This is a genomic window from Bradyrhizobium sp. DN3 (assembly GCF_041357655.1).
Classification (GTDB): Bacteria; Pseudomonadota; Alphaproteobacteria; order Rhizobiales; family Xanthobacteraceae; genus Bradyrhizobium.
Genome location: NZ_JAULLN010000040.1, coordinates 1 through 49,342 on the forward strand (window position 1 = coordinate 1; position 49,342 = coordinate 49,342).

At 64.2% G+C, this 49,342-nt stretch carries 41 protein-coding genes and 1 pseudogene; 11 read left to right on the forward strand and 31 right to left on the reverse strand.

All coding sequences use genetic code 11. The annotated features are described in order from the left end of the window. Window positions 1–830: pseudogene (locus AAE027_RS35795) on the forward strand (M10 family metallopeptidase C-terminal domain-containing protein); the annotation flags it as partial. A gap of 236 nt (window positions 831–1,066) precedes the next feature. On the opposite strand, the gene AAE027_RS35800 reads toward AAE027_RS35795, so the two are convergent. From AAE027_RS35800 to AAE027_RS35840, 9 genes are all read right to left on the reverse strand, one after another. Continuing rightward, entirely contained in the window at window positions 1,067–2,029 is a 963-nt protein-coding gene (locus AAE027_RS35800) for a UDP-glucuronic acid decarboxylase family protein (RefSeq protein ID WP_128938876.1), read from the reverse strand. Between the two features lie 203 nt (window positions 2,030–2,232). Next, window positions 2,233–2,982 carry a glycosyltransferase family 2 protein gene (locus tag AAE027_RS35805; RefSeq protein ID WP_370990626.1) on the reverse strand — a complete coding sequence of 250 codons (750 nt, stop codon included), beginning with the start codon at window positions 2,980–2,982 and terminating at the stop codon, window positions 2,233–2,235. An 11-nt stretch (window positions 2,983–2,993) separates the two neighbouring features. Further along, on the reverse strand, window positions 2,994–4,394 hold the full coding sequence (locus AAE027_RS35810; protein WP_370990625.1) for a capsular polysaccharide export protein, LipB/KpsS family: 1,401 nt from the start codon (window positions 4,392–4,394) through the stop codon (window positions 2,994–2,996). A gap of 4 nt (window positions 4,395–4,398) precedes the next feature. Continuing rightward, entirely contained in the window at window positions 4,399–5,787 is a 1,389-nt protein-coding gene (locus AAE027_RS35815; RefSeq protein ID WP_370990624.1) for a surface carbohydrate biosynthesis protein, read from the reverse strand. Between the two features lie 64 nt (window positions 5,788–5,851). Beyond that, complete coding sequence (locus AAE027_RS35820) at window positions 5,852–7,366, reverse strand: MATE family efflux transporter (RefSeq protein ID WP_370990623.1); 1,515 nt, start codon at window positions 7,364–7,366, stop codon at window positions 5,852–5,854. Between the two features lie 10 nt (window positions 7,367–7,376). Beyond that, complete coding sequence (locus tag AAE027_RS35825) at window positions 7,377–8,198, reverse strand: SDR family oxidoreductase (RefSeq protein ID WP_370990622.1); 822 nt, start codon at window positions 8,196–8,198, stop codon at window positions 7,377–7,379. Between the two features lie 13 nt (window positions 8,199–8,211). Next, the gene (locus tag AAE027_RS35830; RefSeq protein WP_370990621.1) at window positions 8,212–8,913 is read right to left on the reverse strand and encodes an acylneuraminate cytidylyltransferase family protein; all 702 of its coding nucleotides are present in this window, start codon (window positions 8,911–8,913) and stop codon (window positions 8,212–8,214) included. Then, a complete protein-coding gene (locus AAE027_RS35835; RefSeq protein ID WP_370990620.1) occupies window positions 8,910–9,818 on the reverse strand; it encodes a Gfo/Idh/MocA family protein in 909 nt (302 codons plus the stop codon). The genes AAE027_RS35830 and AAE027_RS35835 overlap by 4 nt, the downstream gene beginning before the upstream one ends. Beyond that, on the reverse strand, window positions 9,815–10,864 hold the full coding sequence (locus AAE027_RS35840) for a nucleotidyltransferase family protein (protein ID WP_370990619.1): 1,050 nt from the start codon (window positions 10,862–10,864) through the stop codon (window positions 9,815–9,817). The genes AAE027_RS35835 and AAE027_RS35840 overlap by 4 nt, the downstream gene beginning before the upstream one ends. Before the next feature lie 196 nt (window positions 10,865–11,060). Here AAE027_RS35840 and AAE027_RS35845 point away from each other — a divergent pair, with 196 nt between their 5' ends. Further along, entirely contained in the window at window positions 11,061–11,672 is a 612-nt protein-coding gene (locus AAE027_RS35845) for an acetyltransferase (RefSeq protein ID WP_370990618.1), read from the forward strand. Here the strand turns inward: AAE027_RS35845 and neuB are convergent. The 5 genes from neuB to AAE027_RS35870 all read right to left on the reverse strand — a co-directional run bounded on the left by neuB (window position 11,669) and on the right by AAE027_RS35870 (window position 17,456). Continuing rightward, window positions 11,669–12,739, reverse strand: coding sequence for an N-acetylneuraminate synthase (neuB, locus tag AAE027_RS35850; RefSeq protein ID WP_370990617.1), 1,071 nt, complete (start codon window positions 12,737–12,739; stop codon window positions 11,669–11,671). The genes AAE027_RS35845 and neuB overlap by 4 nt on opposite strands. Continuing rightward, a complete protein-coding gene (gene neuC / locus AAE027_RS35855) occupies window positions 12,736–13,914 on the reverse strand; it encodes a UDP-N-acetylglucosamine 2-epimerase (protein ID WP_370990616.1) in 1,179 nt (392 codons plus the stop codon). Before neuC ends, neuB begins: the two co-directional genes overlap by 4 nt. Further along, window positions 13,907–15,091, reverse strand: coding sequence for a LegC family aminotransferase (locus AAE027_RS35860; protein WP_370990615.1), 1,185 nt, complete (start codon window positions 15,089–15,091; stop codon window positions 13,907–13,909). Before AAE027_RS35860 ends, neuC begins: the two co-directional genes overlap by 8 nt. A 19-nt stretch (window positions 15,092–15,110) precedes the next feature. After that, window positions 15,111–16,130, reverse strand: a complete 1,020-nt coding sequence (locus AAE027_RS35865; RefSeq protein ID WP_370990614.1) for an NAD-dependent 4,6-dehydratase LegB — start codon at window positions 16,128–16,130, stop codon at window positions 15,111–15,113. A 123-nt stretch (window positions 16,131–16,253) separates the two neighbouring features. Then, window positions 16,254–17,456, reverse strand: a complete 1,203-nt coding sequence (locus AAE027_RS35870) for an HAD-IIIA family hydrolase (RefSeq protein WP_370990613.1) — start codon at window positions 17,454–17,456, stop codon at window positions 16,254–16,256. A 464-nt stretch (window positions 17,457–17,920) separates the two neighbouring features. Here AAE027_RS35870 and AAE027_RS35875 point away from each other — a divergent pair, with 464 nt between their 5' ends. Both AAE027_RS35875 and AAE027_RS35880 read left to right on the forward strand, forming a co-directional pair. Next, complete coding sequence (locus AAE027_RS35875; protein WP_370990612.1) at window positions 17,921–18,790, forward strand: hypothetical protein; 870 nt, start codon at window positions 17,921–17,923, stop codon at window positions 18,788–18,790. A gap of 9 nt (window positions 18,791–18,799) precedes the next feature. After that, entirely contained in the window at window positions 18,800–20,206 is a 1,407-nt protein-coding gene (locus AAE027_RS35880; protein ID WP_370990611.1) for a DUF6418 domain-containing protein, read from the forward strand. A 35-nt stretch (window positions 20,207–20,241) separates the two neighbouring features. On the opposite strand, the gene AAE027_RS35885 is transcribed toward AAE027_RS35880, so the two are convergent. After that, a complete protein-coding gene (locus AAE027_RS35885; protein ID WP_370990610.1) occupies window positions 20,242–21,093 on the reverse strand; it encodes a class I SAM-dependent methyltransferase in 852 nt (283 codons plus the stop codon). A gap of 319 nt (window positions 21,094–21,412) precedes the next feature. On the opposite strand from AAE027_RS35885, the gene AAE027_RS35890 reads away from it, so the two are divergent. Together AAE027_RS35890 and AAE027_RS35895 are read left to right on the forward strand one after the other, a co-directional pair. Further along, a complete protein-coding gene (locus AAE027_RS35890) occupies window positions 21,413–22,189 on the forward strand; it encodes a hypothetical protein (protein ID WP_370990609.1) in 777 nt (258 codons plus the stop codon). Window positions 22,190–22,281: 92 nt separating this feature from the next. Next, the gene (locus tag AAE027_RS35895; RefSeq protein ID WP_479714263.1) at window positions 22,282–23,124 is read left to right on the forward strand and encodes a hypothetical protein; all 843 of its coding nucleotides are present in this window, start codon (window positions 22,282–22,284) and stop codon (window positions 23,122–23,124) included. A gap of 67 nt (window positions 23,125–23,191) precedes the next feature. On the opposite strand, the gene AAE027_RS35900 is transcribed toward AAE027_RS35895, so the two are convergent. From AAE027_RS35900 to AAE027_RS35935, 8 genes are all read right to left on the reverse strand, one after another. Further along, window positions 23,192–24,031, reverse strand: coding sequence for an SDR family oxidoreductase (locus AAE027_RS35900; protein ID WP_370990607.1), 840 nt, complete (start codon window positions 24,029–24,031; stop codon window positions 23,192–23,194). Window positions 24,032–24,045: 14 nt separating this feature from the next. Beyond that, window positions 24,046–24,807, reverse strand: a complete 762-nt coding sequence (locus AAE027_RS35905) for an SDR family NAD(P)-dependent oxidoreductase (protein WP_370990606.1) — start codon at window positions 24,805–24,807, stop codon at window positions 24,046–24,048. Then, on the reverse strand, window positions 24,804–25,652 hold the full coding sequence (locus tag AAE027_RS35910; protein ID WP_370990605.1) for a sugar phosphate isomerase/epimerase family protein: 849 nt from the start codon (window positions 25,650–25,652) through the stop codon (window positions 24,804–24,806). The genes AAE027_RS35905 and AAE027_RS35910 overlap by 4 nt, the downstream gene beginning before the upstream one ends. Further along, window positions 25,649–26,413 (reverse strand): SDR family oxidoreductase, encoded by a 765-nt coding sequence (locus AAE027_RS35915; protein ID WP_370990604.1) that lies wholly within the window; start codon window positions 26,411–26,413, stop codon window positions 25,649–25,651. The genes AAE027_RS35910 and AAE027_RS35915 overlap by 4 nt, the downstream gene beginning before the upstream one ends. Next, complete coding sequence (locus AAE027_RS35920; protein WP_370990603.1) at window positions 26,406–27,095, reverse strand: acylneuraminate cytidylyltransferase family protein; 690 nt, start codon at window positions 27,093–27,095, stop codon at window positions 26,406–26,408. Before AAE027_RS35920 ends, AAE027_RS35915 begins: the two co-directional genes overlap by 8 nt. Beyond that, the gene (locus AAE027_RS35925; RefSeq protein WP_370990602.1) at window positions 27,095–29,014 is read right to left on the reverse strand and encodes an N-acetylneuraminate synthase family protein; all 1,920 of its coding nucleotides are present in this window, start codon (window positions 29,012–29,014) and stop codon (window positions 27,095–27,097) included. Before AAE027_RS35925 ends, AAE027_RS35920 begins: the two co-directional genes overlap by 1 nt. Window positions 29,015–29,036: 22 nt before the next feature. Then, window positions 29,037–30,413: a GHMP family kinase ATP-binding protein gene (locus AAE027_RS35930; RefSeq protein WP_370990601.1), complete on the reverse strand. Its 1,377-nt coding sequence runs from the start codon at window positions 30,411–30,413 to the stop codon at window positions 29,037–29,039. 402 nt (window positions 30,414–30,815) lie between these two features. After that, window positions 30,816–32,039, reverse strand: a complete 1,224-nt coding sequence (locus AAE027_RS35935) for a phenylacetate--CoA ligase family protein (RefSeq protein ID WP_370990600.1) — start codon at window positions 32,037–32,039, stop codon at window positions 30,816–30,818. A gap of 89 nt (window positions 32,040–32,128) precedes the next feature. Between AAE027_RS35935 and AAE027_RS35940 the strand changes: the two genes are divergently transcribed. Next, the gene (locus AAE027_RS35940; RefSeq protein ID WP_370990599.1) at window positions 32,129–33,280 is read left to right on the forward strand and encodes an AGE family epimerase/isomerase; all 1,152 of its coding nucleotides are present in this window, start codon (window positions 32,129–32,131) and stop codon (window positions 33,278–33,280) included. Window positions 33,281–33,292: 12 nt separating this feature from the next. Here AAE027_RS35940 and AAE027_RS35945 read toward each other — a convergent pair whose 3' ends face one another. The 6 genes from AAE027_RS35945 to AAE027_RS35970 all read right to left on the reverse strand — a co-directional run bounded on the left by AAE027_RS35945 (window position 33,293) and on the right by AAE027_RS35970 (window position 40,584). Beyond that, window positions 33,293–34,132: an ABC transporter ATP-binding protein gene (locus AAE027_RS35945; protein ID WP_370990598.1), complete on the reverse strand. Its 840-nt coding sequence runs from the start codon at window positions 34,130–34,132 to the stop codon at window positions 33,293–33,295. A gap of 163 nt (window positions 34,133–34,295) precedes the next feature. After that, window positions 34,296–35,579 carry an ABC transporter substrate-binding protein gene (locus AAE027_RS35950; protein WP_370990597.1) on the reverse strand — a complete coding sequence of 428 codons (1,284 nt, stop codon included), beginning with the start codon at window positions 35,577–35,579 and terminating at the stop codon, window positions 34,296–34,298. Between the two features lie 43 nt (window positions 35,580–35,622). Next, window positions 35,623–36,696 carry a branched-chain amino acid ABC transporter permease gene (locus tag AAE027_RS35955; protein ID WP_128932711.1) on the reverse strand — a complete coding sequence of 358 codons (1,074 nt, stop codon included), beginning with the start codon at window positions 36,694–36,696 and terminating at the stop codon, window positions 35,623–35,625. 3 nt (window positions 36,697–36,699) lie between these two features. Then, window positions 36,700–37,593, reverse strand: a complete 894-nt coding sequence (locus AAE027_RS35960) for a branched-chain amino acid ABC transporter permease (RefSeq protein WP_091891860.1) — start codon at window positions 37,591–37,593, stop codon at window positions 36,700–36,702. 199 nt (window positions 37,594–37,792) lie between these two features. Beyond that, a complete protein-coding gene (locus tag AAE027_RS35965) occupies window positions 37,793–39,724 on the reverse strand; it encodes a long-chain fatty acid--CoA ligase (RefSeq protein ID WP_370990596.1) in 1,932 nt (643 codons plus the stop codon). Next, window positions 39,721–40,584 (reverse strand): ABC transporter ATP-binding protein, encoded by an 864-nt coding sequence (locus AAE027_RS35970; RefSeq protein ID WP_130214938.1) that lies wholly within the window; start codon window positions 40,582–40,584, stop codon window positions 39,721–39,723. Before AAE027_RS35970 ends, AAE027_RS35965 begins: the two co-directional genes overlap by 4 nt. A 290-nt stretch (window positions 40,585–40,874) precedes the next feature. Between AAE027_RS35970 and AAE027_RS35975 the strand changes: the two genes are divergently transcribed. After that, a complete protein-coding gene (locus AAE027_RS35975) occupies window positions 40,875–41,549 on the forward strand; it encodes a Crp/Fnr family transcriptional regulator (protein ID WP_091891868.1) in 675 nt (224 codons plus the stop codon). Here the strand turns inward: AAE027_RS35975 and AAE027_RS35980 are convergent. Further along, window positions 41,546–42,808 (reverse strand): MFS transporter, encoded by a 1,263-nt coding sequence (locus tag AAE027_RS35980; protein ID WP_370990595.1) that lies wholly within the window; start codon window positions 42,806–42,808, stop codon window positions 41,546–41,548. The two genes, AAE027_RS35975 and AAE027_RS35980, sit on opposite strands and share 4 nt — an antisense overlap. Window positions 42,809–43,100: 292 nt before the next feature. Here AAE027_RS35980 and AAE027_RS35985 point away from each other — a divergent pair, with 292 nt between their 5' ends. After that, on the forward strand, window positions 43,101–46,415 hold the full coding sequence (locus AAE027_RS35985; protein ID WP_370990594.1) for an adenylate/guanylate cyclase domain-containing protein: 3,315 nt from the start codon (window positions 43,101–43,103) through the stop codon (window positions 46,413–46,415). Between the two features lie 21 nt (window positions 46,416–46,436). Next, window positions 46,437–47,117, forward strand: a complete 681-nt coding sequence (locus tag AAE027_RS35990; RefSeq protein WP_370990593.1) for a redoxin domain-containing protein — start codon at window positions 46,437–46,439, stop codon at window positions 47,115–47,117. Between the two features lie 113 nt (window positions 47,118–47,230). Here AAE027_RS35990 and AAE027_RS35995 read toward each other — a convergent pair whose 3' ends face one another. Then, window positions 47,231–48,070 carry a uroporphyrinogen-III synthase gene (locus AAE027_RS35995; RefSeq protein WP_370990592.1) on the reverse strand — a complete coding sequence of 280 codons (840 nt, stop codon included), beginning with the start codon at window positions 48,068–48,070 and terminating at the stop codon, window positions 47,231–47,233. Between the two features lie 140 nt (window positions 48,071–48,210). Here AAE027_RS35995 and purU point away from each other — a divergent pair, with 140 nt between their 5' ends. Continuing rightward, the gene (purU, locus tag AAE027_RS36000; protein WP_370990591.1) at window positions 48,211–49,074 is read left to right on the forward strand and encodes a formyltetrahydrofolate deformylase; all 864 of its coding nucleotides are present in this window, start codon (window positions 48,211–48,213) and stop codon (window positions 49,072–49,074) included. Window positions 49,075–49,342: the final 268 nt, after the last annotated feature.

A 49,342-nucleotide genomic window follows, 5' to 3' on the forward strand; every position in this document is an offset into this window, starting at 1 on the left:
TGAACACGGCCAATTACACCACATGGTCCGTCATTGCCGCCGAGCAGGTGTCCGGCGGTGGCTACGACGTGGTCTGGAAGGATTCGTCGAACGGGCATTACTCGGTCTGGAGCACGGACAGCAACGGCAATTTCGTGACCACCCTCGCGGCGGCCCCGGAAGTCCTGGGGACCGATCCGTCCCTGAAAGCGCTGGAGCCGACGCTCCAGCAGGATCTCAACGGCGATGGCACGATGGGCGTGCCGGTCGCCAGCCCCGTCACGATCGAGGCGATCGGATCGACCAGTGTGGTGGTGTCCGGCGGCAACTACTACCTGGACAACATCTCGACCGGCACCGGGCCTACGCTGAAATACCAAGGCAATGTGGTGAACACGGCCAATTACACCACATGGTCGGTCATTGCCGCCGAGCAGGTGTCAGGCGGTGGCTACGACGTGGTCTGGAAGGATTCGTCGAATGGGCATTACTCGGTCTGGAGCACGGACAGCAGCGGCAATTTCGTGACGACTCTCGCCGCGGCTCCCGAAGTGCTGGGGACCGATCCGTCCCTGAAAGCACTGGAGCCGACGCTCCAGCAGGATCTCAATGGCGATGGCGCCGTCGGCGCAGCGCCGCTCGCTGCGGATAGTTCAGTGTTCAATTTCAATGACAACTCACTGTCCAGCCCGCCGGAGGCGCCTGATCCCATGCCCGGTTGGGTTGGGGCGGAGGTCACGCCCTCGCCGTCGGGGCCCGCTGAGGCGGTGGTGAACCACGATGCCTCCGTGCCCGTGAGCCCGGTCGACCTTCTGCATGACCTGCACCACAGCGGCTTGCTGCTCGCCTGACGCACAATTGGCATGCTGACATAGTGCGCCTGTTTTGCCCGACGAGTCAAATCCGCTTCGAAAAATCCGCAGCGCGCTTGGCTAGCAGTTAAGTCATTGATAAAGCTGGGTCCGGCTACTGTGCATGGGGTTGTTTTCGCACTTTTTGATGTGCGAGCGTCGAAATGACGATTTTTCTCGATCGCAACGCGCGCATTGCGAACGCCCGCTGCGGGCGATGACAGCTGCGCGCGGAATCAGGTCAGTTCAAGCGAGCGCTTGAAGTAGGCGATCGTCTCCTTCAGCCCATCCTCGAGCGCGACCTTCGGCTCCCAGTTCAGCGCCGCCTTCGCCTTGGCGAGGTCGGGCTGGCGCTGCCGCGGGTCGTCTTGCGGCAGCGGCTTGAACACTAGCTTGGAACGCGAGCCCGTCAGCTTGATGACCTTCTCGGCGAGTTCGCGGATCGTGAACTCGGAGTTGTTGCCGAGGTTGATCGGGCCGGTGACGTCTTCCGGCGTCACCATCAGCCGCGTAATGGCCTCGACGAGATCGTCGACATAGCAGAAGGAGCGGGTCTGCCCGCCGTCGCCGAACACCGTGATCGGCTCGCCCTTGAGGGCCTGGACGATGAAGGACGACACCACGCGGCCGTCATTGGGCTGCATGCGCGGGCCGTAGGTGTTGAAGATGCGCGCGACCTTGATCGGCAGGCCGTGCTGGCGCCAGTAGTCGAAGAACAGCGTCTCGGCGCAACGCTTGCCCTCGTCGTAGCAGGAGCGGATGCCGATCGGGTTGACGTTACCCCAATAGTCCTCAGTCTGAGGATGGATCAGCGGATCGCCATAGACCTCGCTGGTGGAGGCCTGGAAGATGCGCGCCTTGAGCCGCTTGGCGAGGCCGAGCATGTTGATGGCGCCGTGCACCGAGGTCTTGGTGGTCTGCACGGGGTCACGCTGGTAGTGGATCGGCGAGGCCGGGCAGGCCAGGTTGAAGATCGCGTCGACCTCGATGTAGAGCGGGAAGGTGACGTCGTGCCTGACCGCCTCGAACAGCGGATTGGCGATCAGATGGGCGATGTTGCGCCGGCTGCCGGTGAAATAATTGTCCGCGGACACCACCTCGGCCCCCGCCTCGAGGAGTCGCTCGCACAGATGCGATCCGATGAAGCCGGCGCCTCCGGTCACGAGGATGCGGCTGTTCTTGTAGCTTTCAAACGGCATGATCGGGTTCCAGGAGGATCTCGGGGGCGGGCTCGTCCGGTGAGGCCGGCAGAGTGGTATCGGCTACGGGCGGAAAGGCCAATAGGCTTGCATTCTGGCGTGATGATCCTTCAAAAGTCCAGTGGGCCGCCGTCCGGGCCGAAATGTTCATTTCCAGCTTGCAGCTGGCTACGCGGCGCTCGTGCGCCGAGCTGCGAGCTTCGCTAGAATTCCCGCCGCTTGAGCCAGGCCCGCGCACCCCAATGAGCAAAACACCAGGCCGACCTGATCAGCGAGAGCTGTTCGACATTGCGGTAGATCTGCCAGACCCATTTGGCCGAGCGCACCGGGCGGCTGGAGACCGAGGATCCCCTGACGCGGTAGCGTGCAAGGTCCTCGTTGAGGCCGTATGCGGTGTGGCCGCGCTCGAGGATCGAGAGCCACAGGCAGAAATCGTCATAGCCCTCGTTCTTCATCGCGATGGGGCCGGCGATCTCGCGGTCGACCATCGCGGTCAGCGTCGCGATCGCGGTGTTCTTCAGCAGCTGGCCATAGCTGAGCGAAGCCGGCACTTCGATCAGCCGTCCGGTGACCGTGTTGGTCTCGTTGATGCGGCGGAAGGCGGTATAGCTGAGCGCAGCCCGCTTCTCCTTGGCGAAGGCGAGCTGCCGCTCGAGCTTTTCGGGCAGCCATAGATCGTCGCTGTCGAGGAAGGCGAGATAGCGGCCCTGTGCGGCGTCGATCGAGGCCTGGCGCGCCAGCGCCGGCCCGCCATTTTTGGCCTGCCGGATCAGCTTGACGCGCGGGTCGCGCTCGCCGATGTCAGCGATGATGCCCGGCGTGTTGTCGGTCGAGCAGTCGTCGGCGATCAGGAGCTCCCAATCGGCGAATGTCTGGCTCTGCACCGAGCGGATCGTCTCCTCGATCAGGCCTTCGACGTTCCAGGACGGTGTGATGATCGAGACGAGCGGCATGATGGGTCCGTTCAGTTCGCACGGGCCGGCTCGGCGATTGCCGCGCGCAAGGTGGCCGCAAAAATGTCGAGCAGCTTGGGATCGCTGATATAGAGCTCGCCCGGATAAGACCGGCGCCAGGCGGACTCGAAATAGGGCGCACCCTTGGCGGGATCGAATGGTCCGCCGGTGAGCGCTTCGCGCAGCCGCGCCGGCACGTCGGCCAGACGATCGACCGCATACACAAGCGGGCAGGAGCGGTAGAATGCATCGCCCATCACCACGACCGGCTTGCCGAGCAGCAGTGCCTCGGCACCCGACTTACTGTTGACGGAGACGACGGCATCGGCGCGATTGAGCACGGTGTAATTGTTGGTCTGCGGCGGCAGCAGCACGAAATTGTCGAACCGGCGTGCGAGCTCGAGCAGGCGGGTGGCCGAGATGGCGCCGATCTGGGCGGGATGCTCCTTCACCACGAGCACGTGCGAATCCGGGATCGTGCGCAGCAGGAAGTCGACGGTCGCGACCTGGTCGAGATAGTCCGGCGAGCGTAGCGTCAGCGCCATGTCGGCCGGAACATGGAAGGGGTAGTAGACGAAGGGAGTTTCGGGCATCGGCCGGTAGAGCTTGCGCAGCCGCGTCGCGTTGAGCGCCATCGCGGCGTGCACGCGGGCATGGCGCAGATTGTGTCCGAACTCCTGGTGCTTGCCGAGCGCGAACTGGTCCCAGAGCTTTTCGGCGAGACGATGCGCATTGCGCAAATTGACGACCTTCTTGAACGCCGCCGAATAGTGGTGCTGGTCCTTCTTGGGGATGACGATCGCGCGCTGCGTCAGCGTCTCGTCCAGATAGGCGCGCACCTCGGCGGATACCGCGTCCGCGGGTTTGGCCATCACGTCGGGGGCGGCAAAGCTGTCCGGCGTGAAATACATCCGGCCGCGAAAGAACGAAGGCTCGATGAACCAGTTGCGGATGCCCCGGCGCCTGGCGGCGTGGAAGCTGGCGATGACGGACAGGAAGCCGCCGAGCTCCTGGACCAGTTCGGCGCGTCGCCCCTGCGCCTCCAGCCGGTCGAGCACTGTCTCCATGGCGTTGGCATAGATCATGAAACGCCGGCGCAGCGCCGCCGTATCGCTGATGCCGAAGGTGAAACGCTCGTGGCTGAACAGGAGATTGGTCCCGTCGAGTCCGTAAAAGGCGACGCGGGCGTCGAACGCCTTGCGATCGTCGGGCGAGGGGCCGGCCTTGAGACCCTCGCGATACATGTTCGTGACCGGCACGCCTTCGGCAACCGACATCTCGGCGCTGCGATCGTCGAAGGCAAGCAGCTCGACGTCATGTCCCGCTAAGCGCAACCGCTGCGCAACCGGAATCCAGAACCGGGTCTGGTATTCGGCAAGCGTGGTGATGAGAATGGTCTTTGCAGTGGTCATGAGTCTATTTGGTGTGTTCGATCGCAATGCTGGCGAGCGGCAGGCCCGTCGTCGCGCAATGCGCGCGTCTTGCCGCAAATTGCGACGGGTTCGCACGATCGTGGGTTGCGATGCGTTGCAGCAGGGTCCTGACGAAGATCGGCTCGATGCGCTTGTCGCGCCGCGCTGGATTGAATTGGCTGCGCAGCCGCTCGGTGACGGCCGAGCCGAGCGCGGCACTGGCGGCGCCCTTGACGACCTGGCCGAGGCTCGGCTTGGCGCGCGTGCCCTTCACGGTTGCGAGCAGCGAGACGTAAGGCCGGCGCGACGTCGTTGCGCGGGTCAGAACGTCGGCGACACGTTCGGCGGCTTGCCCGTCGTTGAGATGGAAGAAGGCCTCGATATCGGCGGCGTGAACGCGGGCGAAATCGAAGGTCTCGGTCTCACGCTCGATGTGATCGATTGCGCCGAGGAGCTCATCGAACGAGGCGACCTTCCGGCTCACCCGCGCGGGGAGCGCGGCATGGCCGGCAGTGATCGGCGTGTTCAAATATTCGAGCTGGAGCGGCAGCTTTCCGAGCAATACAGATTCGACGGCCGTGCCGCAGTTGAGATGAACGACCGCGGCCGCATTGCGGATGCGGTCGAGCACGCTGCCGGTGCCGTCGATCAGGACGTTGGCGTGGCGCGCGAGCGCGTTGCGATAGACCTCCTCGCTCTCGAAAGGATGCGGACGCACCAGAATGGTGCGGTCGGGCCGCGCGGCGGCGAGGCGGTCGATCTCGGCGAGATAGTTGGCGAAGACCTGCTTCAGGTCCGCAATGAAGCGGTCGACATAGGCGCCGTCCCAGCCGGCCCGCACCATCGCCTCGCGTTCGCCGCCCGGCTTGCCGGTGAAGCGTGAATTGACCAGCGGGAAGTTGGCGTTGACGAGCAGGTAGCCGCGCGGTTCGCCATCGAGCAGCGCGCGCCAGCGCGGGGCCGCAAAATCGAAGCGCGGGCATCCGGTGAGATGAAGATGCTCCGGAGGCATGGTTCCGGCCGCCAGGAAGGCATCATGCAGCCGGTTGCCCCAGAAGAAATAGCCTGCCAGGACGTCGGCGTAACCGCTGTCCTTGATATGAGCGGCCATCGCCGGCGGCGAGTTGCCGCCCTTTTCCGCGAGCACGCCGCCTTCGGTATCGAGGACGTACAGCGCGAGTCCGGCTTTGGCAAAGCTGCGCATCAGGTCGAGATTGACGGGGCGCGCGTAGTTGACGACCAGCGCGTCGAGCCCCAGCCGCGGCACATCGACGGCCTGCTCGTACATCGGCACCAGCGTGACCGCGACGCCGCGCCGCGCGAGCTGATAACCGAGCATGACTGCCCCCGGCAGGTCACGCTTGGGGTGATCGACCACCAGGCCTATGCGCACCGTTTGCGTCTCCTCGTGTCGACCAAGGCGTTCATCGATCTCCCGAACATGCTGATGCGAATGGCTAGGTCGACGCCCAGCCGAAGCGGTGGCCAAGTTCCGCGAAGATCGCCCGCTGGCGGTCTTCCAGAACGAGAAAATACTGTATGGCCCAGCTCACCGCGCAGAACGAGGCGATCGCAAGTCCGAGCCCCCAGAAGCTGTCGATGGCCAAATGGTCTGCAAGCTCGAGTAGCAGCAGGCCCAAGACCACGAAAATGACAGCCTGGGCGAGAAGTGCTCTAATGAGGCGGTAGGAGTCAAGCTGCAACCCGCGGCTCACGGCCCCGATCTGCAACGGTAGAATGACGGCGTTCCCAACCACTTGGCCAAGGATCAGCGCTCGTTCGTCGAACAGGTGCAGCGTCGCAACCGCCACCGCAGCCCACACCGCCAATTGATAGATCATGAGCCGGTTCAGGCGCGACTGCACGTCTGTGCGGGTCAGGAACATGACGTTGCCGAAGGCGAGGTACTGAGCGCAGATCGGCACCACGAAGCTCAGGCCCATCCAGAAGGCGTAGGGAGCCATCTGTGGTCCGATCCATACCTGCATGATCTCGCGCGACAGCATGGCGGCCGCCATCAGCGGCGGCACCGTGAACATGGGCAGGATGATGAGGCCGAATTCACCGAGGCGCTGGAACGCCGCAGCGTTACCGCGCTCGTCCAGGCGGCTTGCCACCGGCAGCAAGGCGGACGTCAGGAGACCGACGACGATCTTTGACACCCGTGGCAGCCGGACCAGGGTGTCGTACACGCCGACACCTTTGGGCCCGAATAAGAGGCCGACCAGGAAAGGCTGAATCGGCAGCGCCAAGCCGCCCGTCAGCTTGCCTTGCGCGAACAGCGCGCAGCGGTGGAACAGCTCACGCCGGATCGGCGCGTCCCACATCGCGAGCCTGACCTTGCGCACGACGGCGACGAAGGCCGCGATGAACACCAGACATGCGCGCATCAAGGTGCTGGCGAGATAGATATAGGCCACCAGCTCGAACGAGGCTGCGGCGCTGGCCGCCCAGATCGTACACGCCACATAGGCGATCGTGGAGCTCACCTCGGCCAGCCGCAGGACATTGTAGCGCTCAAAGCCCTTGACGATGCCTTCCCAGACCAGCGCGGGGATCAGCACCAGGTTGGCGAGCGCGGTGTAGCGCAAGATTTGCGCAAACCTGTCGGCGTGAGCGGTATCGACACGGAGCGCGATGGTCAGGTAAGGCGCGCTGATCCAGATCGTGACCGCGAGCAGTCCTGCGAGGACGGCGGCCATCACGGTGAGAAGCGCGAGTTGTTGGCCTGCAACGCGCCAATTGCGATGTTCGCGCGCCCGCGCGACCGCTTGCGTCGTGACTTCGGAGAGGCCGAGATCGAGCAGCCCCATCATGCCGCTCGGCAGCAGGATGCGGGCCAGCACGATGAGGCCGAACTCGGTCACGCCCCAGGTGCGGATGATGACGGGGATGACGACCAAGCCGAGCACCGCCGCAATCCCGAAGGCTGCGCTGGATATCAGCGTGTTGCGGATCAACTGTCTGACCATGCTCCGCCGCTCACCACGCGCTCAGGCCGCCATCGACCGCGATGTTCTGGCCGGTGACGTAGGACGCCGCATCGGAGACCAGGAACAGCACCGCGCCGACCATCTCGTCGGACTTGGCCATGCGGCCAAGTGGAATGCGGGCGCTGTAGCGTTGCTTGAAGGTCTCGTTCTGCCCGCTCTCCACCCCGCCCGGGGTGAGCGTATTGACGCGAACGCCCTTGCTCGCCCAATAGGTCGCCAGGTGCTTGGTCAGGCCGATGACACCGGCTTTGGACGCCGTGTAGACTGCGGGCGTGTTGATGGCGCGACCGAGATATTCGGAGCCTTCGTAGATGCGCTGGTCGGGCGCCATCAGGCCGTAGATCGAGGCGGTCTGCACGATGGCGCCATAGCCGCGCTCGGCCATCCGGCCGCCGAACACCTGAGCGACGTTGAACATGCCGTCGAGATTGACTGACATGATCTCGCGCCACGTTTCCTGGGAGAATTTCTCGACCGGCGCGAAGAAGGCATCGATGTCGCGGGTCTTGCTGGCGGCGTTGTTGAGAAGGATCGAGACCGGTCCGAGGTCGGCCTCGATCGCATCGGCCGTGTTGCGCACCGCATCGGGGTTCGTGATGTCGCAGCCAAAGCCCCTGGCGCGGACGGCATGGCGTGAGGCGACGTCTGCCGCCGCCGCATCGGTCGCAGCCTGATCGAGATCGACGATCGCGACATTCGCGCCCAACTCGGCGAGGCCATCGGCGAAGCGACGCCCGAGGATGCCGCACCCGCCGGTGACGACGGCCGTGCGGCCGGTCAGATCGAACAAAGCCTTGAAGCTCGTAGTCATCGCTTGAGGCTCCTCAGGCCGGCAATCGTTGGCGCAGCAACAGTTCCACCAACGCAAAATCGAGGTCGGAATCGATGTCGATCGAGCGCTCTTCCGGCATTTCGAACAGACGCGTGTCCGGGTAGAACACCGCGGGCTGCTCCAGGAATGGCGCGACACGCCAGACATAGATCGACGCGTTCATGTCGAAGCAGCGCGGCGCATCCTGCCGGCGCGTAATCGGAGGATTGGCGGATTTGGAGAGGCCGACGCTGCCGTCGCTGCGCTGCTCGACCAGATTGAAATAGGGCGACCGCCGCGCCGGCGCTCCGGTAATGACGTTGCGGGCGCCGCTCTCGCGCAGCAGCGCCACCGCACCGGCGATGTCGGAGGCAAGCCTGAGCGGCGAGGTGACGTCGAGATCGACGAAGATCTCCGGCGTCCTGCCCGTTTGCGCGATGGCCTGCTCGAGGCAATGGCGGATCGCCGGCAGTTTTGGCGCGGTATCGGTCGCCATCTCGTCCGGGCGCCTGACCGCGATGTCGGCGCCGGCCTTCAGCGCCGCGTCGAGCAGGGCGTCCGAATCGCTGCTGAAGGCGATCGCATCGAACAGGCCGGTCTCGCGCGCCTGCTCGATGCTCCATGCGAGTACGGGCTTGCCCAATAGATCGCGCGCATTCTTGCCGACGACCCCCTTCGAGCCGCCTCGCGCGCAGATGGTGCAGACGAGACTCATAGCGATATCCAGGTCTTGCTGCGCAGCGCGCGCTCGCTGGCATCGATCAGATGCACGACGCCAAGCGCCTCGGGCAGCGAGCAGGCCGGACGCGCGCCACGCATCGCGGCGAGATGCATGTCGCGGTAGGTCTGGTCGCGCTCGCAGGTGATCTCCGTTGTCCTGCCGTTGACCGTCAGACGGCTGCCGACCAGATCGGCCTCGATGGTGTCGTCGTCGACATTGACGCGAATGCGGCGGACGCCTTGGCGATCGAGATAATCCATATGGACGTGGACCGATGGCGCCCGCTGCATGTCGAGCAGCAGGTCGAGATGGTCGTCGACGTCGAGGTCGCGCGCCCCAGACGCGCCACCCAGCGCCGCGACGCGGTGCCACGGCCCGAACAGCCACAAGAGATAATCCAATTCGTGGCTGAGATCCCGCAGCACGCCGCCTCCGGCTTCAGCCGTCGCGGATGCGGTCGCACGATGATCGCGGCCGGGCCGCCAGTCCCTGATGTCCTGGCCGACATAGGCGGCGATCGTGATCACGTCGCGCCCGTGCAATCTCTCGGCGAGCGCCGTCATGACTGGGTGGAACCGCAGATTGTATCCGACGCTGACATGGGCAAACGGATATTTCGGTGGCGATGCCGGTGTCGCGAATAGCGGCTTTTCGACAAGCACCTTGCCGTGGAAGCCAGCCTGCGCGAGCTCTTGCAGATCGTCTGCATGGCGCGCCGTTTCGGTGGCGATCACCGCGTAATCCGGATGCGCACCCGCCAGCGCCTGCGTGATCGATCCGTAGTCGCCGCCTTCGCGACGGCTGACGGTCGCGACCTGAAGGCCAAGCCCGCGCAGGACGCGTGCATGCCTTGTGCCGATCGACCCGAGGCCAACCACGACGGCGGTTGTCGCGGTCACGGGAAGACCTCGTGAAACTCCGCATGCGCCTGCTCGAAATCCTCCAGGCGGCCGATGTCGAGCCAATATTCGCGGATCGGATAAACCGCGACGCGCCCCTTGTCGGCGATAACGCGCTCCAGCACAGTCGGCATATCGATCCTGACGCCGGGCGCGACATGGCTGAAGACGGAGCTGCCGACCACATAGATGCCGGCACTGACGAACCAGCTCTCGGTCGGCTTCTCGCGGATCGCATCGAGAAAACCGTCCGACGTGGAGACCACGCCATAGGGCACGTGCACCTTGTGCTCGCGCACGGCCATCGTCGCTTCCGCCGGTGTTCCGTTGTGGAAATCGAGAAGAGCGCCGTAGTTGATCGTGGTGAGGATGTCGCCGTTGGTGACGATCATCGGCAAAGCCGGCGGCGTCCGGAAGAGACCGAGCGCGCCTGCTGTCCCCAGGCGCTCCGTTTCGTGCACGTACTGGATATTGGCGCCGAAGGCGCTGCCATCGGCAAAATGGTCCTTGATCGCCTCGGCCTTGTAGTTGACCGAGATGAAGATGTTACCAAAGCCCTGCTGCACGACGTTGCGGACGATCGTCTCGAGCAGCGGCCGGCCGCCGACATTGAGCATCGGCTTCGGCACTTCGCGCGTCAGCGCGCCCAGGCGCTCGCCGAGGCCGCCCGCCATGATCAGGACCGGATTCGGATAATGGCGCGGTTCGAGCAGCTCATCGAGCGTCTCGACCACGACCAGATGGCCGCCCTCATCGACGAGCGGGAGCTGCTTGATCGACTTCTGCCGCATCAACTGCAGCCGGTCCTCGCGCGGCAGCGTCGCAGGAACCGACACCGGCGCTCGGTTCATGATATCGGTCGCAAGGCCGGTCAGCGGGATGCCACGCAGCAGCCCGCGCCTCACGTCACCATCGGTGACCACGCCGAGCAGGCGATTCTGGTCGTCGAGCACCAGGGCGATCTGGATGCTTCCGCTCTCGATGGCGGCAATGGCCTCGCCCACGGTCGCCTGCGTTCCGACGACGGCCTTACGCCAGGATTTCATGGCAATCTGCCTCGTATACGCCAGATATGGGGGAGCGGCCCAGGGCTGAGCCTGCTATATCGCGGCTGCGAGAGGCGGCGTCAACCCCGGCGACGTTCCTCGGGCCGCCCCGTTAACCCCAGCAATTCGCGGCCCGAATCAGCGGTTTGAGGCCGGCGATCCGGCCGTTAAGATTACCCCACGCAGGGGAATCGCGATGGATGATCTCATCATCATAGGGGGCGGCGAGCATGCCTTCATGGTCTACGAGGCGGCGCTGTTGTCCGGCCGGTTCAGGGTCCTCGGCTTTCTCGATCGCCAGCCCGGAACGCTCGGCGACCTCAGCTATCTCGGAACTGACGACGCCGCGCTGAAATATCCGGATGCCGCCTTCGTGGTGGGAATCGGATCGATGCAGGCGGGGTCCGCACGCCGGCAGATGGTGGGCCGCATGCAGGTCAAGCGCTGGGCGGCCGTGATTCATCCGCGCGCGATCGTCTCGCCGTCAGCCAGGATCGGCACAGGCGCCGTCATCCTGCCGGGCGCGATCGTCAATGCGCGGAGCCGGATCGGCGATCATTGCATCATCAACTCAGGCGCCATCGTCGAGCACGACGTGCGGGTCGGCGACTGCACACATCTGTCGCCGGGGACGGTAATCGGCGGCGGTGCGGAGATCGGCGAGAACTGCTTCATCGGTCTCGGCAGCCGGGTCAGGGACCACATCGCGATCGGCAACGACACGCTGGTTGCGATGGGATCGGTGGTTACGGCCCCATGGCCACCAGGGTCCGTCCTTCGCGGCGTTCCGGCAAAGCCGCAAGGTTAGAGCGGATCGTCCGGCTCGAGCGCGCGCGGCGCTGCCGTTCCGATCAGCGACCAATAGTCGATCGGAGGCCGGCCTGCGCCGGGCCGCTTGGCAGTGATGTCGGCAGGGCCGATGGTCTCGCCGACCCTCAGCGCGCGCGCCGCGACGAGGCTCTTGCGCGCCACCGGCACGTTCCTGATCTCGGATTCCTTCGGCGCCTTCACGCCGTCGCCGATCGCGCGTTCGACATTGCGGATGGCCGCGACCATGCGCTTGAAATCGTCAGGCTCCAGCGAGGCCGCGTGATCGGGGCCTTGCGCGCTGCGGTCGAGCGTCAGGTGTTTTTCGATCGTCGTGGCGCCGAGCGCGACGGCGGCGACCGAAACTTCAAAACCGTCGGTGTGATCGGAATAGCCGACCGGAAGCTGGAATGACGACCGCATTGTCGCCATCGCGGCGAGGTTCACGTCACCGATGGGGCAAGGATATTCGGTCGTGCAATGGAGCAGGCTGACGTGCCGTGCGAGCGCGGAGCGCGCCGCCGGATCGCGCCACGCCGCGCGGAAGGCGGCGATGCCGGGCCGATCATTGCGCTCGCCGTAGCCATGGGCGAGCACCCCCAGCGCTTCTTCGATCTCGCCGAGCGTTGCCATGCCGGTCGACAGGATGAGCATCGCGCCGGCCTTCGCGGCAGCATGCAGCAGCGGTGCATTGGTGAGATCACCCGATCCGATCTTGATGCGCGGCAGTTTCAGCGACAGCAGGAAGGCGAGCGAGGCGTCGTCGAACGGCGTCGACAGGAACTCGATGCCGCGCTCCTTGGCGCGTGCGATCAGCGTGTGATGCGCGGCTTGTGGCAATTCGAGCCGTTCCAGCATGGCAAGCTGGCTCTCGGCGGCATCCGTCGCTCGTTGCTGATAATCGGCCTTTTTTGCCGCGCCGCCCGCGAGCGCCTTTGCGTTGAACGTCTGGAACTTGACGATATCGGCGCCGGCGTCGGCGGCCGCATCGACCAGCGCCAGTGCTTTCTCCAGGCTGCCGTCATGATTGACGCCGGCTTCCGCGATGATCAGCGTCTGCGTCGTCATGGCCGCGCTCCACTTGCCGGAATCTCGTAAAAACCTTTTGCCAGAAGCTGCCTGAAATCCGGGATGCCGGCGACGATTTCGGCGAAGCGCCGGCTGGATGCGCCATCGCCATAAGGGTTGACGGTCGCCTGCCGGCCGCGCTGCAAGGCTCCAGCGATCGCGCCGGCAATCGCGTTGCGCTCGGGCGCGGCGTGAAACACCGAGGCCGCGCGCTCGCGCCCCTTTTGGCGGTCGCCAATGTCGACCGTGGGAACGCCGAAGGAGGGGGCTTCGAGCACGCCGCTCGAGGAATTGCCGATAACCACATCCACCTGGCTCATCAGGCTGAGATAGCGAAGCTGCCCGAGCGAGGCCACCGCGATCGTGTTCGGGCGGTCAGCCGCGAAAGCCTCGATCCTGGCGTTCAGCGCACGGCCCTCGGCATCGGCGTTGGCAAGCGTGAACACGAAGCGAAAGGCGGGATCGAGCGTCGATAGTGCCGCGAACAACTCGTCCAGCTCGGCCACCGAACGCCCGGATTCAACCGTGACGGGGTGGAACGTGATAAGCGCGTTGTGTTCGCCGAGCGGCATCCCGAGCGCGCGGCCGATGCCTTCGCGGTCCATCAGATCGAGATGCTTGATGGCGTCGATGCCGACCGAGCCGATGGTGTGAATGCGGGACGGATGCTCGCCAAGCTGGGTCAGCCGCTGCGTCGAACCCTGATTGCTGGTGAAATGCAGGTGCGCCATCTTGCTGATGGCGTGGCGGGTCGATTCGTCGATCGCGCCTTCGGTGACGTCGCCGCCGAACAGATGCGCCATCGGCAGTCGCATGAACATCGCGGCCTGCGCGGCCGCGAACATCTCGAAGCGGTCGCCGAGCACGACGACGAGATCCGGTTGCAGGCGTGTGAAGGCGTCGGCAAAGCCGATCACACCGAGCCCGACGGATTTGGCGACACCGGCACCGGAGTCACTGCTGAGCAGCGACTCGACACGCTCGTCGACCTCGAAGCCCTCTTCGCGAATGGCGTTGAAGGTGTAGCCGAACTCCGGCGCAAAATGCATGCCGGTGGCGACGAGCTGAAGTGTCAGGCCGGGCGTTTCCCGGATCGCGCGCATCGGCCAGACCAGCAGCCCGAAATCGGCGCGGCTGCCCGTGACGAAGCAGATCTTTCGCGCGACATTATTCATCAAGGGCCCTGATGCTGGCGCTGCTGGGTAGGTTGATCAGCCGGCGTTCGATGGATTCGGCGGTCGAAAGGTCGCCGCGCGGGCTTTGCGCGAACATCGGCAGCTTGTGCATCAAGGTCCAGGCCGGACGCGCGCCAAAACCGGCGTCGTTGAGCGCGGCGAGAAGGTCGTCGCGCCGGCCGGCATGGGCTTCGTCGAGCAGGATCGCATTCAGCCAGTAATTGCTCGTGGTATCCTTCGGCTCGTGCGAGAAGCGGACGCCGGGAATATCCGCAAAGGCACGCTGATAGGCCGCAGCCAATTTGCGTTTGCTGGCCAGGAAGCCGTCGAGCTGCTCAAGCTGCGCGCAGCCGAGCGCCGCATTCAGATTCGGCAGGCGATAGTTGAAGCCGACCTCGTCGTGGATGAAGGCCCATTTGTGCGGCAGCTTCGCGGTCGTCGTCAGGTGCTTGGCGCGGCGCCCCAGCTCTTCGTCATTGCTCAGGATGGCGCCGCCGCCGCCCGTGGTCACGATCTTGTTGCCGTTGAAGCTGAGCGCTGCCAGGCGTGCCTGCGATCCGACCGCGCGGCCCTTGTAGGTCGACCCCAGCGATTCCGCGGCATCCTCAACCAGCGCGATGTTCCAATCATCCGCAAGGGCGGCGATCGCATCCAAATCGACGGGGTGCCCGAACGTGTGCATCGGGGCGATCGCCGCGATGCGGCGGCCGGTCTCGCGATTGATGGTGCCGGCTGCAGTCTTCTGCGCGACCGCGTCTAGTCGCACCGCGAGCGCGCGCGCATCCATGCCCAGCGTTTCGAACGAGCTGTCGACAAAGTGCGGCGTTGCCCCGCAATAGGCGATCGCATTCGTCGTCGCGATGAAGGTCAGCGCAGGTGAGATGACCTCGTCGCCGGGCTCGACGCCGGCAAGCCGGAAGCAGGCATGCAGCGCGGCCGTGCCATTGACGACGGCGACTGCGCGTTTGGCGCCGGTGACCTCCTCGAGCATGCGCTCGAACCGATCGACGAACGGGCCGACCGAGGAGACGAAGGTGCTCTTGATGCACTCTTCGAGATAGGCGACCTCGTTGCCGGCAAACACCGGCTCGTGCAGGCCGAGGACTCCGTTAGGTGTCCCCACCGCGCGCCGCACGGCATCGACGATCGTCTTTGGCTCGAAGGTTGATTTGGTCACGGGACTGTCCACGATCGTCTCAGACATTGTAGACGTCAGCCTTGTAGCGGCTGAGATTTGCGGGATTGGTGAACCAGTTGACCGTCTTGACCATGCCGCGGCGCATGCCGTCGACGCCGCCGAATTCAGGGCTCCAGCCGAGCTGCTGGCGTGCCTTGGAATTGTCGGCCCAGAGCCGCTCGACCTCACTGTTGGTGGGACGCAGGCGCGCCTCGTCGGTCTCGATTTCGATCGAGGTTGCCATGACGTCGGCGATCATCTGTGCGGTCGCGCCGACCGAGATCTCAAAACCGCTGCCGAGATTGATGGTCTGGCCGACGACTTGCTCCGCAGGCGCCGTGAGGCCCGCGATCAGGCCGCGTGCAGTGTCGGTGACGAACGAGAAATCGCGCGTCGGGCTGACGGCGCCGAGGCGGATCTTCCGCTTGCCGGTCGCGATCTGGCTGATGATCGTCGGGATCACCGCGCGCGCCGACTGCCGCGGGCCGAAGGTGTTGAACGGGCGGATCACCACGACGGGCATGTCGAACGAAGCTTGGAACGATAGCGCCATCTGATCGGAGGCGATCTTCGAGGCGGAGTAGGGGGACTGCCCGACCAGCGGATGGCTCTCCTTGATGGGAACGGTCTGCGCCGTGCCGTAAACCTCGCTGGTCGAGGTCTGCACGAAGCGGCGCACGCCGGCCATGCGCGCGGCCTGGAGCACGTTCACGGTGCCGCGTACATTGGTTTCGACATAGGAGTCGGGCGCGACATAGGAGAACGGGATCGCGATCAGCGCCGCCAGGTGCAGCACGTCGGTGCAGCCGCTCGCGGCCGCGATCATGAAATGCGGATCGCGGATGTCGCCAGCCACCACCTCCACCGACGCCATGATGTCGGCCGGCACCGTGTCGAGCCAACCCCAGGAGTTGAAGGAGTTGTAATAGACGATCGCCTTGACGCGGGCGCCGGCCTTCGCCAGCTCCTCGACGACATGCGAGCCGATGAAGCCGTCGCTGCCGGTGACGAGGACGCGGGCGTCCTTCAGATCTTCCATGCCGGACCCCAAAAAGGCGATTAAGCCAGTGTTCGCAACAAGATGGCGCTATAGCACACTGGCCGTCGCGTGCAACAGAGCAACATCCGCCAAATGCCCGGGGATATAGCTTTTTGGGCGCCTCTAGCGCTTCCCGGTCGAGGCCAGGCGTTGCTTGACGAATGCTTCCAGATTTCCGCCCTCGAACAGATACCCGGCCACCCCCGCCGCCTGTGCTGCTTCGATGTCGCTTTGCTTGTCGCCGATCAACATGCTGCGCGTCATGTCGACGGGGAAGCGCTTGATGAGATCGGTGATCATACCCGGGGCCGGCTTGCGCCGGTCGCTCGTGCGGCAATAGCGGGCGACGGTTCCGTCCGGGTGATCAGGGCAATATTCAAATGCATCGACATGCGCACCGATCAGCGCCATCTGGTCCGCCATCCAGTTGTGCAAGGCGACGACGTGGTGCTCTTCGTAATAGCCGCGAGCGACGCCGGACTGATTGGTAATGACGAAGGCGAAGTAGCCGGCATCGTTGACGGCTTTCACGGCCTCGCGTGCGCCCTCGATCCATTCCAGCTTGTGCGTCTCGAACGTATACCCTGAATCGTGGTTGAGCACGCCGTCGCGATCGAAGAACACGGCCGGCCGCCGCAGCTTCTCCGGCAATTCGCGATCGGCGCGGGCGAAATCGTCCGGAATGCCGATGTCGATGAAGTAACCGCGATAGGCCGTGCCCCGCAGCGCGCCAGACGCGGCAAGGCGGGGGAATACATCTTGCTCGAGCGAAGCCGGAAGCTTCGCGATGTCGGCGAGAATGGATTTGTCGACGACGTAGATGCCGGCATTGACCGGCCCGGTCGCGCCCGCTCCGGGGGCGATGAAGTCGCGCACCACGTCACCGTCGAGCACGACGCGCCCGTAACGGTCTCCGACGACGCCGTCGCGCAGTGCCATGTGAACGCGCCCGTCCTGCGCGCGCGCGATCAGATCGAGCAGGTTGAAGTCGAACAGCGAGTCGCCGTTGAGGAGCAGGAAGCGCTCGTGCAGCAGGTCGCGCGCATGCACGAGCGCACCGCCGGTGCCGAGCGGCTCGGTCTCGCACGACACCAGGATCTTTGACCGGCCCTTGGTCGCGCCGGCATAATGCGTCTCGACGATCTCGGCCTTGTGTCCCGCAAGCAGGAGAATCTCGTCGAAGACGTCATAGCGCACGAGTTCGTCGATCAGCGTGTCGAGAAACGGCCGGCCGCCGATTTCGAGCATCGGCTTTGGCACGGTTTTGGTGCGTTCACCGAGACGGGTGCCGAGCCCACCAACGAGGATGACGGCCTGTCTCAGCATGACCGCTCTCCGCCTGGGCACCTCAGTCGAAGGTGAGCAGCACAATATTCCTGTCTCAATGATCTGGCTTCTCGTTGGATTGAGCTGTGGTGACTGGGTCTTCTCCCAGCTTCGGTCGACCCTCGATCAAGGCTTGGAGGAAGCAACACGGAGTGGCCAACGTTCCGCACCAGCGCGCACAAAATCGCGCGCTGCTCGCCGCGACGGGATCGGCTGTGTGCGATGTCTACGCTTAGCAGCGGCCGGAAGCAACGAGCAAGGGAAAAGTCGTGAATCCCTGTCGTTGGATCAGCCGACTGGGCGGCCCCCAAGCGAGCGGGCAGCCCACGACCGTTTATCGAGAGTCCTTTGCTATGTGCTGATTGATCAACCATAGATCGCTCAGTATGATGTGATATCGTCGACTGGGTTCCCATCCACATTGTGGAATTTCCCATTCATATCGTGTCCGGGACAAGAGTTACATGCCGATGGACGAGCGTACGCCGCAAGCTTCAGCTTTTTTGCCGCTTGCGAGGTGGTCAGATGTCGCTGTCCAAGCAGTACGGACGCATTGGGTTCTTTCGCTCGTGATCGGAGCGATGTTGTTGGCTGCTCTTGGTTCGCTTGCCGTCGGCCGGAAGGTAGAATCCTGGACCGCGACCTCGACGATCGCAATTGGCACAATGCCCAGCATTGAAGGCATTCTCGGGCTCCCCGGGGCGCCGGTCGAACGCGTAGAGAACGCCCGTGATCTGGTGACGCGGATCGGAGCGATCCAATTTCAAGACAATGTTCTGGCCGATGCTCGGAAGGCGCTTCACGACCCGCGCGGGTCGTTCGCCGGAGCCTCGGTGCGCGGGGTCGTCATCGACGATTCCTCCATCCGTCTGGAGGCGAGCTCCGCCTCGAAGGAGGAGGCGCTGACCCTGCTTCAACAAACGATCCTCGCGATCCAGGCCGCGCACCGGAAATTGTTCGAGCCGAGAATGGAGTTATTGCGTTCGGTGAGCGCTAGCCTGCTAGAAGCGAGAGTGCGGCTCAATGATTTGCTCAAGAAGGGCGACATTGAGTTTGCGCCGGCTCGATCGGATGGAACTTCTGCCGCGCCTGCGTTCGTGGCTATTCCAGGTGCTTCGGTCGACAGGAAGCTCAATGTCGATACGCGCATCGCTTTAATGGCCTATCTCGAGCGCACCGGGCGGATGACGGCTTCGCAGGATGAATTGTCACCTGCGACGGAAGGGCCCCGGCAGGTCAATCTCGTGCGAAGGGCCATCCTGGCGGGCTTGGGCATGGTTCTTTTCATCAGTCTATTGACCTTCTTTCTGAGGCGGTCGACGCGTCCTGTGTAGGGCTTGGCAATGTCCCTTCTGGCTGGAGTCTCGGTACTTCTCTTTATCGTTTGGCTGGGGCTCTTCAGGTCGACGATCTTCGTGTGCCTCGCCTTTCTGTTGTTCACCTTCGCGTGGCGGACGATCTCATCGCTCTATATCGATCTTTCGGGGCCGGTTTTTTCGTCCCAGCTTCAGATGTTCATTGGCCCCGGCGTCATGACGGTGTTCCAGTCGGTTGCGTACTTTGTGACGCTGATTCCCTTCCTTTGGGTCTTCAATTCGGCGGCGCTCGATGAATGGGCGCGGTCGGCGCCAACTCCCGAACCGCGTGCGAGGCATTCTCAGCTGACCCTTTCGGACGCCACGTTCTACGCGTCCGTCCTCTTCTTGGTCTTGCTTTTCGGCGCCCTGATTCAGGGAGGCGTCATTCCGCTATTTGCCAAGATCGAGCGTTGGACCTTCAACGAACAGGCCAATGTCCTCCATCAGTTTGTGATCGAGCGAGGCGACATGCTCTGCTTCTGGTGGGGGACCATGTTCGTCGCCGAGTGGTTGCGACGCCGGCGATACGATTATCGTTTCCTGGGTTTGCTGGCCGCAATCATGTTCTACACGTTTCTCGCAGGCGGGCGCTTCTCGCCCTTCTACCGATATTGTGCATTCTTTGTCATACCGTTCTCGGCGGCGCTGCTTGTTCAGGCGCGGGGTCTCGGAAGCGCAAGTTTATTCAGCTTGATGCCTCGGATTGCCGATCGCCGCATCGTGTTGGCCGGCACCGGCGTCATTGCGGCGACGGCCGCGATGATCGCATTCGCGCTCTACTGGAATCTGACCAGGGTCAGAGGATTCGAAGGCGAGGCCGCGCGGGGCGCTTTTGTAGAGCGCGTTCTCGTGCAACCGGCAGAGATTGGATGGGCATCCTATCAACGTGTTCTGGTCAACGGAGATTGGGATGCGCGCCACGCCTTCGATGCCCTGTTCGAGCGCCCCATCGTTGCGGGACGAAACACGACACCGCAGTTCCTGATGTCCGAAACGATCGGTGAGCCACGGACGACGGAGCACATCACAGGCGGCTTTCAATTCGCAGGTGGATTTCCTGAAATCTTCTTCGAGCTGTTTGGCCCTTATTTCGGCTGGATCTTTCTGCTGGGGGCCGGTTGGCTCACTGCGCTCATCTCCGCGGTCATGATCCGCTCAATCGTCGCAGAGCGATATCTGACGGCGGCCCTATCTTTCTACGTGCTGTACGGCTTCTATGTCATGTACATCGGCGGCATGCTGAACTTTGTCGCGGCACCGACATATTGGGTCAAAATTGCTGCGCTGTTCGCCGCAATCGTTATGGAGGAGCGGGCGCAGAGGTTAGGCCGGCCCATTCTCCCGTGGGTGCTGGCCGACAGGACTCGATTGTTTCGCCGCTCTGCGGTGTGATTGTCCGTGATTGCCCAGTCGGGAACCGGCGATCTTCAATTGACGTTCGACGGGTCGGCCGGACGGCCAACGATCAGGGAGCCGAGCGTGAACAGATCCTCTTCGGAGAAGCCTCTGAAGCATGGTGCCAATCGTTCCAGGATATGGCGCTCCGGCGGCCGGCGGTCGGGCTGATCACTGAGCAGTTCAAACCCGGCCTCTCTAAATAGCTCCAGATATTCGCTGTGGCGCAAACGATTGACGTATTGGAAGCGCGACTGGAAGGGCGTCCAATCCTCCTCGGAATAAGTCAGGAAGTTGAACGAGCTGATGGACGGATCGAAGCCTTTGAAGTGGTCGCCATAGTCGATTTGCATGAGGACCAGTCCGTCAGGACGCACAATGCGCCGCAGCTCCTTCAAGATTGCCGCGATGTCGGTCTTGCGAATGTGCTCGAGCGTTTCGACGGAGACCGCGCAGTCGATCGAAGCGGCCGGCAGACCCGTCGTCCGTGCATCGGCTGGAGCGCGATAGTCGATCCTCCACGACCGTTCGAGATCGTCCAGGGAATTGATGTCGGGGTGGCTGGTGCCGCAGAGTCGGGCAATGATGGCGGCATTGGAGCGGATCAACTCCGGCTTGGCCAAGCGCTCGATGTCGACGGTGATGAAGCGCCGGGCTCCATGCGCGCTGAAGGAGAGCGGAATGATCAGGTCGCGCCCTGCGCCGAACTCGAAGCAAGTCGAATCCCGTAGCGGCCGCAGACTGTACGCTTCGTGAACGGCCAGCAGCCGCTGCGCAAGCGTATAGACGGATTTGACCTGTTTCTCGGGCCGCGGCAACCGTCGCGTGACGTAGCGCTGCAAGGCGTAGTGAATGTCTTCGCCAAAGGGGATGTTCGACAGCACCGAGAACGCTCGCGCCTTTGTCTGCCAGCGCATGTCAGTGGTTCCTCGGTTGAATGGAGCCAGCTTCGGTCATCGGGAGCCGCATGAACAATGCAAGGTTGTAGGAGCGGGCGCAATCGCGCCCATCGAACGAGGCCGTCCTCCAGACTGCTGAGCGTGCTCGTGGCGAGCTGTGTTTCCGACCCGCTCGGTGTGGCGCCATTCCCGGTTGATTCCACTGTCGGCTGAGCGTAAACAGACCCTCAAATTACGTCGAAGTTTTGCATGCGGGCCGGAACATCGCGTATGATTTGTAGAATGCCGCCGGTTGGTTTGGTCTGTGCCGGTCCATTGCTCTCCCGCCGAGTCTTGTCGAATGTCCGGTGAACTGCAGATTGGAGAGGCCGTCGCACGAGGCTATCCGCCCGCCGTTCTTTACTTGCGGAATGACGAAACCGTCACGACGGAAGTCTGCGCATTCAACTACTTCTCGGTCTTCATGAAGGATCATCCGGAAGTGGATGCTCATGTCTGGCTCTTCGACGGAGCGGGCAAGCCGGCCGGCTATTTCCACAGGGAGCTCGGCGTCAACGGACAGCTGCAGTTGCAGACGTCGGAGCTGTGTCCGCGCGTTTCGGGAACGGTGGCGATGGCGCTGATACCGAAGCATGAGACCAAGCTTCGTCCCGGACGGAAGGTGACCACCGGCTATTACGCACAATATTTCTCGCAGCATGGCGCGGTGACATTGTCGCACGAGCGCGAGCCGGTCGCGGCGGCGCCGTTCCCGACCTCCGCCTGGATGCAGTCCTATCTCACGCGCCTCCTGAAAGAGTCCGGTGTGGTGCTGGTGAACTCCTGCATGGCGTCAGAAGGAGCCTCGGTGGGGACGGCCCGCCTCATGGCCCTGGACGGCACCGCATTGGGCGAGCGTGAGCTTCCGGAAATCGCGCCGATGGGCGCCGTCCGCATCAGCACGCTGGATCTTTTTCCCGAGGCTGAAAGATTGATCGGCACGAGTGAGGGATTCGCCCTGGAGTTCAAGGGCACCAACATCGCCAGTCCGTTCAGCTATTATGAATTTGCCAACGGCAAATTCAGCCTTCATCATTTTTAGGGACTGCGTCCGTGCCCCGTTTCCCGTCCAGTCCTTGGAAGCCTCACGAGCCCCGATTCATGTTCCCGACCTTTGCGGGTATCGAATCGCGCATGGGTTTCTCGATCCCTGCCTGGTATCGTCCGGTCGATATCAGGTATCTCCGCAGTCTCATTGCCGGCAGCCTGCGCAAGAACTTTCGCGAGACGGTCAAGGATCTCGTTCCTGAGCTCGCCAGCCTGATCGCCTCGGGCTTCAGCAAGAAGCTCAGGTTCAAGCTGCACATCCTGTCGCGCGACGGCGATTACCGGGCGACCTACGAATTTCCGGAAAACTATTCGCCGGGCGCCTCCGTCGAGGTCGAGCTATCGCGCCTGTTCGCCTCGCTCAAACTGCCGCAGGACGATTATCTGGTCATCGCTGTGATGTCGCGCGGACGCATGGACGGCTTTCGCTCCTCGCCTGCGAGCTATTCGATGACCTATGTCGATCAGGACAATGTCGCAATCTACCGCACCGGTGCGTTTGCCCGGCCCCTGAACGAGGGCAGACTCAAGGCGCATGTCGGGTTCACCGGGATCAATCCGAAGATCATTGCGACCGGCGACATCGTCAGCAGCCTGATGCTGATCAATCACTCCTCCGATCCCGAATATGCTCATGCGGCGCGACCGACGTCGAAGCTGATCCGCGAGGATGGCGAGCAGATCGAGGGCGACTTCGGTGAGATTCCGCCGCTGGGCGCGCGCGAGATGTCGGTCGTGGACATGTTCGGCAGCCGCGTGTTCGATTTCCTCAAGCCGTTCGGTGGCCGCGGGACGACGGTCACCGCCTGCAGCGGGGTCACGCTCGCGAGCCTGCACTTGCAGCGTACCAACGACAACCGGCGGACGCTGCTGGGCATCGAGCACTCGCGCCCCGCGCACATGAACCTCGCCGGCATCCTGCAGCATTAGGGAAATCGCTTCATTCGGAGCGCAGGGCAGTGCAGTCTCGCCGTCGTTATGAGCGGCGGCGCCGCGGCTACCACACGCTTCTCCCGCCATCCATGACGAGATTCTGCCCGGTCATGTAGCTCGAGGCATCCGAGCAGAGGAACTGGACCGCGGCTCGGTATTCGTCGACATCGGCCATCCGGCCCATCGGAATCAGGCGCGTCAGCCGCTCCACGAAAGCGGGATCCTGGTTGTTGAAGACGCCGCCCGGCGAGATCGCGTTGACGCGCACGCCGTGATCGGCCCAGTAGGTCGCCAGATATTTCGTCAGCCCGATCAAGCCGTGCTTGATCACCGAGTAGGTCACCGGCTTCACCGGCTGTTCTTCTTCGCGTGTCACATGCGGCTGGCGGTAGAGCCGCTGGTCCGGCGCGATCACCCCGAGATCGGAGGCGATGTTCAGAACCACGCCGCGGCCGCGTTTGGCCATCTCGCCGCCGAACACCTGCGCGCACAGCATCGCGCCGGTCAGGCCGACTGCGATTTCGGTCTGCCACTGCGGTACCGGGAACGCCTCGAAGCGCGAGGAGTGCGTGACGCCGGGCGCGGAGGTCACCTTGGGGTCGATTGCTGCGTTGTTGACGAGGATGTCGACGGTGACGCCGCGGCTTGCAAGCTGCTCGTGTGCGGCGCGCACCGAGTCGAGCGAAGTGACGTTTATCTCAAGCGGGATCAGATCGGCCGCAGGTGCGACCTGCTTCAGCGCCGCCACGCCGGCTTCGGCCTGCGTCATGCCGACATCGCTGACGACCACGCGCGCGCCGGCTTCCGCAAGCGCCGCGACATGCTGCTTGCCAAGGAGTCCGCCGGCCCCGGTCACGAGCGCGGTCCGTCCGGTCAGGTCGTAGCGAGAGAAGGGGTTTGCCATCGAAGGGCTCCTGTTCAGCTTCTGAGCTGGCCGCCATCGGCCACCACGACGCTGCCGGTGATGAAGGCGGCGCGCGGCGAAGCAAGGAAGGCAACGACGTCGGCGATCTCCTCGGGAGTGCCCAGTCGGCGCAGCGCCACTTCGCGCTGGAGCATGTCGTCGACCGCCTGCTTGTTTTCGGCGATCTTGCGCGCCCAGGTGCCGTCCGGGCTCAAGATGTTCCCCGGGGCGACCGCGTTGATGCGGATGCCCTCCAGTGCCAGCGGCCGCGCCAGTCCGCGCACGGTCGCGTTCAGGGCTGCCTTCGCACCGTAGTAGGTCACGGGCGCGCCAAGCGCGGCCATGCCGGCGATCGACGAGATGCAGACGATGGCTCGGTCGCCGTTACCGCCCGCCATCAGCGGCCGGGCAGCCTCGATCATGTTGGTCGCGGCGAACAGGTTGAGATTGATCACCCGCGACCATTCCGCCGCGGTTTCCTGGCCCGGCGGCACGGAGGCGCCGCTGCCGACATTGCAGATCAGGACATCGAGCCGGCCCCATTGCTTCCCGACGCTCGCGACCAGCGCCTTTGCCGCGACCGGATCCGTGACGTCGGCGACATGGACCGAGGCGCTGCCACCGACCGCCGCCCGTGCGGCATCAAGCGCGTCGGCGCCGCGCGCGGCGAGCGCGACCTTTGCGCCCTCGGCGACAAGCGTCGCTGCGATCGCAAGCCCGATCCCACGGCTGGCGCCGGTGACGAGAGCGACGCGATCGTTCAGCTCGAGTTTCATCGCGCGGCGTCCTCGATCCAGCCGACCGTCATGTCGCGATATCTGGCCAGCGCGCCGGCATGGTCACCGTCGGCAGCGCGCGCGGTTTGCAGGATGTACTGCCCCTTGTAGCCGGATCGCTCGATCAGCCGGATCGTCCTGGCGAGATCCGCATTGCCGGTTCCGAGCGGGACGGTGGTGCCGCCACGGATGCGGTCCTTGACGTGAACATTGAGGATGCGCGGCGCGTAGGCGCCGATTTCCTCGTCGCTGTCATAGCCGAGCGATGCGCTGTTGCCGCTGTCGTAGTTGATGCCGAACACATCGGCCGGAAACGCCTCCATGAACCGGGCGAGCTCGCGCGGGGGCAGATCGGATTCGAAGACGATCTTGACGTTCCGTCTTGCGAGCGTCTCCGAGCGCGCGAGCAGCACGCGCTTCAACGTATCGCTCTCTCTCTCTCGCTCGATCTTGCCGTTGTCGACCAGCGGGATCACGACGAATTCGATTCCGATGCGGCTACAGGCGGCGATCAAGAGGTCGAGATCGGCGACGAGGGCATCGCGCACGACGGCATCGACCTTCCAGAACGGAGCCTGCATGAAGCAGTCGCCGGTCAGGCTCGGGATGCGCACGCCGTTCTCGCGCGACAGCGCTAGAATCTCCTGCTGTCCCGGCTCGGTCGTGAGCGGATTCTCGCGCAGCCGCTCCTGGTCGATGGTCCATTCCATCCGCGTCAGGCCGAGTTCCTTCGCGCGCGGGAATTCGTCACGCCATTCGTTCCACGGAAACGCCTGGATCTTGCCGTCGACGAGCGCCGACAAGCGTCCCTGCATGAAGCCGATGCGTTGCAGCGTTGCGGTCACGATTTGCTGTCCGAACTGATGGCGAGGCCTTTGGCGATCCAACCGCCGTCGACGAAGATCTCCTGGCCGGTCATATAGGCGGAGGCTTCCGATGCGAGGAAAACGGCAGCTCCCACCATGTCGGCTGGCTGCCCCCAGCGGCCGAGCATGGTATGGCGGCGCCGATCCTCGTGCATGACAGGATCGGCGAAACTCTTAGCAGTCATCTCGGTCGCGACATAACCCGGTGCGAGCGCGTTGACGCGGATGCCGTCGGGCGCATAGTCGGCGGCGAGCGCGCGCGTCAGCCCGGCAAGGCCGGCCTTCGCCGCCACGTAACCGGGATTGCCGGGAAAGCCGCGGACAGAATTGATGCTGGTGACGTTGACGATCGCGGCCGAGCCCGCGTTCTTCAGCAGCGGATGGGCGGCAAGGATCGTGGCATAGACGCCGGTGAGGTCGGTTGCGACCGTCGCACGGAACCGCGCGAGCTCGCTTTCGGCGCTTTGGGCGGGAAGACTGATGCCGGCGGCATTCACGAGTGCGTCGATGCGCCCGCCTCTTGCCGCAATGATGCGGAACGCGCTTTCGATCGCCGCATCATCGAAGAGATCGCAGGCAATGGCGCTCACGCCCTGCGGCGCGGTCCCGGACCGGCTGAGCCCGAACACTGTGGCCCCCGCATCTTGCAGGCCACTCGCAATCGCCGCGCCGATGCCGCGCGAAGCGCCGGTGACGACCGCGATCTTGCCTGCGAGGGAAAACGCGCCGAGATCAGGCATAACCGTAACTGCGCATGATGGCGGCGCATAGCTTGACGTCCTCGGGACGGTCGATCTGGAACATCTTGTGACGCTCCATCACGTGAAAGCCGATCTTGCCGCCCAGGCGATTGCTCTGCTCGCGCAGGAGTGAGGGAATGAGAACGTAGAACGAGCCGTTTTCCAGGTAGCGCTTTTCGATCTGTTGCCGCATCCGGCGATTGCGGAAATCGTAGTTGATCGGTTCCGGGCCGTTGGCGCCGATCCGCCAGTTGAAGTAATCCTCGACCTCGCAGACTGAGAGCAGGCTGTCGAGGTGCTCGCGGTCGAAGGTCTCCAGCGCCCGTTCGATGTCGGCGGATTCGCGGATCGGCGAGGTCGCCTGGAGCGCGACGATGCGCTCAAAGCGCCCGAGGCGCGCGTCGACGGCTTCGAGCGCGTGCAGCCAGGCGGATTCGGAGGAGGCGAGATCGCCCGAAATGTCGTCGGGCCGGCGCACGCCGACGGCGCCTGCCGCTTCGGCCGCGGCGAGAATCTGGTCGCTGTCGGAGGAGACTGCGACCACATCGACGCCGCGCGCGGCGCGCGCCTGCTCGACCGTCCAGGCGATCAGCGGCTTGCCGCAGAGATCGAGCAGGTTCTTGTGCGGGATGCCCTTGGAGCCGCCGCGTGCGGCGATCACGGCCAGCGTCTTGCGCGCCATCAGATGTGCCCCTCGAGACGCTCGAGCGCGGTCCAGAAGCCTTCGCCCATGTTCTTGTGGCCCTGCCATATCTCGGGAATGAACGACGCGGTCGGCGCATGCTTGCGCAGCACCTGTCCGATCTCGTCGAAATCGATCTCGCCTTCGCCGATCTGGAGGCCTTCGCCGTCGAGCCCCTTGGCGTCGCCGAAATGCAGATGCGCGGTGTGCGGTCCGAGCTGGGCGAGGCCTTGCGCGAAGTCGAAGCCGAAATGATTGGCAGCGAGCTTGGTGTGGGAGATGTCGACGCACATGCGCAGATCGTGCTCGGCGCAGAACGCGGCCGACTCCTCCGGGAAGATGAAGATGTTCTGGTGACGCTGGCCGCCGAAATGCCAGGGGAACGGCGCCATGGTCTGCGGCGTCAGCTCGACGCCGTCCATGTCGAGCTCCGTCAGGCTCTGAGCAAAGATGCGGTAACGCTCGGCCTTCGCCTCCGGCGGCAGCGGCTCGTCCATCGTGAAGCCGCCGATATTGGCGACGATCGGCGGACGCTCGGTCTTGGGGAAGAATTTCTTCAGGCTGCGGGTGATGTCGATCACCGCCTGCGTCTGCTCCAGCGAGTACCGCCGCAGCGCCTCGTCGGGAGTTGCGAGGTCCATCAGCTTGGAGCCGGCAAACAGCTCCGGCGCGTGCACGACGAAACCGAGATCATAGGTGCCGGAGAGATAGGCCGCAGGATCGCGCTCCATGTCGCTATAGCTGAGATGGAACTCGATGATGTCGGGCTCGCAAATCTCCAGGAAGCGCTCGGTGTCGTGATAGCGCACCGGCACGCCCCACGGGCGGTCGAAGCGGTAGCGCCGCGCTTTTGCGGCGCCTTCGTCGAGGTCGCTCTGGAAGAAATAGTCGTCGGCCGCCATCGTCCGCGTCAGCTTGCGGCCGAGCAGCGCCGGCATCTTCAGCGGCGACAGGCCCTGTCCCGGGCTCTTCACCGCAATGTCGCTCTCGGAGATCATCGTGCCGGCCGGAAGGTCGCGCGCGGCCACCAGGCTCTTCGCGAGATTTTCACGGTTGATCAGTTCGCCCTGACTTAGCGCGCGTTCTGCGAGCTTCTCGCCGCGCGCCGCCTCGACCTCGTGGATGCTGGAGACGAGTGCCTTGAATTCCTCGGGCTCGAGGCTCGCGGCATGATCGGGGCCTTCCATCTCGCGGTCGAGCGTGATGTGGCGCTCGATGACGACGGCGCCGAGGGCCACCGCGGCGGTCGAGACGGCGATGCCGCGCTCGTGGCCGGAATAGCCGACGGCGGGATGAATCTCGCGCAGCGTCTCCATGAAACGCAGATGGATGTTGTGGAGCGCGGCAGGATAGGTGCTCTGGCAGTGCAGGAGCACATAGCCCGCATTGCGGTCGTCGAGGAATTTCGCCGCGGTCTTGATCTCGTCCGTCGTGCTCATGCCGGTCGAAACGATCAGCGTCTTGCCGGTGGCGGCGAGGCAGGCGAGCAGCGGCAGGTTGGTGAGATCGGCCGAGGCGACCTTATAGGCTTGCACGCCGAAACCTTCGAGCACGGCGACGCTCTTCGCGTCCCAGGGCGTGCAGAGGTACTGGATACCCTTCGCTGCGCAATACTCAGCGATCTTCTTCTGCTGCGCGGTCGGCAGTTCGAAGCGGCGCAGGAGATCAAGCGTATATTCGACGGCGAGGTCGTCGTCCTTTCCGGACAGGCTCGAGGCGCGATAGACCTCGTCGAGCTTGCGCATCTGGAATTTGGCGCAATCGGCGCCGGCCGCGACCGCGGCATCGACCAGCGCGATGGCGCGGTCGAAGTCGCCATTGTGGTTGTTGCCGATCTCGGCGATGACGTAGCAGGGTTGGCCATCGCCCAGAAGACGGTTGCCGATGCGGACCGGAGCAGGCTGTTTGGGCGATGTCATCAACATTCTCGTCTCATATGCGTCAGGCCAGCCGCGCGGGAAAGCGCGACTTCCACGTCCGCAGCCCGTTCTCCTCAAACATGATGCGCGAACAGCGATGTCCTTGCTGTTCCAGCGCGGCGATGAGCTGGTAACGTTCGAACGGACGTACGAAGAACAGGAAGTAACCGCCGCCGCCGGCGCCCAGCAGCTTGCCGCCGACCGCGCCGTGCTGTTTGGCGAAATCGTAGATCGCATCGATCTCGTCCGACGAGATCTTCGAGCTCAGCTTGCGCTTGGCGTGCCAGGCCTCGTCGATCAGCCGGCCGCATTCCAGGAGCTGGCCGCGCAGCAGATGCCGCCGGATGTGGCGCGTCACTTCCTTCTGCTTGGCGGCCGCGGCGACGGCGTCGCTGGTCTCGTGCTGGGCCTTCTGGTCGCGGTGAATGGCGCCGGAATCGCGGCCCGAGCCGGTGTAGCAGAGCACCAGGCTCTCTTCGAGCTCGGCGATGATGTTGGGATCGAGCCGAAGCGGCACGATGGTGTTCTGATCGGAGAAGAACTCCATGTGATTGAAGCCGCCGAACACGGTGGCGTACTGATCCTGCCAGCCGCCGGGGATGTTGAGCATGAGCCGCTCGGCCTGGAACGCCATCTCCGCGATCTCGTGGCGGTCCCACTGATCCCCACGGAATTCGTTGAAGCAGCCGATGATCGCGGACGAGACCACCGCCGAGCCGCCGAGGCCGGAGCCGACCGGGAAGTCGGCCGACACTTCGAGCTCGAATCCGTAAGTCGGCTTGATCAGGCGTACGACCGACTTGATCAGCGCGAGATCTCCGTCCGTTCCGAGCTCTGCGAGATTGTCGGCCTCCACGGTGCGGCGGAAGTCGTGCGAGTAGATCCGGATGCTGGGATCGCTCCGGCGCCGCAGCGTCGCGTGAGCGTACATCTTGATCGTGGCGTTGATGACCGCGCCTCCGTCATTCGCCACGAAGTAGTGCGTCAGGTCGGTGCCGCCGCCGGAGAAGCTGATCCGCACCGGCGAGCGGGCGCGCGCGAACACCTCGCTCTCTTCCGACAGGTTGAACAGCTCGCGGCTGAACACGTCGACCAGCCGTCCCTCGCCATCGAGGATCGGCACCACGTGCACGCGCTGGTCGAGCAGCTTGAGGATCTGCTCGCGCGGTCCGCCGGTCCGCGCCCAGACGAAGTTGCGATTGATGCAGCTCGCAACCCGGTCCTGGATCGTGGTGCCGGTCAGCATGCGCCTGCGGATGTCGCCGTCCGTCACCGCGCCGACGATTCGTCCGCTCGCGTCCTGCGCGAACAGGATACCGAGCATGTTCGCATTCAGGCGCCGGAAAGCTTCCTCAATGGTCTCGGTTTCGGCGATGGTGACGAGGGTTCGTTCAAGCACGTTTTGGGATCCAGGAAGGGCCAATTTCAGGCCATATCGTTACAGGGGTGGTAATACGGGAGCGGCTGGGGCGATGCAAGGTTCCTGCGCCCGGGGCCATTACGCCAAAATGGCACGCGTCAAGCGTTTCGGCCGCAGTGGCCGATTTACCTTGGCCGCAGCTTTTATGGAAGGCTTCCGTAGTGGGCCCACACGAAATGGACGTGATTGGAATCAGCTCGGGGATCGGATCAAGTACGGGCATCACGATGGTGCGCGGTGCTGCTGCGACGGCGAGTTGATCTCGGCCGCGGAGGAAATGCGCATCACGCATCCAGGGCGTCCATGCCGACAGCAATCCGCTCGACAGTCGCCTGATCGGTGAGTTCGCGAAAGCGACCTCGCTGTCGAAGTCAGTTGAAGTCAGCGCTCGTCCGCGATCACCTTGCCGTCGTTCGGCAGCACACCGGGGCTGACCAGCTCGACGTTGCCGCCGAGCTTCGTCACAGCACGCAAGGTGCCGGCGATCTCCTCGCGCAACGTGTCACTCGCGGCCGTCGTTTCCGCTTTCAGCGTCATTGCGTCGGTCTCGCCCTGGCGCGTGACGACGAGACGTAGTCGTCCGAGCACGGAATGGCGCTTGCCGATCTCGGCGACCTGCTCGGGCCGGACGAACATACCCTTGACCTTGGTGGTCTGGTCGGCGCGGCCCATCCATCCCTTGATGCGCATGTTGGTGCGTCCGCACGGGCTGATGCCCGGCAGTGTCGCGGTGAGGTCGCCGAGCGCGAGCCGGATCCAGGGATGGTGCGGGTCGAGCGAGGTGACGACGATCTCGCCGACATCGCCCGGCGCAACCGGGTCCCCGGTGCCGGGCTTGACGATCTCCATGATCAGGTCCTCGTTCACGACCATGCCCTCACGGGCCTCGGTCTCGAAGGCGATCAGGCCGAGATCGGCGGTGCCGAACGCCTGGTAGGCGTCGATGCCGCGCGCCTTGATCTCGGCCTGGAGCGAGGGCGGAAACGCCGCGCCCGAGACCAGGGCGCGCTTGATCGAGGAGACGTCACGGCCGGCGCTTGCTGCGGCATCGAGCAGGATCTTCAGGAAATCCGGCGTGCCGCTGTAGCCGACCGGCCGGTATGCCTCGATCAGCTCGAACTGCTGTTCGGTATTGCCGGGACCCGCCGGGATCACGGCGCAACCGAGCGCGCGTGCCGATGCATCGAAGATGAAGCCGCCAGGGGTAAGGTGGTAGCTGAAGGTGTTGAGCACGATGTCATCGGGGCGGAACCCAGCTGCGAACAGCGCCCGTGCGCCGCGCCAGGGGTCGGCCTGGCGTCCCTCCGGCTCGAAAATGGGCCCAGGGGAGGTGAAGAGGCGGGCGAACGACCCCGGCGCGGCCGCCACGAAGCCGCCGAAGGGCGTGGAGGCCTTGTGCAGGGCCGGCAATTCCGACTTGCGCAGCACCGGCAGGCCCGCCAGTGCCTCTCTCGACCGCACTGAGGCGGGGTCGAGGCCCCTCAGCCGCTCGGCATAGGCTGGAGCGGCCATCGCGCCGCGCAGGACCCCCGGCAGCCGGGAAAACAGCTCGGCCTCGCGCGCGCCCTGGTCGCGCGTCTCGAGGGCGTCATAATGGGCGGTCATGGCTGATCTTTCCGGGTTGGCATGGTCCGTTGCACGCCGCCGCCGGCATCGGTATCAGACGGCCATTGGCGAGGCTTGAAGGGGACCCGATGGCGGACGAAGGAATTATTGCGGCGAACGAGGCGGCGGACGTCGTCGCGCGCCTGAAGCGCCGCATGATCGAGGAGGCGCTGCCGCTGTGGTCGAGCGTCGGCTGGGATCACACCACGGGCGGTTTCATCGACCGGCTGCACCGCGAGGGCACGGCGGACGTGGCCGCGCCGCGGCGCGTGTTCGTGCAGGCGCGCCAAATCTACTGCTACGCCAAGGCCGCGCAGATGGGCTGGTACCCCGAGGGGCGCGCCATCGCGCTGAAGGGGTTGGAGCATCTGCTGGCCAAAGCGAAGGCGCCTGACGGCCGGCCCGGCTATGTGCACCGGCTGACGCCGGAGGGGACGGTGCTGGATGCGCGGCGCGATGCGTACGATCACGCCTTCATCCTGTTTGCCCTCGCGACGGTCTACGCGCTCGACCAGGATGCGCAGGTCCGCGCCGAGATCGACGCGCTGCTCGCCTTCCTCGACGGCCATCTGCGCTCGCCGCATGGTGGCGTCCACGAAGGCCTTCCGGTCTCGCTGCCGCGCCGACAGAACCCGCACATGCATCTGTTCGAGGCGATGATCGCGTGCTTCGACGCCACCCACGATCTGTCGTTTCAGAACCGTGCCGGCGAGTTCTTCGCGCTGTTCCTCGCCAATCTCTATGACAAGCGGAAGTGTGTGCTTGGAGAATATTTCGAGGAGGACTGGTCGAAGATCGAGCCGATCAGCGTCGAGCCGGGTCACCAGGCGGAATGGGTCTGGCTTCTGAAGGGTTTCGAGCGCATCACGGGATGCCCGACAGGGCAGCGGCGCACCGAACTGCTGGCGACCTCGCTGCGCTACCGCGACGAGGCCACGGGCTGCCTGATCGACGTGGGCGATGACGCCGGCAACATCCGCCGCAGCACGCGTCGGCTGTGGCCGCAGACTGAGATCGCGAAGGCGTGGATCGCGCAAGCCGAGTCCGGCGAGGCGGGCGCGGCGGATGAAGCGCGCGCAGCGCTGGTGAGGCTCGAACGGCATTATCTCAGCCATCCCGTGAAGGGCGGCTGGTACGATCAGTTCGACCGCGACGGCAAATCGCTGATCGACACCATTCCTGCGTCGTCGTTCTATCATGTTCTCTGCGCAGTCACGGAAGCGGAACAGGTGCTGGGCTAGGCTCGTCGTGGATCACAGCCAGCGCTTGCGCCGCTTGAAGCTCTTCAGGTTCTTGAAGCTCTTGCGCTGGTCGCCGGCGCCGCCGAGGTAGAATTCCTTGACGTCCTCGTTGTCGCGCAATTCGTCCGCGGTGCCGTCGAGCACGACCTTGCCTTGCTCCATGATGTAGCCGTGACTCGCCACCGAGAGTGCGGCGCGCGCGTTCTGCTCGACCAGCAGGATGGTGACGCCGAGGTCGCGGTTGATCTTCTGGATGATCGAGAACACCTCCTTCACCAGCAGCGGCGACAGCCCCATGGACGGCTCGTCCATCAAGATCATCTTCGGACGCGCCATCAGCGCGCGGCCGATCGCAAGCATCTGCTGCTCACCGCCCGAGAGATAACCGGCAAGGCCGGTGCGTTCCTTCAGGCGCGGGAAGTAGTTGAAGACCATGTCGAGATCGGCATCGACCTCGCGGTCCCTGCGCGTGAAGGCGCCGAGCCTGAGGTTCTCCAGCGAGGTCATGTCGGCGACGATGCGCCGGCCCTCCATCACCTGGAAGATGCCGCGGCGCACGATCTTGTCGGGATCGATGCCGTTGATGCGGTGGCCCTCGAACAGGATCTCGCCACGCGTGACCTCGCCGTCCTCGGTCTTGAGTAGGCCCGAGATCGCCTTCAGCGTCGTCGACTTGCCGGCGCCGTTGGCGCCTAACAGCGCCACGATCGCGCCCTTGGGCACATCGAGGCTGAGCCCGCGCAGCACCAGGATGACGTCGTCATAGACGACCTCAATGTTGCGCACGCTGAGGAGGGGCGGGGCGGGCACGATGCTGGGATTGGGGCGCGTTGCTTCGGCGGTCTGGGTCATGCTTCATAACTCTCCACTGTCGTCGCCCGGCTTGACCGGGCGACCCAGTATTCCAGAGACGCCGAAGTTTCACGGATATGCTGCGGCGTACTGGATCCCCCGCTCCAGTGCGCGTTGCGCACAAGGCGGGGGATGACGATGGTGCGTGAGGCGAGCCGCGGGCTCACCATCCCAGCAATTCCGGCTTGCGCGGTAGTTCGACGGTCTTGACCTTCTCGAGCTTGATCGTGCCCTTGGCCATGAGGTCGTTGAGGTCGCCGTCGGTCGCACCTGAGACCTTGGTGCGATAGAGATCGACCTTCAGCGTGCCGCGGTGATCCTTGTCGGTCCAGGTCGAGGGATTGCAGACGCCGTCCATCCCGGCCGGCACCCAGTCCTTCTTCTGGTAGAAGCCCTTGGCGACGTTCTCCCCGGTGGCGCCGCCGTTCTTGGCGGCCCAATCGAGCGCTTCTTTCATGTACAGCGCCGAGCAGACAGCCGCGACGTAGTGCACGGGGCGATAGACCTTGCCGGTGGGATCGGACATCTTGGAGATCTCCATCAGGGTCTTCATGCCGGGCGCATCGCCGCCCCAGCTCACAGCGGTGCGCAACGGGAAGATCACGCCGTTCGCAGCATCGCCCGCGGTCTTGGCGGCGTTCTCGTCCATGCCCCAGACATTGCCGAGGAACTGGACCTCGACGCCCGCGGTCTTGCAGGCCTTCATCACCGAGATGTTGGAGGCCGCGGTGTTGCCGAGATAGGCGTAGTTGGCGCCCGAAGATTTCAGGCTGAGGCACTGCGCGCTGTAGTCACCCGGCGAGAGCGCGAACACCAGCGGAGGCAGCACCTCGAAGCCGAGCTCCTGTGCCATGGCTTCGCCGGCGGCCTTCGGCGCGTTCGGATAGGGATGGTTGGCGCCCATGTGCACGAACTTCGGCTTGCCGGACTTGCCCTTGGCCTTCCAGTCCTCGGCCGCCCACATCAGCATCGCGCGCAGCGAGTCCGAATAGCTCGGGCCGTAGAAGAAATTGTAGGGAGCGGGCTTGGCCTTGCCGCTGACGCCTTCGGGATCGGTCAGTGCGGCGGCATAGGAGCCGGACATGTCGGGAATCTTGTCCTGTGCGAGGAAGCCGGTCAGTGCCTCGGTGTCCGCGGTGCCCCAGCCCATGATCGCAGCGACCTTCGAGTCCGGCGCCGACCACTTCTTGTAGAGCGCGATCGCCCGCGGCACCTGGTAGCCATAGTCGTTGGTGTCGACGTTGAGCTGCTTGCCACCGACGCCGCCGTTCTTGTTGACCCAGGCGAAGGTATCGGTGACGGCCTGTCCATAGGGCGTGCCGACGTCGGAGGTGCCGCCGGAATAATCGGCAAGATGTCCGAGCGCGATCTGCGCCTGCGCGCTTGCCGAGAATGCGGCGATCGCAAGCGCGAGTGATGCGGTGCTCAAAAGGGACTTCATCGTCATGGGGTCGGTTCCTCCTGTTATTGTTTAAGTGAAGTTTCCGCGCTCAATGCGAGAACGGGTAGAGTTTCCAATAAGCCTTGATCTGCCGCCAGCGATGCGCGAGCCCATCGGGCTCGAACATCAGGAACGCGATGATGATCACCCCGATCGCGATCTCGCGCAGGAAGGTGATGTTGGTGTTGAGCGAGAGCGCCTTGTCGATCGCGCCGCCTTTCAAATGCAGACTGAGGAATTCCATCGATTCCGGCAACAGCACCACGAAGGCGGTCCCCATCAGCGTGCCCATGATCGAGCCGGTGCCGCCGATGATGATCATGGCCAGGAAGAGGATCGAGCGCTCGATGCCGAAACCTTCCTGGGAGACCACGAGCTGGTAATGCGCATAGAGCGCACCGGCGATGCCGGCGAAGAACGCGGCGAGGCCGAACGACAGCGTGCGGTACTTGGTGAGGTTGATGCCCATGATCTCCGCGGAGAGATAATGGTCGCGAATCGCCACCAGCGCGCGGCCGTCCCGCGTGCGCATCAGATTGGTGACGAGGATGTAGCTCGCCAGCACATAGGCCAGCACCACGTAGAAATACTGCCTGTCGCCGCGCAGCGTGTAGCCCAGAATCGAGAACGGCTCGGCGCTCGCCGGCACCGATCCGCCCGAGAACCATTCGGCGCGCGAGAAGAAGTCGAGCAGGATGTATTGCGCGGCCAGCGTCGCGATGACGAGATAGAGCCCCTTCAGCCGCGCCGCCGGAATGCCGAAGATCAGCCCGACCAGCGCGGTGACGATGCCGGCGAGCGGGATTGCGAAGAACACCGGAATCGGCGCGTTGTTGGAGATATAGGCCGAGGTGAAGGCGCCGAGCAGGAAGAACGCGGCGTGGCCGATCGAGATCTGGCCGGTGAAGCCGACCAGGATATTGAGGCCCAACGCCGCGATCGAGAAGATGCCGATCTGGATCAAAATGCTGAGCCAGTAGCCGCTGAAGAATTGCGGTGCGAGGCACAGCAGCAGCACGCCGGCGATCGCAAAATTGCGGCTGGTCGTGGTCGGGAAGATCGTGGTGTCCGCGGCGTAAGTGGTGCGGAAATCACCAGCGGGGATGAGGGCAGGGCCGGCCATGGGTCAGATCCGCTCGATGTCGTGGGTGCCGAACAGGCCGTAGGGCTTGATCATCAGCACGATGATGAGGACGTAGAACGGCGCGATCTCGTAGAGATTGCCCCAGTGCAGATATTCACTGTCGACATATTGCGCGACGTTTTCGAGTAGCCCGATGATGATGCCGCCGAGCACGGCGCCGCCGACGGAATCGAGCCCGCCGAGGATCGCTGCCGGAAACACCTTTATGCCGTAGGCCGCAAGGCCGGAGGACACGCCGTTGACCACCGCAACGACGACACCTGCGACGGCCGACACCGTCGCTGAAATCGCCCAGGCCATCGCGAACACGCTCTTGACGGAAATGCCGAGCGACTGCGCGACCTGCTGGTTGAATGCGGTGGCCCGCATTGCAAGGCCATATTTGGAGGCGCGGAAGAACCAGGCCATGCCGATCATCATCGCGACCGACACCACGAGGCTCATGACATAGACGGTCTGGATCTGGAGGCCGAACAGGCTGACCGATTGGCTCTCGAACACGCGCGGGAACGGCTGCGGATTGACGCCGAACATCCATTTCAGCGTCGCCTGGAGCACGGTGGAAAGGCCGATCGTCACCATGATCACCGAGATGATGGGCTCGCCGATCATCGGCCGCAGGATCAGGACCTGGACCGCGATACCGAACACGAACATGAACACCAGCGTGATCGGCATGCCGATCCAGAACGGCACCTGGTATTTCGCCAGTAGCGCCCAGCACACCCAGGCGCCGACCAGCAGCAGCTCGCCTTGCGCGAAATTGACGACCTGCGTCGCCTTGTAGATCAGCACGAACGACATTGCGACCACGCCATAGAGCGTGCCGACCACGAGGCCGTTGACCAGGAGCTGGAAGAGGAAGGCGGTGTTCATGCAGATATGCTCGCTGACAAATCCGGCGCGCTCTTCCCCTCTCCCCTTGTGGGAGAGGGTGGCTTCGCGAAGCGAAGACGGGTGAGGGGTCGTCTCGGCAGCAACGATGTGGAGAGAGGACCCCTCACCCGAGTGAGGGTGTGGTCGGCTGCGGAGATGCCCTCTCCCACAAGGGGAGAGGGCGCATCGGTAGACTGTTTCACTCCGCAGCCTCCGCCATGTGCCCATGTCCGTCCAGGTCCACCACGCGCAGCGTCGTGCGGACGCGCTGCGTGGTGCCGTCCTGGAAGCGGATCACGGTGTCGACGGGGATGTCGGCATCGCCGCGGTAGATGGCGTCGATGATCCCTGCGTATTTCTCGTTGATGACGCCGCGGCGCACTTTGCGGGTGCGGGTGAGCTCTCCGTCGTCGGCATCCAGCTCCTTGTACAAGAGCAGGAAGCGTGAGATGCGCTGCGCCGGCGGCAGCGTCGCGTTGACGGTCTCGACCTCCTTCTGAAGCAGCGCGTAGACCTCGGGGCGCGAGGCGAGGTCGCTGTAGGTCGTGAACGAGAGTCGGTTCTTCTCTGCCCATTTCGAGATGATGGAGTAGCGGATGCAGATCATGGCGGCGAGCGCGTCGCGTCCGGCGCCCAGCACCACGGCCTCCGCGATATAGGGCGAGAACTTCAGCTTGTTCTCGATGAATTGCGGCGAGAAGCGCTCACCGCGCGAGGTCTCGGCGAGATCCTTGATGCGGTCGATGACGACGAGCTGCTTGTTCTCGTTGAAATAACCGGCATCGCCGGAACACATCCAGCCGTCCTTGATGTCGGCGACGCTGGCCTCGGGGTTCTTGTAATAGCCGAGGAACATGTTGGGGTGCCGCACCACGATCTCGCCGACGCCGTGGACGTCGGCATTGTCGATCCGGATCTCGACGCTGTCGGCCATCGGTACGCCTGTCGTGTCAGGATCGACCTTGCCCTCGGGATGCAGCGTGTAGGCCCCTAACAGCTCGGTCTGGCCGTAGAGCGTGCGCAGCGGCACACCCATCGCCTGGAAGAACTTGAAGGTATCAGGGCCGAGCGCCGCGCCGCCGGTCGCGGCCGAGCGCAGGCGGGTGAAACCGAGCCGGTCGCGCAGCGCGCGGAACAGGATCGCGTCGGCAAAACCCGAGCGCTTACCCTGCGCGAGTGCGGCCAGACCCGATTTCATTCCGACGTCGAACAGACGCTGCTTCAACGGCGTAGCGTCCATCACCTTGGCGCGGACATCGGCGGCGATCGATTCCCAGACGCGCGGCGCGAACAGCACGAACGTCGGCGCGATCTCGCGCAGGTCGTTCATCATGGTGTCGGGCTCTTCGACGAAGTTGATTTTCATCCGGCACAACAGGCCTTTGCCGAGCACGTAAACCTGCTCCATGATCCAGGGCAGCGGCAGCACCGAGACGTACTCGTCGTCAGGTCCCTTCGGATCGAAGGCGAGATAGGTCGCGCAATGGCCGAGCACGCGCCCGGCGGCGAGCATCGCGAGCTTCGGGTGTGAGGTGGTGCCCGACGTCGTGCAGAGGATCGCGACGTCCTCACCCTTGGTTGCATCCACGAGCCGGTCGTAAAGCTCCGGCTCCCGAGCGGCGCGCGCGCGGCCGAACTCGGCGAATTTTTCGGCTGACATCAGCCTGGGATCGTCATATTTCCGCATGCCGCGCGGATCGGAATAGATGATGTGCTTCAACTGCGGCACGCGCTCGGCAAGCGCGAGCAGCTTGTCGACCTGCTCCTCGTCCTCGGCGAAGACGAGCTGTGCCTCGCCATAGGTCAGGAGATAGGCGGCTTCCTCGTCCAGCACGTCGCGATAGAGCCCGAGGCTCAGCCCGCCAACGGCATGGGTCGCGATTTCAGCCGCGACCCAGTCCGGCCGGTTGTCACCGATGATGCCGATGACGTCGCCGCGGCCGAGGCCGAGCTCGACGAGCCCGAGCGCGAAGTCGCGCACCCGCGCCTGGTAATCGTTCCAGGTGAACAGGCGCCAGAGCCCGAGATCCTTCTCGCGAAGCGCGATCTCGTTACCATGCTCCTTCGCGTTGAGCCGGAGCATCTTGGGATAGGTGTCGGCCTGCGCAACGCGTCCTGCGTAATCCATCATGCCGCGCTCTCCTGCGCCGGCGGGGCGTCGTCCGGATCGACCAGCACCTCGTCTTCTTCACCAAGGTAGGCGCGTTTGACGTGGGGATCGGCGAGGACCGCCGCGGGATCGCCTTCGGCGATCTTCTTGCCGAAATCCAGCACCATGACGCGGTGGGAGATGTCCATCACCACGCCCATGTCGTGCTCGATCATCACCACCGTCATCCCGAACTCCTCGTTGAGATCGACGATGTAGCGGGCCATGTCCTCTTTCTCCTCGAAGTTCATGCCGGCCATCGGCTCGTCGAGGAGGATGAGGCGAGGCTCCAGCGCCATGGCGCGGGCGAGCTCCACGCGCTTGCGCAGGCCGTAGGAGAGGGTGCCGGCGGTGGCTTTTCGCACCGATTGGAGATCGAGGAAGTCGATGATCTCCTCGACCTTGCGGCGGTGCTCGAGCTCCTCCTTGCGCGCGCCGGTGAGCCAGTACAGCGAACCCGTGAGGAAATTGTTCTTCAGCAGGTGATGGCGGCCGACCATGATGTTGTCGAGCACGCTCATATGGTGGAACAGCGCCAGATTCTGGAAGGTGCGGCCGATGCCGAGCGAGGCGCGGGCAGTCGGCGTCAAACCGGTGATGTCGCGGCCCTGGTAGAAGAGCTGGCCTTCAGTCGGCTTGTAGCGACCGGAAATACAGTTCACGATCGAGGTCTTGCCGGCGCCGTTGGGGCCGATGATCGAGAACAGCTCGCCTTCCCTGATGGCGAAGCTGACATCGGTCAGCGCACGGACGCCACCGAATCGCAAGGACACGCCGCGCACTTCGAGACTAGCCACTAACAAATCCCTCCCGGTGATGGCGCATTCAGTGGCGCTCTTCATCCGTTGTTTCCGAACGATCCTAGTACGGTGGTCCCGGTGAGGCCATGCAGCCATTGGTCTCGACCGGACCGCGCCGCCTTCGTTCCCATCAGGGATCAAAAGCCGCATCGCCCAAGGTGGCTCTCAATACGGGAAAGCGCTATTTTGAAATGTCTTCGGCCTGACAATTCGGTGACAAAGTTTTTCGGGCGGGTGCGGCGTCCATCTTTCGTCGGATGACCGCCGAGGTGATCGTGTTGCAGTGCAACAGAAGCGCGGAGTGACGAAACGGTGCGGCTGGCCTCTCCATCATGATTTCAGAGGATCATCTGAAGCGCATCGCCGCCTGGTCGCGCGAACTCACGGAGGCCGAGATCGAGGTCGCACGCGCCGGGGTCAGCGAGCGGTCCTACGGCACCGGCGAGACTGTGTTCATGCGCGGCGACAGCTTCGACTATTGGGCCGGCATGGTCTTTGGCCTCGCCCGGATGGGCGGCGTGTCGCGCGACGGCAAGGAGACCAGTCTTGCCGGGCTGACGGCAGGCGCCTGGTTCGGAGAAGGCAGCGTGCTCAAGAACGAGCCGCGACGCTACGACGTGGTCGCGCTGCGCGACAGCCGGGTTGCGCTGATGGAACGCAGCGCCTTCATGTGGCTGTTCGAGAACAGCGTCGGCTTCAACCGCTTCCTGGTCCGCCAGCTCAACGAGCGGCTCGGCCAGTTCATCGGCATGCTCGAGGTCAACCGCACGCTTGACGCCACCGCCCGCCTTGCCCGCAGCATCGCCTCGCTGTTCAACCCGATCCTCTATCCCGAATCGACCGCGCATCTGGAGATCACCCAGGAGGAGATCGGCGCGCTCTCCGGCATGTCCCGCCAGAACGCCAACCGCGCGCTGAACCGGCTGGAGAAAGAGGGGCTGCTGCGGCTGGAATATGGCGGGGTCACCATCCTCGCTATCGAGCGGCTGCGCAGTTACGGGGATTAGCGCGCGTTGGCGGGGGCGTGCACCGGCCAGAGGTCGGCGCGCCAGCGGATCGCGATCGCCAGCATCGCGATGATGCCTGCGGCGGCATAAAGCGATCCCGTCGCGGAATAGCCGATGATGTCGATCAGGCTGCCGGCCGCGAGCAATCCGAGCGGCAGGCCGTAGATCACCATCATGCGGACGCCCATGACGCGACCGCGCAGATGTGCGCTGGCCGTCCGCATCAGGATCACGGCTGCCGAGATCATCGACATGCTCTGCGCAATACCGGCGAGGACGAGGCAGGCCATCGCCACCGGCATGGTCCTGATCTCGACGAACACCAGCAGCATGGCGTACCAGGCCAGCGTCGCGCCGATCAGGAGCCGGGCAATGCGCAATCCGCTGACCAGGCTCAGCGTGATAGAGCCGGTCAGCGAGCCGACGGCGAAGCTCGCCGAGAGATAGCCGAGGCCGGTCTGGTCGGTCTGAAAGATCTCCCGCGCGATGTAGGGCAGCAATCCTCCGGTGAAAGGAAACGCGGTGAGATTGGCCAGGAAGGCGACGCACAGCGCCGCGCGCATTCCCGGGCCATTCCAGGCGTAGACGATCCCCTCCTTGAGGTCGCCAAATAAGCGAGAAACGGCGTGGCTGTTGGCCGGGAGATCGCTCGTGGTGAGGGTCCTTTTCGGCCGGGTCAGGCAGAGCATGAGCAGCGCGGCCACGAGGTAGAGGCAGGCGATCGCCACATAAACGAGGCCGATGCCGAGGACGGCGAACAGGCCGGCGCCCGTCAATGCTCCGGCGATGCGGGCGCTGTCCTGGGTGGTGCGCGCAACGCTGATGGCGCCGACCAGTTGCTCCGCCGGCATGATCTCGGCAAGCAGCGCCCCCCGGACGCCGAGATCGGAGGGGCGAATCAGGCCCATGATCGCGACGATGATCATGACGCTCAGCGGCGACAAATGACCGGTCAACGCCAGAACCATGATGGTCGACGAGAGCACCGTGTAGGCAAGACGCATCGCGACCAGCAGGTCGCGATGACCCATGCGGTCGCCGATCATACCGAATACCGGCGCGACCAGTGTCCCGACGAACTGGAGTGATGCAAGCACGGTGAGCAGCAGCACCGAGCCGGTTTCGACCAGGATGTACCAGCCGAGCACCAGCGTCTCGACCTCGAACGCCCAGGAGGTGAGCAGGTCGGACGGCCACTGGAGGCGATAGTTGCGGATGCGGAATGGCGCGAGCGCGGAAGGTCGTGCGGATGCGCTCAAGATGCGATGACGGGTTTCACGGCGATTCCCTGCCCTCTTTTATTTGTTCTTCTGTTTGGAAGGGTAGCCCCGGCGATGGCCCTGTCAATTGACGCTACCGCATGCCACCATGCTTTGCCGACGACGTACGGTCCGCCAGTGCGCCCGCAGCATGCTTCGTCGCCCATACTGAGAGGTAGGCTACCGCCGCTTGCTCTTCCGGCGCGCAGAGCCCATTCTGGTCTGCATCCTGGGACCCATTCGGTAGGGGCCAGCAGATTGCGCCATCGCGGCTTCCGCGAGGTCTTGAGCCATGAACTGCTCGGGTTGTGGTTTCGAGGTTCAGAGCGGCTTTGCCTTCTGCCCAAAGTGCGGCACGAAGCAGCCGAACGCGTGCCCCGGCTGCGGCTTTCCATGTGCACCGGATTTTGTCTATTGCCCGAAATGCGGCTCCCTCATCAGCGGGGCGACCAACGACGGCGGACAGACATCGGCGCAGACGAGCCCGGCGACACTCCCAATCAGATCGTCTTCGCCACCGCTCCTGCAGACGGCTCAACACGCATTTCGACCGCAGTCGGACAACGTCGATAGCGAAGCAAACCGCCGCACCATAACCGTGCTGTTTGCCGACCTCAGCGGCTTCACCGCGATGAGCGAGCGGCTCGACCCAGAGGTCATGCAGACGCTTCAGAACCAGTTGTTCGAGGAGTTGACGGCCGCGGTGCAGAGCTTTGGCGGCTTCGTGGACAAGTTCATCGGCGATGCGCTGCTCGCGCTGTTTGGTGCGCCGACTGCGCACGAGGACGACCCCGAGCGGGCGGTCCGCGCTGCCCTCGACATGATCAGCCGGACGGCGCGCCTCAGCGAGCGCGCGAAGGCCTTTGCCGGTTCACCGTTGCAGCTCCATGTCGGCATCAACACCGGCCACGTCGTCGCGGGTGGGTTGGGCGTGGGCGTTGCCAAATCCTATTCGGTGACCGGCGATACCGTGAATACGGCGCAACGATTGCAGTCGATGGCGTCTCCGGACGAGGTGCTGGTCGGGCCGTTGACCCACCGTCTGACGCGGCATGCGTTCTCCTATGACTCGCTGGGCGAGATCTCGCTCAAGGGCAAGATGGGCAGCGTTCTGGTCCATCGTCTGAAGGGACCGCTCGATACGCCCCGCGCGGCACGCGGCCTCGACACGTTGGGCCTCGATGCACCACTGATCGGGCGCGACGCCGAGCTTGCGCGCGTGATCGGCAGCCTTGATCGCGCATGCGGCGGCGCGGCTCAACTGGTGCGGCTGGTTGGCGAAGCGGGCATTGGGAAAACGCGGCTGGTGAACGAATTCGTCGCCCGCATCCGCGATGAGGATCGCTTCGCAGGCGTGGCGATCCGACGGGCGGTCTGCTCGCCGCTCGGCGAACAGTCCTACGGAGCACTCGCCGCCGTGCTGCGTAGCGCCTATGGCATTGCACAGAAGGCGGGCGCCGCGGAAGCAGAGACGAAAGTTGCGGAAGCGCTATCGGAGCTCGGCCTCGCGGCCGAGGAGGCCGATCGCCTGATGCCTCTCTACCTGCACGTTCTTGGCCTTGGCGATCCCAACGCCGTGCTCAGGCACGTCGAACCGGAACAGCTCCGGCGGCAGATCTTTTTCGCGATCCGTACCGTCTTCGAACGCCGCCTCGCCTTGTCGCCGCTTCTCATCATCGTCGAGGATCTGCATTGGGCCGACGCGGTGTCGCTTGAAGCGTTGCGGTTCCTGATGGACCGGCTGGAGCGGACGCGGCTGATGCTGCTGTTTACACATCGGCCAGCGCTGGTGGATCAGTTCGGTTCGAGCAGGATCAGTCACACGACCATTCGGCTGCCTCCGCTTGGCGATGCTGACGGACGAAGGCTGCTCGCGGCGTATTTCAGTCACGGTTGGCGGGAACCGCCGGGACATTTGTTCACCCGAATCCTCGATCGCGCAGGCGGAAATCCGCTTTTCCTCGAGGAGATCATCCGCGGTCTCATCGAAGGCGGGGCCCTGGAGCGTGACGGCGCGCAGTGGCGGATGAAATCGGATGAAGCCGCCGCCGATATTCCAGCAAGCATTCAGGCGTTGTTGCTGGTGCGCCTCGACCGGTTGCCGCATCAGGTACGCCAGGTGGCCCAGGAGGCCGCGGTGATCGGTCCGCGCTTTGATGCGGCTGTTCTCGGTGCGGCAGCAACCGAGCCGGCAAAGGTCGAAGCAGCGCTCGAACTTCTGTGCGACGCCGAGCTCGTCGAGGAGGTCGCGGGCTCGAGCTCGATGTCGCTGCGGACCTATCGCTTCACGCAGACCATGCTTCAGGACGTGATCTATCAAAATCTGCTCCTCCAGCGTCGGGTCGAGCTCCATGGACGGATTGGTGCCGCGCTGGAGCGGCTCTATGGCAAAGAGCCCGAACAGCTCGAAGATCTCATATTGCTCGGGCATCACTTCAGTCTGAGCGCGAGCAAGTCGAGAGGCGCGCGCTATTTGCGCGCGGCCGGCGATCGCGCACGTGCCAGCTATGCCAACGACGATGCCCTCCGCTTCTATCAGCAATCCCTCGCCGTGCTGTCGACCGCCAGCGAACGGGAGCCGGAATGCCTGATCCTATACGAGCGCGTGGCGGACCTCTGTTGCGTGGCTGGCCGGCGAAGCACGGCCGAGGAGCACTATCAGAGCGCGCTGGAGGGGCACCGCACGGCCGGGGACCGTATCGGCGAGGCGCGCATTCTTCGCAAGCTCGGCCGATTGTTGTGGGACGCCGGCAAGCGCGTCAGGGCAGAGGAGCGCTATGCCGAGGCGGCAGAACGGCTCGGCGGGACCGACGCGCCGATCGAGTGGGCGCACCTCCTCCAGGAGCGCGGCCGTCTCGCGTTTCGCGTGGGCGATCACGTCGCCGCCGCGCGGTGGGCCGACGAGGCGCTGGGCCACGCGCGGTCCGTGCCGGCGAACGCGGACGAGCAAGCGGGTCTCGAGGCGGCGCGCGCCATTGCGGAGGCGCTCAACACCAAGGCGGTTGCGCTGGCGCGGCTTGGGCGACACCAGGAGGCGGTGAAGGAGGTGGAGCAAAGTGTCGCGGCAGCCGAGGCCGCCGGCCTCCTCAACGTGGCGTGCCGCGGCTACACCAACCTTGGCGTGCTCTACACGATCGTCGACCCGGCGCAAGCCATGGCGGTTTGCCGGCGCGGCCTCGATGTCGCAAATCGTATCGGCGATCTCGGCTTCCAGGCGCGCCTTCTGGCCAACCTTGCCGTCGCTTGCTGCACCTTCACGGACAGATGTACCGAGGAGGGGGTGCCGGCTGCCGAAAAGGCGATCGAGATCGACCGCGCGCTCGATCAGCGCGAGCATCTCCCGGTACCCCTCATCGTGCTCGGGCAGATCCATCAATGCCACTTCCGCCCCGACATGGCCGCGCGCTGCTACAACGAGGCCATCGAGGTGGCGAGCGAGACCGGCGAGCCGCAGCAGCTGTTTCCATGCTATGATGGTCTTGCGACACTGAATCTTGATCGAGGCGACATGCCCGAGGCCGAGCGGTATTTCGCGCTGGCCCATGATGTCTGCGCCCGGCACGGGCTCGATCCCGCAGGGCTGATCGTACTGCCGTTCCTTGACTAGCCAATGTGAGGGAGTTCAACCATGTCAGACCGTCATGTAGATGGAACACTTCAGCCGGGCGATCGCGCACCGAACATCGTCCTGGACGCCATCACACGCGAAGGAAAGATCGCGCTCGAGGATTATCGCGGGCATAGTCCAATACTGGTGGGCCTGTTTCGTGGCCTGCACTGCCCGTTCTGCCGGCGCCATATCGCGGCGCAGGCGCAGCTTGATGGCGCGCTGCGCGGGAAGGGGATCGAAAGTCTCACGGTCGTCAACACGCCGATCGACCGGGCGCGGCTCTATTTCCGCTATCATCCATTGCCCAATCTGCTCGCCGCGTCCGACCCCGATCGGATCTCGCACCGCGCATTCGGCCTGCCCAATATCGAGTTCACGGAGAACGAAACCGAGTGGCCACGCAAAGTGGGCATGGACGCGGTCATGAGCATGCAAGTGGACATGCCCGGCGAGTTGCCCAGCCCGATGAACCGGCCGGCAGCCGCGGAGTACCTGAACAAGAAGGACGGTTACGAGATGACCGAAGCCGACCAGCGTATGGCGGCAACAGGCACGGGGCAGCTGTTTGGCCAGTTCCTGCTCGACCGGGAAGGGATCGTGCGCTGGACGTTCACCGAGGTTCCCGGCGGCGGCCAACGCATGTTCGGAGCGCCGAGCCCACAGGAGCTGATGTCGGCCGCCTCGCAGGTGGCAGGCTAAAGCATGATCCGGAAAAGTGCGCAGCGGTTTTCCGAAAAGATCATGCTCAAACAATAACCTAAAGCGCGATGACGATTCATCCTAATCTCATCGCGCTTTAGGCATCTTGGCGATTAACCCGCCACCCTCGGTCGTTTCTCGGCGAGCGCTGCCGCCATCGCCGAGATCAGCGGGCGCATGAAATAATGATCTTCCACCGGCGAGACGTCAGTGCGCAATCCGTGCGCGGCGAGCTCGCCCGAGACCGCCGGGCCGACTGAAGCAATCAGCGTCCGTTCGAGCCCCGCGCGAAGGCGTGCCTCGCTGCCGTGCGCCTTCGCGGCCTCGAACAGTCGGCGGACCTGGCCGAGATTGGTCAGCGCGATGGAATCGATCCGCCCCTCGGCCATGGCGTCGATCGCGGCGACGATGTTGGCATCTGCCGCCTTGGAATCGTAGACATAGGGCAGCACGGTATCGACCTCGGCGCCTTGCGCGGCGAGCGCGCCGGTCAGCGCGCTGTGATCCTTGTCCGGATAGAGCTGCAGACCAAGACGGTGGCCCTTCAGGTCGAGCCCGCCCAGCATCTCGATCACGCCCTCGGTGGTCGGCTTCTCCGTGGTCTGCTGCGCATCGAGGCCAACCTCGCGCAGCGCCCTGCCGGGCTTCGGGCCGCGGGTGAATTTTCGCGATTTGGCAAGCGCTGCCACGAGAGCCTGATCGAGCCCGCGAGCGACGGCGAGCTTCATGATCCGCCGCAGGCCTTCGCCGGTCATCAACACGAGGTCGTCGAACGGCTTGTTGATGGCGCGGCGGATCCAGGCCTCGACCGGCGCCGGGTCCGGCGCGTCGTGGATGGTGAACATCGGGCACTGCACGACCTCGGCGCCTTGCTCGGCCAGAAGCTTCGCAAACTGCGCCTCCTCACGCGTTTCCAGGATCAGGATGCGGGTGCCGTTCAAGCGGTCGGCCATGGGCGTGCTCCGGTCAAAAATCGCAATGGTACGTTCATCCTGACTCTGCGCCCGGGATTGGCGCAAGAGTGGGTCAGTGCTAGAGCGGGCGCAAATCGCGGGTCGTTCCGCTCCATTTGCCCAAACCTTCATCAAGAGCCATGCCCGATCATCAATATATCCTGACCCTGTCCTGTCCGGATCGCCCCGGCATCGTCTCGGCGGTGTCGACGTTCCTGGCCCACAACGGGCAGAACATTCTCGACGCCCAGCAGTTCGACGACGTCGAGACCAAGAAGTTCTTCATGCGCGTGGTATTCACCGCGGCTGATCTTGCCGTGGAACTGTCGGCGCTCCAGACCGGCTTTGCCGCGATCGCCGAGCGTTTCAGCATGGAGTGGCAGATGCGCGACCGCGCCGCGCATCGCAAGGTGATGCTGCTGGTGTCGAAATCCGACCACTGCCTGGTCGACATCCTCTATCGCTGGCGCACCGGCGAATTGCCGATGATCCCCACCGCGATCGTCTCCAACCATCCGCGCGAGGTTTATGCCGGGCTCGATTTCGGCGGCATCCCGTTCCATCACCTGCCTGTGACCAAGGAGACCAAGCGCGAGCAGGAGGCGCAGATCCTCGACCTCGTCGCCAGCACGGGCACCGATCTCGTCGTGCTCGCCCGCTACATGCAGATCCTGTCGGACGATCTGTCGGCAAAACTGTCGGGGCGCTGCATCAACATCCATCACTCGTTTCTGCCGGGCTTCAAGGGCGCAAAGCCGTATCACCAGGCCCATGAGCGCGGGGTCAAGCTGATCGGCGCCACCGCGCATTATGTCACGCGCGATCTCGACGAGGGCCCGATCATCGACCAGGACGTCGAGCGCATCAGCCATCGCGATACGCCGGAGGATCTGGTCCGCAAGGGCCGCGACATCGAGCGCCGCGTGCTCGCCCGCGCGATCCGCTACCATCTCAACGACCGCGTCATCCTCAACGGCCGCAAGACCGTGGTGTTCGTGGATTGAGTTGTTCACCTCTCCCCGCGTGCGGCAGGGCAATCGCATATGGGACCGATTTCGCCTGTGGCCACCCGTCGCGACGCCCGCCGTTGGCGGCCCTCAGGATGAGGACCAGGTGCGTGGCACTCGCTTCAATAAGCGCCGATGCTGCTTAGCCTCATCATCAGGATGAGGACGGTGTGCGTGGCAGCAGCTTCAAAGAGCACCGATGCCGCTTAGCCTCATCCTGAGAGCCCGACCGAAAAAGGGTGAGCGGTTTTGGCGGGCTTGTGAT

Excerpts from the sequence above, each read along its gene's own strand:
- AAE027_RS35800 (WP_128938876.1), bottom strand. The coding sequence starts at position 2,029 with ATGCCGTTTGAAAGCTACAAGAACAGCCGCATCCTCGTGACCGGAGGC.
- AAE027_RS35805 (WP_370990626.1), bottom strand. The coding sequence starts at position 2,982 with ATGCCGCTCGTCTCGATCATCACACCGTCCTGGAACGTCGAAGGCCTG.
- AAE027_RS35810 (WP_370990625.1), bottom strand. The coding sequence starts at position 4,394 with ATGACCACTGCAAAGACCATTCTCATCACCACGCTTGCCGAATACCAG.
- AAE027_RS35820 (WP_370990623.1), bottom strand. The coding sequence starts at position 7,366 with ATGGTCAGACAGTTGATCCGCAACACGCTGATATCCAGCGCAGCCTTC.
- AAE027_RS35825 (WP_370990622.1), bottom strand. The coding sequence starts at position 8,198 with ATGACTACGAGCTTCAAGGCTTTGTTCGATCTGACCGGCCGCACGGCC.
- AAE027_RS35830 (WP_370990621.1), bottom strand. The coding sequence starts at position 8,913 with ATGAGTCTCGTCTGCACCATCTGCGCGCGAGGCGGCTCGAAGGGGGTC.
- AAE027_RS35840 (WP_370990619.1), bottom strand. The coding sequence starts at position 10,864 with ATGAAATCCTGGCGTAAGGCCGTCGTCGGAACGCAGGCGACCGTGGGC.
- AAE027_RS35845 (WP_370990618.1), top strand. The coding sequence starts at position 11,061 with ATGGATGATCTCATCATCATAGGGGGCGGCGAGCATGCCTTCATGGTC.
- neuB (WP_370990617.1), bottom strand. The coding sequence starts at position 12,739 with ATGACGACGCAGACGCTGATCATCGCGGAAGCCGGCGTCAATCATGAC.
- neuC (WP_370990616.1), bottom strand. The coding sequence starts at position 13,914 with ATGAATAATGTCGCGCGAAAGATCTGCTTCGTCACGGGCAGCCGCGCC.
- AAE027_RS35865 (WP_370990614.1), bottom strand. The coding sequence starts at position 16,130 with ATGGAAGATCTGAAGGACGCCCGCGTCCTCGTCACCGGCAGCGACGGC.
- AAE027_RS35870 (WP_370990613.1), bottom strand. The coding sequence starts at position 17,456 with ATGCTGAGACAGGCCGTCATCCTCGTTGGTGGGCTCGGCACCCGTCTC.
- AAE027_RS35875 (WP_370990612.1), top strand. The coding sequence starts at position 17,921 with ATGCCGATGGACGAGCGTACGCCGCAAGCTTCAGCTTTTTTGCCGCTT.
- AAE027_RS35880 (WP_370990611.1), top strand. The coding sequence starts at position 18,800 with ATGTCCCTTCTGGCTGGAGTCTCGGTACTTCTCTTTATCGTTTGGCTG.
- AAE027_RS35895 (WP_479714263.1), top strand. The coding sequence starts at position 22,282 with ATGGGTTTCTCGATCCCTGCCTGGTATCGTCCGGTCGATATCAGGTAT.
- AAE027_RS35900 (WP_370990607.1), bottom strand. The coding sequence starts at position 24,031 with ATGGCAAACCCCTTCTCTCGCTACGACCTGACCGGACGGACCGCGCTC.
- AAE027_RS35905 (WP_370990606.1), bottom strand. The coding sequence starts at position 24,807 with ATGAAACTCGAGCTGAACGATCGCGTCGCTCTCGTCACCGGCGCCAGC.
- AAE027_RS35915 (WP_370990604.1), bottom strand. The coding sequence starts at position 26,413 with ATGCCTGATCTCGGCGCGTTTTCCCTCGCAGGCAAGATCGCGGTCGTC.
- AAE027_RS35920 (WP_370990603.1), bottom strand. The coding sequence starts at position 27,095 with ATGGCGCGCAAGACGCTGGCCGTGATCGCCGCACGCGGCGGCTCCAAG.
- AAE027_RS35925 (WP_370990602.1), bottom strand. The coding sequence starts at position 29,014 with ATGACATCGCCCAAACAGCCTGCTCCGGTCCGCATCGGCAACCGTCTT.
- AAE027_RS35935 (WP_370990600.1), bottom strand. The coding sequence starts at position 32,039 with ATGACCGCCCATTATGACGCCCTCGAGACGCGCGACCAGGGCGCGCGC.
- AAE027_RS35940 (WP_370990599.1), top strand. The coding sequence starts at position 32,129 with ATGGCGGACGAAGGAATTATTGCGGCGAACGAGGCGGCGGACGTCGTC.
- AAE027_RS35945 (WP_370990598.1), bottom strand. The coding sequence starts at position 34,132 with ATGACCCAGACCGCCGAAGCAACGCGCCCCAATCCCAGCATCGTGCCC.
- AAE027_RS35950 (WP_370990597.1), bottom strand. The coding sequence starts at position 35,579 with ATGACGATGAAGTCCCTTTTGAGCACCGCATCACTCGCGCTTGCGATC.
- AAE027_RS35955 (WP_128932711.1), bottom strand. The coding sequence starts at position 36,696 with ATGGCCGGCCCTGCCCTCATCCCCGCTGGTGATTTCCGCACCACTTAC.
- AAE027_RS35960 (WP_091891860.1), bottom strand. The coding sequence starts at position 37,593 with ATGAACACCGCCTTCCTCTTCCAGCTCCTGGTCAACGGCCTCGTGGTC.
- AAE027_RS35965 (WP_370990596.1), bottom strand. The coding sequence starts at position 39,724 with ATGATGGATTACGCAGGACGCGTTGCGCAGGCCGACACCTATCCCAAG.
- AAE027_RS35970 (WP_130214938.1), bottom strand. The coding sequence starts at position 40,584 with ATGAAGAGCGCCACTGAATGCGCCATCACCGGGAGGGATTTGTTAGTG.
- AAE027_RS35975 (WP_091891868.1), top strand. The coding sequence starts at position 40,875 with ATGATTTCAGAGGATCATCTGAAGCGCATCGCCGCCTGGTCGCGCGAA.
- AAE027_RS35985 (WP_370990594.1), top strand. The coding sequence starts at position 43,101 with ATGAACTGCTCGGGTTGTGGTTTCGAGGTTCAGAGCGGCTTTGCCTTC.
- AAE027_RS35990 (WP_370990593.1), top strand. The coding sequence starts at position 46,437 with ATGTCAGACCGTCATGTAGATGGAACACTTCAGCCGGGCGATCGCGCA.
- AAE027_RS35995 (WP_370990592.1), bottom strand. The coding sequence starts at position 48,070 with ATGGCCGACCGCTTGAACGGCACCCGCATCCTGATCCTGGAAACGCGT.
- purU (WP_370990591.1), top strand. The coding sequence starts at position 48,211 with ATGCCCGATCATCAATATATCCTGACCCTGTCCTGTCCGGATCGCCCC.